The organism is Isoptericola haloaureus, from assembly GCF_036689775.1.
GTDB lineage: Bacteria > Actinomycetota > Actinomycetes > Actinomycetales > Cellulomonadaceae > Isoptericola > Isoptericola haloaureus.
The window spans coordinates 1-54,665 of sequence record NZ_JBAGLP010000099.1 but is presented as its reverse complement, the minus strand read 5'-3'; the positions used below and the strand labels follow the sequence as shown (position 1 = coordinate 54,665).

Annotated in this window: 57 protein-coding genes, 1 tRNA gene and 1 riboswitch (1 of these 59 running past the window's edge); of the genes, 36 read left to right on the top strand and 22 right to left on the bottom strand. The window is 73.1% G+C overall.

Features of this window, described 5'->3' with window-relative positions; all coding sequences use genetic code 11:
• From uvrA to V5O49_RS01295, 11 genes are all read left to right on the top strand, one after another.
• A protein-coding gene (gene uvrA / locus V5O49_RS01345) for an excinuclease ABC subunit UvrA (protein ID WP_332900654.1) crosses the window boundary here: on the top strand, positions 1-1,558 show its 3' portion. It extends 1,391 nt beyond the left edge of the window; 1,558 of the gene's 2,949 nt are visible here — the last part of the coding sequence; the start codon falls outside the window, past its left edge; its stop codon occupies positions 1,556-1,558.
• A gap of 17 nt (positions 1,559-1,575) precedes the next feature.
• Positions 1,576-2,085, top strand: coding sequence for an OsmC family protein (locus tag V5O49_RS01340; RefSeq protein ID WP_332900653.1), 510 nt, complete (start codon positions 1,576-1,578; stop codon positions 2,083-2,085).
• A 34-nt stretch (positions 2,086-2,119) separates the two neighbouring features.
• Positions 2,120-4,141 carry an excinuclease ABC subunit UvrC gene (gene uvrC / locus V5O49_RS01335; protein ID WP_332900652.1) on the top strand — a complete coding sequence of 674 codons (2,022 nt, stop codon included), beginning with the start codon at positions 2,120-2,122 and terminating at the stop codon, positions 4,139-4,141.
• A gap of 16 nt (positions 4,142-4,157) precedes the next feature.
• A complete protein-coding gene (gene rapZ / locus V5O49_RS01330; protein ID WP_332900651.1) occupies positions 4,158-5,093 on the top strand; it encodes an RNase adapter RapZ in 936 nt (311 codons plus the stop codon).
• A gap of 3 nt (positions 5,094-5,096) precedes the next feature.
• Positions 5,097-6,086: a gluconeogenesis factor YvcK family protein gene (locus V5O49_RS01325; protein WP_332900760.1), complete on the top strand. Its 990-nt coding sequence runs from the start codon at positions 5,097-5,099 to the stop codon at positions 6,084-6,086.
• Positions 6,087-6,090: 4 nt separating this feature from the next.
• The gene (gene whiA / locus V5O49_RS01320) at positions 6,091-7,071 is read left to right on the top strand and encodes a DNA-binding protein WhiA (RefSeq protein WP_332900650.1); all 981 of its coding nucleotides are present in this window, start codon (positions 6,091-6,093) and stop codon (positions 7,069-7,071) included.
• 240 nt (positions 7,072-7,311) lie between these two features.
• On the top strand, positions 7,312-8,316 hold the full coding sequence (gap, locus tag V5O49_RS01315; RefSeq protein ID WP_278237325.1) for a type I glyceraldehyde-3-phosphate dehydrogenase: 1,005 nt from the start codon (positions 7,312-7,314) through the stop codon (positions 8,314-8,316).
• Positions 8,317-8,456: 140 nt separating this feature from the next.
• Positions 8,457-9,656 (top strand): phosphoglycerate kinase, encoded by a 1,200-nt coding sequence (locus V5O49_RS01310; RefSeq protein ID WP_332900649.1) that lies wholly within the window; start codon positions 8,457-8,459, stop codon positions 9,654-9,656.
• Positions 9,657-9,712: 56 nt separating this feature from the next.
• Positions 9,713-10,480 (top strand): triose-phosphate isomerase, encoded by a 768-nt coding sequence (gene tpiA, locus V5O49_RS01305; protein WP_332900759.1) that lies wholly within the window; start codon positions 9,713-9,715, stop codon positions 10,478-10,480.
• Positions 10,481-10,645: 165 nt separating this feature from the next.
• Positions 10,646-10,891 carry a preprotein translocase subunit SecG gene (secG, locus tag V5O49_RS01300; RefSeq protein ID WP_332900648.1) on the top strand — a complete coding sequence of 82 codons (246 nt, stop codon included), beginning with the start codon at positions 10,646-10,648 and terminating at the stop codon, positions 10,889-10,891.
• Between the two features lie 110 nt (positions 10,892-11,001).
• The gene (locus V5O49_RS01295) at positions 11,002-11,370 is read left to right on the top strand and encodes an RNA polymerase-binding protein RbpA (RefSeq protein ID WP_332900647.1); all 369 of its coding nucleotides are present in this window, start codon (positions 11,002-11,004) and stop codon (positions 11,368-11,370) included.
• 76 nt (positions 11,371-11,446) lie between these two features.
• Here the strand turns inward: V5O49_RS01295 and pgl are convergent, their stop codons facing one another.
• From pgl to tkt, 5 genes are all read right to left on the bottom strand, one after another.
• On the bottom strand, positions 11,447-12,208 hold the full coding sequence (pgl, locus tag V5O49_RS01290; RefSeq protein ID WP_332900646.1) for a 6-phosphogluconolactonase: 762 nt from the start codon (positions 12,206-12,208) through the stop codon (positions 11,447-11,449).
• Positions 12,205-13,137, bottom strand: coding sequence for a glucose-6-phosphate dehydrogenase assembly protein OpcA (opcA, locus tag V5O49_RS01285; protein WP_332900645.1), 933 nt, complete (start codon positions 13,135-13,137; stop codon positions 12,205-12,207). Before opcA ends, pgl begins: the two co-directional genes overlap by 4 nt.
• A gap of 28 nt (positions 13,138-13,165) precedes the next feature.
• Positions 13,166-14,707 (bottom strand): glucose-6-phosphate dehydrogenase, encoded by a 1,542-nt coding sequence (zwf, locus tag V5O49_RS01280; RefSeq protein WP_332900644.1) that lies wholly within the window; start codon positions 14,705-14,707, stop codon positions 13,166-13,168.
• A gap of 50 nt (positions 14,708-14,757) precedes the next feature.
• Positions 14,758-15,879: a transaldolase gene (gene tal, locus V5O49_RS01275; RefSeq protein WP_332900643.1), complete on the bottom strand. Its 1,122-nt coding sequence runs from the start codon at positions 15,877-15,879 to the stop codon at positions 14,758-14,760.
• Positions 15,880-15,970: 91 nt separating this feature from the next.
• A complete protein-coding gene (gene tkt, locus V5O49_RS01270) occupies positions 15,971-18,082 on the bottom strand; it encodes a transketolase (RefSeq protein WP_332900642.1) in 2,112 nt (703 codons plus the stop codon).
• 358 nt (positions 18,083-18,440) lie between these two features.
• Between tkt and V5O49_RS01265 the strand changes: the two genes are divergently transcribed.
• Complete coding sequence (locus V5O49_RS01265; protein WP_405001124.1) at positions 18,441-19,409, top strand: heme o synthase; 969 nt, start codon at positions 18,441-18,443, stop codon at positions 19,407-19,409.
• A 12-nt stretch (positions 19,410-19,421) separates the two neighbouring features.
• Here the strand turns inward: V5O49_RS01265 and V5O49_RS01260 are convergent, their stop codons facing one another.
• A complete protein-coding gene (locus V5O49_RS01260) occupies positions 19,422-19,907 on the bottom strand; it encodes a hypothetical protein (protein WP_332900641.1) in 486 nt (161 codons plus the stop codon).
• Between the two features lie 99 nt (positions 19,908-20,006).
• On the opposite strand from V5O49_RS01260, the gene V5O49_RS01255 reads away from it, so the two are divergent.
• From V5O49_RS01255 to V5O49_RS01195, 13 genes are all read left to right on the top strand, one after another.
• Positions 20,007-20,684 (top strand): TetR/AcrR family transcriptional regulator, encoded by a 678-nt coding sequence (locus tag V5O49_RS01255; protein WP_332900640.1) that lies wholly within the window; start codon positions 20,007-20,009, stop codon positions 20,682-20,684.
• 7 nt (positions 20,685-20,691) lie between these two features.
• The gene (gene xerD, locus V5O49_RS01250; protein ID WP_332900639.1) at positions 20,692-21,648 is read left to right on the top strand and encodes a site-specific tyrosine recombinase XerD; all 957 of its coding nucleotides are present in this window, start codon (positions 20,692-20,694) and stop codon (positions 21,646-21,648) included.
• An 89-nt stretch (positions 21,649-21,737) separates the two neighbouring features.
• On the top strand, positions 21,738-22,649 hold the full coding sequence (locus tag V5O49_RS01245) for a ParA family protein (protein WP_278237335.1): 912 nt from the start codon (positions 21,738-21,740) through the stop codon (positions 22,647-22,649).
• Entirely contained in the window at positions 22,633-23,514 is an 882-nt protein-coding gene (locus V5O49_RS01240; RefSeq protein WP_332900638.1) for a segregation and condensation protein A, read from the top strand. The genes V5O49_RS01245 and V5O49_RS01240 overlap by 17 nt, the downstream gene beginning before the upstream one ends.
• A complete protein-coding gene (gene scpB, locus V5O49_RS01235; protein WP_332900637.1) occupies positions 23,511-24,167 on the top strand; it encodes an SMC-Scp complex subunit ScpB in 657 nt (218 codons plus the stop codon). The genes V5O49_RS01240 and scpB overlap by 4 nt, the downstream gene beginning before the upstream one ends.
• A gap of 38 nt (positions 24,168-24,205) precedes the next feature.
• Positions 24,206-25,015 (top strand): pseudouridine synthase, encoded by an 810-nt coding sequence (locus tag V5O49_RS01230; protein ID WP_332900636.1) that lies wholly within the window; start codon positions 24,206-24,208, stop codon positions 25,013-25,015.
• Between the two features lie 51 nt (positions 25,016-25,066).
• Positions 25,067-25,765 (top strand): (d)CMP kinase, encoded by a 699-nt coding sequence (cmk, locus tag V5O49_RS01225; protein ID WP_332900635.1) that lies wholly within the window; start codon positions 25,067-25,069, stop codon positions 25,763-25,765.
• On the top strand, positions 25,762-27,300 hold the full coding sequence (der, locus tag V5O49_RS01220) for a ribosome biogenesis GTPase Der (RefSeq protein ID WP_332900634.1): 1,539 nt from the start codon (positions 25,762-25,764) through the stop codon (positions 27,298-27,300). Before cmk ends, der begins: the two co-directional genes overlap by 4 nt.
• A gap of 112 nt (positions 27,301-27,412) precedes the next feature.
• Positions 27,413-27,543, top strand: a riboswitch (FMN riboswitch).
• A 128-nt stretch (positions 27,544-27,671) separates the two neighbouring features.
• Positions 27,672-28,784: a bifunctional diaminohydroxyphosphoribosylaminopyrimidine deaminase/5-amino-6-(5-phosphoribosylamino)uracil reductase RibD gene (ribD, locus tag V5O49_RS01215; protein WP_332900633.1), complete on the top strand. Its 1,113-nt coding sequence runs from the start codon at positions 27,672-27,674 to the stop codon at positions 28,782-28,784.
• Entirely contained in the window at positions 28,784-29,422 is a 639-nt protein-coding gene (locus V5O49_RS01210) for a riboflavin synthase (RefSeq protein ID WP_332900632.1), read from the top strand. The genes ribD and V5O49_RS01210 overlap by 1 nt, the downstream gene beginning before the upstream one ends.
• Positions 29,419-30,753 (top strand): bifunctional 3,4-dihydroxy-2-butanone-4-phosphate synthase/GTP cyclohydrolase II, encoded by a 1,335-nt coding sequence (locus V5O49_RS01205; protein ID WP_332900631.1) that lies wholly within the window; start codon positions 29,419-29,421, stop codon positions 30,751-30,753. The genes V5O49_RS01210 and V5O49_RS01205 overlap by 4 nt, the downstream gene beginning before the upstream one ends.
• Positions 30,750-31,244: a 6,7-dimethyl-8-ribityllumazine synthase gene (ribH, locus tag V5O49_RS01200; RefSeq protein WP_332900630.1), complete on the top strand. Its 495-nt coding sequence runs from the start codon at positions 30,750-30,752 to the stop codon at positions 31,242-31,244. The genes V5O49_RS01205 and ribH overlap by 4 nt, the downstream gene beginning before the upstream one ends.
• A 132-nt stretch (positions 31,245-31,376) precedes the next feature.
• A tRNA-Pro gene (locus tag V5O49_RS01195) sits at positions 31,377-31,453 on the top strand.
• 76 nt (positions 31,454-31,529) lie between these two features.
• Here the strand turns inward: V5O49_RS01195 and V5O49_RS01190 are convergent.
• The 4 genes from V5O49_RS01190 to legP all read right to left on the bottom strand — a co-directional run bounded on the left by V5O49_RS01190 (position 31,530) and on the right by legP (position 33,823).
• On the bottom strand, positions 31,530-31,997 hold the full coding sequence (locus V5O49_RS01190; RefSeq protein ID WP_332900629.1) for a hypothetical protein: 468 nt from the start codon (positions 31,995-31,997) through the stop codon (positions 31,530-31,532).
• A 229-nt stretch (positions 31,998-32,226) separates the two neighbouring features.
• The gene (locus V5O49_RS01185; RefSeq protein WP_332900628.1) at positions 32,227-32,526 is read right to left on the bottom strand and encodes a hypothetical protein; all 300 of its coding nucleotides are present in this window, start codon (positions 32,524-32,526) and stop codon (positions 32,227-32,229) included.
• Between the two features lie 13 nt (positions 32,527-32,539).
• Complete coding sequence (locus V5O49_RS01180; protein ID WP_332900627.1) at positions 32,540-32,752, bottom strand: hypothetical protein; 213 nt, start codon at positions 32,750-32,752, stop codon at positions 32,540-32,542.
• Positions 32,753-32,779: 27 nt separating this feature from the next.
• Complete coding sequence (gene legP, locus V5O49_RS01175) at positions 32,780-33,823, bottom strand: Dot/Icm T4SS effector Zinc-dependent metalloprotease LegP (protein ID WP_332900626.1); 1,044 nt, start codon at positions 33,821-33,823, stop codon at positions 32,780-32,782.
• A 113-nt stretch (positions 33,824-33,936) separates the two neighbouring features.
• Between legP and V5O49_RS01170 the strand changes: the two genes are divergently transcribed.
• The 5 genes from V5O49_RS01170 (at position 33,937) to V5O49_RS01150 (ending at position 36,992) form a co-directional block, all read left to right on the top strand.
• Positions 33,937-34,284 (top strand): hypothetical protein, encoded by a 348-nt coding sequence (locus V5O49_RS01170; protein WP_332900625.1) that lies wholly within the window; start codon positions 33,937-33,939, stop codon positions 34,282-34,284.
• A 137-nt stretch (positions 34,285-34,421) separates the two neighbouring features.
• Positions 34,422-35,135, top strand: coding sequence for an AfsR/SARP family transcriptional regulator (locus tag V5O49_RS01165; protein WP_332900624.1), 714 nt, complete (start codon positions 34,422-34,424; stop codon positions 35,133-35,135).
• Positions 35,136-35,263: 128 nt separating this feature from the next.
• On the top strand, positions 35,264-35,755 hold the full coding sequence (locus tag V5O49_RS01160) for an SRPBCC family protein (protein ID WP_332900623.1): 492 nt from the start codon (positions 35,264-35,266) through the stop codon (positions 35,753-35,755).
• A 190-nt stretch (positions 35,756-35,945) separates the two neighbouring features.
• Complete coding sequence (locus V5O49_RS01155; protein ID WP_332900622.1) at positions 35,946-36,620, top strand: SDR family NAD(P)-dependent oxidoreductase; 675 nt, start codon at positions 35,946-35,948, stop codon at positions 36,618-36,620.
• 81 nt (positions 36,621-36,701) lie between these two features.
• Positions 36,702-36,992: a DUF1905 domain-containing protein gene (locus tag V5O49_RS01150; protein ID WP_332900621.1), complete on the top strand. Its 291-nt coding sequence runs from the start codon at positions 36,702-36,704 to the stop codon at positions 36,990-36,992.
• Between the two features lie 18 nt (positions 36,993-37,010).
• Here the strand turns inward: V5O49_RS01150 and V5O49_RS01145 are convergent, their stop codons facing one another.
• Positions 37,011-38,450, bottom strand: coding sequence for an FAD-dependent oxidoreductase (locus V5O49_RS01145; RefSeq protein ID WP_332900620.1), 1,440 nt, complete (start codon positions 38,448-38,450; stop codon positions 37,011-37,013).
• 182 nt (positions 38,451-38,632) lie between these two features.
• On the opposite strand from V5O49_RS01145, the gene V5O49_RS01140 reads away from it, so the two are divergent.
• Positions 38,633-39,001, top strand: a complete 369-nt coding sequence (locus tag V5O49_RS01140) for a DUF2200 domain-containing protein (protein WP_332900619.1) — start codon at positions 38,633-38,635, stop codon at positions 38,999-39,001.
• 72 nt (positions 39,002-39,073) lie between these two features.
• Positions 39,074-40,276: an alpha/beta hydrolase gene (locus V5O49_RS01135; RefSeq protein WP_332900618.1), complete on the top strand. Its 1,203-nt coding sequence runs from the start codon at positions 39,074-39,076 to the stop codon at positions 40,274-40,276.
• Between the two features lie 11 nt (positions 40,277-40,287).
• On the opposite strand, the gene V5O49_RS01130 is transcribed toward V5O49_RS01135, so the two are convergent.
• The 6 genes from V5O49_RS01130 to V5O49_RS01105 form a co-directional block, all read right to left on the bottom strand.
• Complete coding sequence (locus V5O49_RS01130) at positions 40,288-41,439, bottom strand: hypothetical protein (protein WP_332900617.1); 1,152 nt, start codon at positions 41,437-41,439, stop codon at positions 40,288-40,290.
• A gap of 146 nt (positions 41,440-41,585) precedes the next feature.
• Positions 41,586-41,849: an SHOCT domain-containing protein gene (locus V5O49_RS01125; protein WP_332900616.1), complete on the bottom strand. Its 264-nt coding sequence runs from the start codon at positions 41,847-41,849 to the stop codon at positions 41,586-41,588.
• A gap of 22 nt (positions 41,850-41,871) precedes the next feature.
• Positions 41,872-43,332, bottom strand: a complete 1,461-nt coding sequence (locus V5O49_RS01120; protein WP_332900615.1) for a multicopper oxidase family protein — start codon at positions 43,330-43,332, stop codon at positions 41,872-41,874.
• Positions 43,332-43,550: an SHOCT domain-containing protein gene (locus V5O49_RS01115; RefSeq protein ID WP_332900614.1), complete on the bottom strand. Its 219-nt coding sequence runs from the start codon at positions 43,548-43,550 to the stop codon at positions 43,332-43,334. The genes V5O49_RS01120 and V5O49_RS01115 overlap by 1 nt, the downstream gene beginning before the upstream one ends.
• An 89-nt stretch (positions 43,551-43,639) precedes the next feature.
• Positions 43,640-44,068: a ScoMcrA-related endonuclease gene (locus tag V5O49_RS01110; RefSeq protein ID WP_332900613.1), complete on the bottom strand. Its 429-nt coding sequence runs from the start codon at positions 44,066-44,068 to the stop codon at positions 43,640-43,642.
• 97 nt (positions 44,069-44,165) lie between these two features.
• Entirely contained in the window at positions 44,166-44,465 is a 300-nt protein-coding gene (locus V5O49_RS01105) for a hypothetical protein (protein WP_332900612.1), read from the bottom strand.
• Positions 44,466-44,651: 186 nt separating this feature from the next.
• Between V5O49_RS01105 and V5O49_RS01100 the strand changes: the two genes are divergently transcribed.
• Complete coding sequence (locus tag V5O49_RS01100) at positions 44,652-45,257, top strand: DUF998 domain-containing protein (RefSeq protein WP_332900611.1); 606 nt, start codon at positions 44,652-44,654, stop codon at positions 45,255-45,257.
• A 16-nt stretch (positions 45,258-45,273) separates the two neighbouring features.
• Here V5O49_RS01100 and V5O49_RS01095 read toward each other — a convergent pair whose 3' ends face one another.
• The 4 genes from V5O49_RS01095 to V5O49_RS01080 are packed head-to-tail and all read right to left on the bottom strand — an operon-like array spanning position 45,274 to position 50,092.
• The gene (locus V5O49_RS01095) at positions 45,274-45,801 is read right to left on the bottom strand and encodes a gluconokinase (RefSeq protein ID WP_332900610.1); all 528 of its coding nucleotides are present in this window, start codon (positions 45,799-45,801) and stop codon (positions 45,274-45,276) included.
• Positions 45,802-45,805: 4 nt separating this feature from the next.
• Complete coding sequence (locus V5O49_RS01090) at positions 45,806-46,729, bottom strand: NAD(P)-dependent oxidoreductase (protein WP_332900609.1); 924 nt, start codon at positions 46,727-46,729, stop codon at positions 45,806-45,808.
• Positions 46,726-49,044 carry an alpha-xylosidase gene (gene yicI, locus V5O49_RS01085; RefSeq protein ID WP_332900608.1) on the bottom strand — a complete coding sequence of 773 codons (2,319 nt, stop codon included), beginning with the start codon at positions 49,042-49,044 and terminating at the stop codon, positions 46,726-46,728. Before yicI ends, V5O49_RS01090 begins: the two co-directional genes overlap by 4 nt.
• A 46-nt stretch (positions 49,045-49,090) precedes the next feature.
• Complete coding sequence (locus V5O49_RS01080; RefSeq protein ID WP_332900757.1) at positions 49,091-50,092, bottom strand: LacI family DNA-binding transcriptional regulator; 1,002 nt, start codon at positions 50,090-50,092, stop codon at positions 49,091-49,093.
• 178 nt (positions 50,093-50,270) lie between these two features.
• Between V5O49_RS01080 and V5O49_RS01075 the strand changes: the two genes are divergently transcribed.
• From V5O49_RS01075 to V5O49_RS01065, 3 genes are read left to right on the top strand one after another with little or no spacing between them, the layout of a single operon-like run.
• Positions 50,271-51,479 (top strand): sugar ABC transporter substrate-binding protein, encoded by a 1,209-nt coding sequence (locus V5O49_RS01075; RefSeq protein WP_332900607.1) that lies wholly within the window; start codon positions 50,271-50,273, stop codon positions 51,477-51,479.
• A 52-nt stretch (positions 51,480-51,531) separates the two neighbouring features.
• Positions 51,532-52,491 (top strand): carbohydrate ABC transporter permease, encoded by a 960-nt coding sequence (locus tag V5O49_RS01070; protein ID WP_332900606.1) that lies wholly within the window; start codon positions 51,532-51,534, stop codon positions 52,489-52,491.
• 8 nt (positions 52,492-52,499) lie between these two features.
• On the top strand, positions 52,500-53,318 hold the full coding sequence (locus V5O49_RS01065) for a carbohydrate ABC transporter permease (protein ID WP_332900605.1): 819 nt from the start codon (positions 52,500-52,502) through the stop codon (positions 53,316-53,318).
• An 18-nt stretch (positions 53,319-53,336) separates the two neighbouring features.
• Here the strand turns inward: V5O49_RS01065 and V5O49_RS01060 are convergent, their stop codons facing one another.
• Entirely contained in the window at positions 53,337-54,398 is a 1,062-nt protein-coding gene (locus V5O49_RS01060; protein ID WP_332900604.1) for an IS110 family RNA-guided transposase, read from the bottom strand.
• Between the last annotated feature and the right edge of the window lie 267 nt (positions 54,399-54,665).

The following is a 54,665-nucleotide window of genomic DNA, read 5'->3' as shown; positions in this document are numbered from 1 at the left end:
GCTCAAGGAGATCCACGCGCGGCTCGGCTTCCTGCTCGACGTCGGCCTGCACTACCTCACGCTCGAGCGCGCGGCGGGCACGCTGTCCGGCGGGGAGGCGCAGCGCATCCGCCTGGCGACCCAGATCGGGTCCGGGCTGGTCGGTGTGCTGTACGTGCTCGACGAGCCGAGCATCGGTCTGCACCAGCGGGACAACCGTCGACTCATCGACACCCTGAGCCGGCTGCGCGACCTCGGCAACACCCTCATCGTGGTCGAGCACGACGAGGACACGATCCGGTCCGCGGACTGGATCGTCGACGTCGGACCGGGTGCGGGCGAGCACGGCGGGCAGGTCGTGCACTCCGGCGACTACGCCGGGCTGCTCGAGACCGAGGCGTCGATGACGGGTGCCTACCTGTCCGGACGGCGCAGCATCGCGCTGCCGGCCACCCGGCGCGGGGTCGACCCGCAGCGGGAGCTCACCGTCGTCGGCGCCCGCGAGAACAACCTGCGCGACATCGACGTGTCGTTCCCCCTCGGCGTGCTCACCGCCATCACGGGGGTGTCGGGGTCGGGCAAGTCCACGCTGGTCAACTCGATCCTGCACACCGTGCTCGCCAACGAGCTCAACGGCGCGCGGCAGGTGGCCGGCCGGCACACGCGCGTGACCGGCACCGATCACCTCGACAAGGTCGTGCACGTCGACCAGGGACCGATCGGCCGGACCCCGCGGTCGAACCCGGCCACCTACACCGGCGTGTGGGACCGGATCCGCAAGATCTTCGCCGAGACCGAGGAGGCGAAGGTCCGCGGGTACGGACCCGGTCGGTTCTCGTTCAACGTCAAGGGCGGCCGGTGCGAGGCCTGCTCCGGAGACGGCACGCTGAAGATCGAGATGAACTTCCTGCCGGACGTCTACGTGCCCTGCGAGGTCTGCCACGGGGCGCGGTACAACCGCGAGACCCTCGAGGTGCACTTCAAGGGCCGGACGGTCGCCGACGTCCTGGACATGCCGATCGAGGAGGCCGCCGAGTTCTTCTCCGCGTTCCCGGCGATCTCGCGGCACCTGACCACGCTGGTGGAGGTCGGCCTCGGCTACGTGCGTCTGGGCCAGCCGGCCCCCACGCTGTCCGGTGGCGAGGCGCAGCGCGTCAAGCTCGCCAGCGAGCTGCAGAAGCGCTCGACGGGCCGCACCGTGTACGTGCTCGACGAACCCACCACGGGCCTGCACTTCGAGGACATCCGCCGGTTGCTGTCGGTGCTGCAGTCGCTCGTCGACAAGGGCAACACCGTGCTCGTCATCGAGCACAACCTGGACGTGGTCAAGAGCGCCGACTGGATCATCGACATGGGACCCGAGGGCGGTTCCGGCGGCGGGATCGTCGTGGCCCAGGGCACGCCGGAGCAGGTCGCGGCCGTGCCGGAGAGCCACACCGGCCGCTTCCTCGCCGAGACGCTGGCGCCGCACGCGGACGTCCCGGTCGAGCCGCAGGTCGCGGCCCCTGCAGCAGCGGCGGCGCCCGCACGGCGGCGCAAGACGGCCAAGGCGCGGGCCACCAAGCACGACGCCGCCTGAGGTCCTACGGTGTGGCCATGGGAGCCCACCACGAGTACTCCGTGACCGTCCGCTGGCCCGTCACCGGCGTCGAACCCGGCAGCGCCGCCGGGGCGACGACGTCGTACACCGCCTACACCCGCGACCACGACGTCGTCCTGCCCGGCCGTCCGGTGCTGGCCGGCACGGCCGACCCGTCGTTCCGCGGGGACCCGGAGCGCTACAGCCCCGAGGACCTCTTCGTGGCGAGCCTGTCCCAGTGCCACATGCTGTGGTTCCTGCACCTGGCCGCGGAGCGCGGCCTGGTGGTGCACTCCTACCGCGACGCCGCGACGGGCACGATGCGCGTCGAGTCGCGGGGCGAGGGGCAGTTCAGCGACGTCACGCTGCACCCGCGCCTCCTGGTCGCGCCGGGGGAGCAGGCCACCGAGGAGATCGTGGCCGAGCTGCACGAGCGGGCGCACGCCCTGTGCTTCCTCTCGCGCAGCGTGAACTTCCCCGTGCTCGTCGAGCCGGCGCCGCTGCACGTGGCCGACGAGGCGGCCTGACCGGCACGTCGGTGGCCTGACCTACCCTGGGCGCATGGCCGACCCAGCGACCTACCGCCCTCGCGCGGGCGAGATCCCGACGTCCCCGGGGGTGTACCGGTTCCGCGACCCGCACGGGCGCGTGATCTACGTCGGCAAGGCGAAGAACCTGCGCCAGCGGCTGTCGAACTACTTCCAGGACGTCGCGAACCTGCACCACCGCACCCAGCGGATGGTCACGACGGCGGCCTCGGTCGAGTGGACCGTCGTGGGCACCGAGGTCGAGGCCCTCGCGCTCGAGTACTCGTGGATCAAGGAGTACGACCCGCGGTTCAACGTCAAGTACCGCGACGACAAGTCCTACCCCTACCTCGCCGTGACCATGGGGGAGGAGATCCCCCGGGCGCAGGTGATGCGGGGGACCAAGCGTCGCGGCACGCGGTACTTCGGACCGTACGGGCACGCCTGGGCGATCCGGGAGACCCTCGACCTGCTGCTGCGCGTCTTTCCCGTGCGGACCTGCTCCGCGGGCGTGTACCGGCGGGCCCAGCAGTCCGGCCGGCCCTGCCTGCTCGGGTACATCGACAAGTGCTCGGCGCCGTGCGTGGGCCGTGTCAGCCCCGAGGAGCACCGCGACCTGGCGAGCGACCTGTGCGACTTCATGGCCGGTGACACCGGGCGGTTCGTCCGGCGGCTGGAGAAGGAGATGGCCGACGCCGCGGCCGCGATGGAGTACGAGCGCGCCGCCCAGCTGCGCGACGACCTCGCGGCGCTGCGTCGCGTGACCGAGAAGAACGCCGTCGTCCTCTCGGACGCCACCGACGCGGACGTCTTCGCGCTGGTCGGCGACGAGCTCGAGGCCGCGGTCCAGGTGTTCCACGTCCGCGGGGGCCGGATCCGCGGTCAGCGCGGCTGGGTCGTGGAGAAGGTCGAGGACGTCACCGACGCGGAGCTGGTCGAGCACCTGCTCCAGCAGGTGTACGGCGCCGTCGACGAGGTCCAGGACCCCACGCTGGCGCCCGAGCAGTCCCGGGCGGCCACCCGGGACGCCGTGCCGCGCGAGGTGCTCGTGCCCGTCCTGCCGCCGGACCTGGCGGAGGTGACGACCTGGCTGTCCGGGCTGCGGGGCGCCCGGGTGGACGTCCGCGTCCCGCAGCGCGGGGACAAGCGCGAGCTCGCCGAGACGGTCCGCACGAACGCCGAGCAGGCGCTGGCGCTGCACCGGACCCGCCGCGCCGGCGACCTGACCACCCGCAGCCAGGCGCTCGCCGAGCTCCAGGACGCCCTCGGGCTCGACGAGGCGCCGCTGCGCATCGAGTGCTACGACGTCTCGCACACCCAGGGCAGCTACCAGTCGGCCTCCATGGTCGTCTTCGAGGACGGCCTGCCCCGCAAGAGCGAGTACCGGACCTTCTCCGTCCGGGGCCCGGCCGGCGACGGCGCGGCGGACGACACCGCGGCGATGCACGAGGTCATCACCCGCCGGTTCAAGCGCTACCTCTCCGACCGGCACGCCTCGGGCGAGGTGGACGGCTCGGGGCCCGTGGGAGCCGAGGCCGAGCCGGAGGAGCGGCGGCGGTTCGCCTACCCGCCGAACCTCGTCGTGGTCGACGGCGGGCCGCCGCAGGTGGCCGCGGCGGCACGTGCGCTGGAGGAGCTGGGCGTGACCGACGTCGCCCTGTGCGGGCTGGCCAAGCGCCTGGAGGAGGTCTGGGTGCCCCACGACGACTACCCGGTCATCCTCGAGCGGGCCTCCCAGGGGCTCTACCTGCTGCAGCGTGTGCGTGACGAGGCCCACCGGTTCGCGATCGCCCAGCACCGCAAGCGGCGCAGCAAGGGCATGGTGTCCTCGGTGCTCGACGAGGTGCCGGGCCTGGGGCCGGCCCGGCAGCGTGCGCTGCTGGACGCCTTCGGCTCGGTCAAGCGCCTGCGCGCCGCCACCGTGGACGAGGTCGCCCGGGTCAAGGGCATGGGCCCGGCCACCGCGCAGGCCGTGGTCGACGCCCTGGCGGGCGCGACCGCCTCCGCCGCCACGCCGGCCGGGGCCGAGACTCCGGGCGCCGGGGCCGCGTCATGACTGGCATGCTGTGTCCATGAGCGAACCGTCGCCCATCACCGTCCCGCAGGGCATCCCCGAGATCGAGGCCGCCACCCCCGCCCCTGACCGTTCCGACCCCGAGGTGCTCATCATCACGGGCATGTCCGGAGCGGGGCGCACCCGTGCCGCCGGCGTCCTGGAGGACCTGGACTGGTTCGTGGTGGACAACCTGCCACCGATGATGATCGTGCCGCTGGTCGACCTGATGACGAAGGCCGGGTCGTCCGTGGAGCGGTTGGCGGTCGTCGTCGACGTGCGTGGCCGGGAGTACTTCGGCGAGCTGGCGCAGGCGCTGCAGCACCTCGACGACAGCGGCGTCACGCACCGCATCCTGTTCCTCGACGCCCGCGACGACGTCCTGGTCCGCCGCTACGAGAGCGTGCGGCGACCGCACCCTCTGCAGGGCGACGGGCGGATCCTGGACGGCATCGAGGCCGAGCGGCGCATGCTCGCCTCGCTGGCCGAGCGCGCCGACGTCGTGCTGGACACCTCCGAGATGTCGGTCCACGACCTCGCCAAGGAGGTCCGGGACGCGGTCGCGGCGGGCACCGCCGACTCCCTGCGCGTGAACGTCGTGGCGTTCGGCTTCAAGTACGGCCTGCCGCTGGACGCGGACCACGTCGCCGACGTGCGCTTCCTGGCGAACCCCTACTGGATCACCGAGCTGCGGCACCTGACCGGCCAGGACGAGGCCGTGCGCGAATACGTGCTGGCCCGGCCCGGGGCGAGGGAGTTCGTCGACCGCTACGTCGCGGCCCTCGAGCCGGTGCTGGCCGGCTACCTCGCGGAGGAGAAGCGCTACGTCACGATCGCCGTGGGCTGCACCGGCGGCAAGCACCGGTCCGTGGCCATCGCGGGAGAGATCGCCGACCGGCTGCGTCAGGACGGCCAGCGGGTGACGGTCACGGCACGTGACCTCGGGAAGGAGTAGACCCTGTCCGCGACGACACAGGGTCGGACGCCGTCGTCCGACCGGGACGGACCGTCCGACGTCGGCCCCGCCGTCACCGCGCTCGGCGGCGGCCACGGGCTGTCCGCGACGCTGGGAGCGCTGCGACTGCTCTCCGACCGGCTGACGGCGGTGGTCACGGTGGCCGACGACGGCGGGTCCTCGGGCCGGTTGCGCGAGGAGCTGGGCGTGGTGCCCCCGGGCGACCTGCGGATGGCGCTCGCCGCCCTGTGCGACGACTCCGACTGGGGCCGCACGTGGAGCGGGCTGCTCCAGCACCGGTTCGCCTCCGGCGGCGAGCTCGACGGGCACGCCATGGGCAACCTGCTCATCGTCTCGCTCTGGGAACGCCTGGGGGACACCGTGGCGGGGCTCGACTGGGTGGGCCGGCTGCTCGGCGCCCGCGGCCGGGTGCTGCCCATGGCGTCGGTCCCGCTCGTCGTCGAGGCCGACGTCTCCTCGCAGGGCCGGTGCTCCACGGTGGTCGGGCAGAGCAGGGTCGCCGTCACCGACGGGCTGGTCGAGCAGCTCCGGCTGGTTCCGGCGGACCCGCCGGCGTGCCCGGAGGCGGTCCGCGCGGTGCAGGAGGCCGACTGGGTCGTCATGGGCCCGGGCTCCTGGTACTCGTCGGTGCTGGTGCACCTGCTCGTGCCGGAGCTGGCGGCGGCGCTGCACTCGACGACGGCGCGGCGCTGCGTGACGCTGAACCTCAGCGCCGAGCGCGGCGAGACCCACGGGCTGTCGGCGCCGCAGCATCTCGAGGCGCTGCGCAAGCACGCCCCGGGGCTGCGGGTCGACGCCGTGCTCGCCGACCCCTCGACGGTGGACGACCGCGACGCGCTGGAACGCGCCGCCGCCGGGCTCGGTGCCCGGCTGGTGTTGCGGCAGGTCCGACGGGGTGACGGCACCCCGCGGCACGACCCGTTGCGCCTGGCGGCGGCCTATCACGATGTCTTCGAGGGCGTGGCAGGATGACGCCATGGCGCTCACGGCAGAGGTGAAGGACGAGCTGGCTCGATATCAGGTGACGCGCACGTCGTGCCGGAAGGCCGAGGTGTCGGCGATGCTGCGCTTCTCCGGAGGGCTGCACATCATCTCCGGGCGGGTGGTCATCGAGGCCGAGCTCGACGGCGACGCGGTGGCGGCGCGGCTGCGCCGCGCGATCGCCGACCTGTACGGGCACCAGAGCGAGCTGATCGTGGTCAAGGCGGGTGGCCTGCGCAAGAACGACCGGTTCGTCGTCCGCGTGGTGCGCGACGGGGAGTCGCTGGCCCGTCAGACGGGCCTGCTGGACGGTCGTGGCCGGCCGGTGCGTGGTCTGGCCCCCGAGGTCGTCTCGAGCGGCGCCGACGAGGCCGAGGCCGTCTGGCGGGGCGCCTTCCTCGCGCACGGCTCGCTGACCGAACCGGGGCGCTCGATGGCCCTGGAGATCACGTGTCCGGGCCCGGAGTCCGCGCTCGCCCTGGTGGGCGCCGCGCGGCGCCTGGGCGTCCAGGCCAAGTCGCGCGAGGTCCGCGGGATCGACCGTGTCGTCGTGCGCGACGGCGAGGCCATCGGGGAGATGCTGCGCCGCATGGGCGCCACGGCGACCCGGCAGACCTGGGAGGACCGCCGCGCCCGCCGTGAGGTCCGCGGCACGGCGAACCGGCTGGCCAACTTCGACGACGCGAACCTGCGGCGCTCGGCACGCGCGGCCGTCGCGGCCGGGGCCCGGGTGGAGCGCGCCTTCGAGATCCTCGGGGACGAGGTGCCGGACCACCTGCGCGAGGCGGGCGAGCTGCGTCTCGCGCACAAGCAGGCCTCGTTGGAGGAGCTCGGGCGCCTCGCCGAGCCGCAGCTGTCGAAGGACGCGGTCGCCGGTCGAATCCGGCGGCTGCTGTCCACGGCGGACAAGCGCGCCCTGGAGCTCGGCATCCCCGACACGGAGGCCGGGCTGAGCGCCGACCTGCTCGACCTGTGACCTCGTCGGTGGTCGGCCCACCTGTCTCACCGTGCACTGAGGTCGGCGTCGGGCAACGGATGGGTATAGGCTCGGAGCCGTCAGGTGACGACGGTGTGACCCTGGACTACGGCTCCCGGGACGGCTCGTCGCGGGACCCCCGGGGTGGCGCCGAACTCATCAGCGCGCTGTGTGCGCGCCAGTGATTGGCATCTACCGTGTGCGCCGGTCCAGATCCGGCGCGCCCTGAGGAGGGCTAACGTGACCATCCGCGTCGGTATCAACGGCTTCGGCCGCATCGGACGTAACTACTACCGGGCTCTGGTCGAGTCCGGTGCGGACATCGAGGTCGTGGGCGTCAACGACCTCACCGACAACAAGACGCTCGCCCACCTGCTCAAGTACGACACCGTGCTGGGCCGGTTCGGCAAGACCGTCGAGTTCGACGACGACAACATCATCGTCGACGGCGCCAAGATCCGCGCTCTCGCCGAGCGCGACCCGGCCAACCTCCCCTGGGGCGAGCTGGGTGCGGACATCGTGATCGAGTCCACCGGATTCTTCACCGACGCGACCAAGGCCAAGGCGCACATCGACGCCGGCGCGAAGAAGGTCATCATCTCCGCCCCGGCGAAGAACGAGGACGCGACCTTCGTCATGGGCGTCAACAGCGACCAGTACGACCCGGCCGCGCACCACGTGATCTCCAACGCCTCGTGCACCACGAACTGCCTCGCGCCGCTGGCCAAGGCCCTCAACGACGCGATCGGCATCGAGCGTGGTCTCATGACCACGATCCACGCCTACACGGGTGACCAGAACATCCAGGACGGCCCGCACAAGGACCTGCGTCGCGCCCGCGCCGCGGCCCAGAACATCGTGCCGACCACGACCGGCGCCGCCAAGGCCGTCGCCCTGGTCCTCCCGGAGCTCAAGGGCAAGCTGGACGGCTACGCGCTGCGCGTGCCGACGATCACCGGCTCGGCGACCGACCTGACCTTCGAGTCCCCCAAGGAGGTCTCGGTCGAGGAGGTCAACGCCGCGGTCAAGGCTGCCGCCGAGGGCCCGCTCAAGGGCGTGCTGTCCTACGTCGAGGACGACATCGTCTCCTCGGACATCGTGACGGACCCGCACCAGAGCATCTTCGACGCCAAGCTCACGAAGGTGATCGGCAACCAGGTCAAGGTCGTCTCCTGGTACGACAACGAGTGGGGCTACTCCAACTCGCTCGTGTCGCTGACCGAGCTCGTCGGCGAGAAGCTCTGACGAGCCCCACCGCCCCGAGGTGACCACGACGTCCGCGGGCGCGCGGCCCGCCCGTCCCGAGGACGAGCAGGTCTGCGCACCCGCGGACGTCGTCGTGTCACCACCCGTCCGACACCCAGAACTTCTCACGAGGTGAGCTCATGAAGACGATCGATTCGCTCGGCGACCTGCGCGGCCGGCGCGTCCTGGTCCGTTCCGACTTCAACGTGCCGCTCGACGGCACGACCATCACCGACGACGGCCGCATCCGTGCCGCGCTCCCGACGCTGACGCGTCTGGTCGATGCCGGCGCCCGCGTCGTGGTGATGGCACACCTGGGCCGGCCCAAGGGCACGCCGGACCCGGCGTTCTCCCTCGCCCCGGTCGCCGCCCGCCTGGGCGAGCTCCTCGGCCAGGACGTCGCGCTCGCGCAGGACCTCGTCGGAGAGTCCGCCCGCGCCACCGTCGCGGGTCTGGCCGACGGCCAGGTGGCCCTGCTGGAGAACGTCCGCTTCGACCCGCGCGAGACCTCCAAGGTCGACGCCGAGCGGGCCGAGCTCGCCGGTGAGCTGGCCGAGCTGGGCGACGCGTTCGTGTCCGACGGCTTCGGCGTCGTGCACCGCAAGCAGGCCTCCGTCTACGACGTCGCCGAGCGGCTGCCCGCCGGTGCCGGTGAGCTCGTCCTCGCCGAGGTGGAGTCCCTGTCCCGCGCCACGACCGACCCGGAGCGCCCCTACGCCGTCGTGCTCGGCGGCTCGAAGGTGTCCGACAAGCTTGGCGTCATCGCCAACCTCCTGACCAAGGCGGACCGGCTCCTCATCGGCGGCGGGATGGTGTTCACGTTCCTGGCGGCCAAGGGTCACGCGGTCGGCTCGTCGCTGCTGGAGGAGGACCAGATCGACACGGTCAAGGAGTACCTCGCGCAGGCCGAGGCCAACGGCGTCGAGATCGTGCTGCCCACCGACATCGTGGCGGCCGACTCCTTCGCGGCCGACGCCCCCCACGAGACGGTCGCCGCCGACGCGATCCCCGACGGCAAGATGGGCCTGGACATCGGCCCGGACTCCGGCGCGCTGTTCGCGGCCAAGCTCGCCGACGCACGCACGATCGCCTGGAACGGTCCCATGGGCGTCTTCGAGTTCGAGGCGTTCGCCGGCGGCACCCGTGCCGTGGCCCAGGGCATCGTCGACGCCACCGCGGCCGGCGCCTTCTCGATCGTCGGCGGCGGCGACTCGGCGGCCGCCGTGCGCAAGCTCGGCTTCGACGAGGCGGGCTTCAGCCACATCTCCACGGGCGGCGGCGCGAGCCTCGAGCTGCTCGAGGGCAAGCAGCTGCCCGGCCTGACCGTGCTGGCCGACTGACCGACCCCACCGAACGACAGAAGGACACGACTGTGGCCACGAACCGCACGCCGCTGATGGCGGGCAACTGGAAGATGAACCTGGACCACGCCGAGGCGATCGCCGCGGTCCAGAAGCTCGCCTGGACCCTCAAGGACGCCGGGCACGACTACTCCGCGGTGGAGGTGGCGGTGCTCGCGCCGTTCACGGACCTGCGCTCGGTGCAGACCCTGGTCGACGCGGACAAGCTCGACATCCGCTACGGCGCCCAGGACCTCTCCCCGCACGAGAAGGGCGCCTACACGGGCGACGTCTCGGCCTCGATGCTCGCGCGCCTCGGGTGCACGTACGTCGCCGTCGGCCACTCCGAGCGCCGCGAGCACCACGGCGAGGACGACGCGCTGATCAACGCGAAGGTCAAGGCGGCCTTCGCCCAGCAGATCACGCCGGTGCTGTGCGTCGGCGAGGGCCTCGACGTGCGCGAGGCGGGCGACCAGGTGTCGTACACCCTGGCGCAGGTCGACGCGGCGCTCGAGGGTGTCCCGGCCGAGCAGGCGAAGACCGTCGTCATCGCCTACGAGCCCGTCTGGGCGATCGGGACCGGCAAGGTCGCGACCCCGGAGGACGCCCAGGAGGTCTGCGGGGCGATCCGCGGCCGCCTCGCCGAGCTGTACGACGCCGAGCTCGCCGACGGCGTGCGCGTGCTCTACGGCGGCTCGGTGAAGTCGGGCAACGTCGCGCAGATCATGGCGCAGACGGACGTCGACGGCGCTCTCGTCGGCGGCGCGAGCCTCGACGCCGAGGAGTTCGCCAAGATCGCGCGCTACCAGTCGCACGTCTCCTGATCCGGTGCGGGGCCGACGCCCCGCGTCAGCGACGCCTCCCGTGGCGGTCGAACCCCGGTCAAGACCGGGGTTCGCCACGGGAGGCGTTCGTCACCTAGTCTTGACCGCGCCGGGCAATCCCGGCACCGACAGCCCGCCGTGAGGCGGCCGAGAGCCGAGGACACGATGTTCGCAGCGTTGACGATCTTCCTGAACGTGCTGCTGGTGCTCACCAGCGCCTTCCTGATCCTGCTCATCCTCATGCACAAGGGGAAGGGCGGGGGACTGTCCGACATGTTCGGCGGAGGGATGTCCAGCGCGGCGGGGAGCTCCGGCGTCGCGGAGCGCAACCTGAACCGCATCACCGTCGGTATCGCCGTCGTGTGGTCGGTCGTCGTGGTCCTGCTCGGGGTCGCCACGCGTGTGAGCTGACGGCACGAACCGCCGGGGGAGCGGAGCCGGGCGGTGGTACGGGGGTACCGCCGGGCACGAGGATCGTCCGCGGGGGAGACACCCCGCAGACTCGAAGGTGAGGACGACACGTGGCATCTGCCGGACACGCCATCCGCGGCTCGCGGGTCGGTGCAGGACCGATGGGAGAGCAGGAGCGCGGCGTGCCCGCGCCCCGGAACCAGGTCTCGTACTGGTGCCTCAACGGGCACGAGACACGACCGAGCTTCGCGGCGGTCGACGAGATCGAACCCCCGGAGCAGTGGGACTGCCCCCGGTGCGGCTTCCCCGCCGGGCAGGACCCGGCGAACCCGCCGGCCCCGCTGCGCAACGAGCCCTACAAGACCCACCTGGCGTACGTGAAGGAGCGTCGGTCCGACGAGGACGGCGCCGCGCTGCTCCAGGAGGCTCTGGACACCCTGCAGGCGCGCCGCCAGGGTGTCGCCCCGGCACGCGGCTGAGAACGCTCCCGCCCGCCGGCGAGGCCGGGACCGGCGACCCTCGCGGGTCGTCGGCCGGCCCCGGCCGGCGACCGGGTCAGCCGCGTGCGGAGGCCGCCGCGGCGTCCACCAGCCACAGGGTGCGGTGACGACCCACGGCACGCACGGCGGGCACCTGCGTCACGGGGCCGTCGGCCAGCGCGGCCGCGGCCTGCTCCGCCTTCTCGCTGCCGGCTGCCACGACCCAGACCTCGTCGGCCTGCCCGATCGCGGCGAACGTCAACGAGACCCGCTCCGGGGGCGGCTTGGGCGAACCGTGCACGCCCACCGTGTACCCGGGCGCCTCGAGGGCGTGGTGCTCGGGGAACAGCGAGGCCACGTGGCCGTCGGGCCCCATGCCCAGCAGCAGCACGTCGAAGTGCGGCGTCGTGCCGTCCTCGGAGTGCTCCGCGAGCTCGTCGGCATACGCGGCCGCGGCCTCCTCGGGCGTGGCCGCCTCGGACGGGGCGTCCCCGCGCGCCGGCATCCGGTGGATGTTCTCCTCGGGCAGGGCGCCGGCCGCCACGAGGTCGTCGAGGAGCGCCTCGCGCGCCTGGGTCTCGTTGCGGTCGGGGTCGCCGGCGGGAAGGAACCTCTCGTCCCCCCACCACAGGTGCACGCCGGACCAGTCGACGGCCGACCGCAGCGGGCTGGCGGCCGCTGCGGCGAGCGTCCTGATGCCGACCGTGCCGCCCGTCAGCACGACGTGGGCGGGGCTGCGCACGGACTGCACGTCGAGCAGGCGCGTGAGCAGCCGCGCCGCGGCGGCCTCGGCGAGGACGGCGGCGTCGGGGTGGACGACGACGAGACGGGTGCTCATGATGCCGACTCCACTGTCTCGACGCGCTCCAGCGCTCGCAACACCTGCCCGTAGACCTCGTCCGGGTCGAGACGCCGCAGCTCCTCGATGAGGGCCTCGGACAGCGCACGGATCGGCAGCGAGACGCGTCGCTCCGGCTTGCCCGGCTGCGTGATGGTCACGACACGCCCGTCCGGGCGGTCCAGGACGATGGGGCCGCTCCTGCGCTCCAGGACCACCCGCGTGATGGCGTCCGCGTCCTCGGTGCGGACCACGCGCGCGGGGCAGCGCAGCTTGGCACCGAGCCAGGACGCCAGCAGGTCGAGCGAGGTGTGCTGGTGCTCGCCCTCGACCCGCACGGCCGTGACCGGTTCGTAGGGGGGCTGGTCCACGGCGGCGGCGATGAGTCCGCGCCACAGGGTGACCCGGGCCCACGCCAGGTCGGTGTCGCCCTCCGTGAACGCCTCCGCCAGCCGACCGAGCATGTCGACCGGGTCGTCGGCCCGCGTGGTGTCGGTGATGCGTCGCTGGGCCATGGCGCCCAGCGGGTTCGCCGTCGGGTCCGAGGGGCCTCCGGCGGGCCACCACACGACGATCGGTGCGTCGGGGAGCAGCAGCGGCATCACGAGGGTGTCGGGGTGCTCGCGCAGCGGGTCGGAGCAGCGCAGCACGATCACCTCGGAGGCGCCGGCGTCGCCGCCGACGCGGATCTCGGCGTCGACCCGTCCGTCCGTCGCGCCGTCGGCGAGGGGCGCCATGACGACGACGCGGCACGGGTGCTCGTGGCTGGCCTCGTTGGCGGCGTCGACGGCCGCCTCGATGTCGTCCTCACCGGCCACGACGACGAGCGTCAGGACGCGTCCCAGCGCGACGGCGCCGCCCTCGTCCCGCAGGCTGTCGAGCCGCTTGCCCACCGCGTTGGTGCTGGTGTCCGGCATGTCGATGATCATCAGTTCACTCCTTGGTGCGGCCGGCGGGTCAGGGTCGACGCCAGGTGCGGCCGTCGCGGGCCATCATGGCGTCGGCCGACTGCGGTCCCCAGGAACCGGCCGGGTACGTGTCCGGCTTGCCCTTGCCGGCCCAGTGCGCGATCACCGGGTCGAGGATCTTCCAGGAGAGCTCGACCTCCTCGCGGGTGGGGAACAGCGGCGGGTCTCCCAGCAGGACGTCGAGGATGAGGCGCTCGTAGGCCTCGGGGGAGGACTCCGTGAAGGAGTGCCCGTAGCCGAAGTCCATCGTGACGTCGCGGACCTCCATCGCGGTCCCGGGCACCTTGGCGCCGAACCGGAGCGTCACGCCCTCGTCGGGCTGGACTCGGATGACCAGGGCGTTGGAGCCCAGGTCCGAGGTCAGCGAGGACTCGAACGGCAGGTGCGGCGCCTTCTTGAACACCACCGCCACCTCGGTGACGCGGCGACCGAGCCGCTTGCCGGTGCGCAGGTAGAACGGCACGCCGGCCCAGCGGCGGTTGTCGATGTCCATGCGCACGGCGGCGTAGGTCTCGGTGGTGGACTCGGGGTTGAACCCCTCCTCCTCGAGGAACCCGGGAACCTTCTCCCCGCCCTGCCAGGCCGAGGCGTACTGCCCGCGGGCCGTGTGACGCGACAGGTCGCGCGGCAGCCGGACCGAGGACAGCGCCTTGATCTTCTCGGCGCGCAGCGCGTCGGCGTCGAAGTTCACCGGCTCCTCCATCGCCACGAGGGCGAGGAGCTGCAGCAGGTGGTTCTGGATGACGTCGCGCGCCGCACCGACGCCGTCGTAGTAGCCGGCCCGGCCGCCGATGCCGATGTCCTCGGCCATGGTGATCTGCACGTGGTCGACGTAGTTGGAGTTCCACAGCGGCTCGAACAGCTGGTTGGCGAACCGCAGCGCCAGGATGTTCTGGACGGTCTCCTTGCCGAGGTAGTGGTCGATCCGGAACACGGACTCGGGGTCGAAGACCTGGGACACGACGGCGTCCAGCTCCTGGGCCGAGGTCAGGTCGTGGCCGAACGGCTTCTCGATCACCACGCGGCGCCAGGCGTCCTCGGGGGACTGCGACAGCCCCGAGCGCGAGAGCTGGTCGCAGACGAGCGGGAACGCGCTGGGGGGCACCGACAGGTAGAACGCGTGGTTGCCTCCGGTGCCGCGCTCGGCGTCGAGGGTCTCGACCGTGCGGCGCAGCTCCTCGAAGGCGTCCGGGTCGTCGAAGCTGCCCTGGACGAAGCGGATGCCCTCGGAGAGCTGCTTCCAGGTCGCCTCCCGGAACGGCGTGCGGGCGTGCTCCTTGACGGCGTCGTGCACCACCTGGGCGAAGTCCTCGTCCTCCCAGTCGCGCCGGGCGAAGCCCGTGAGCGCGAAACCGGGCGGCAGCAGGCCGCGGTTGGCCAGGTCGTACACGGCCGGCATGAGCTTCTTGCGCGACAGGTCTCCGGTGACCCCGAAGATCACCAGGCCGCACGGGCCGGCGATCCGGGGGAGTCTCAGGTCGAGCGGATCGCGCAGCGGATTCTGCTCAGCGGTGATCTTGGCGGGTCTCACGGTGTCCCGTCTCTCTCGTGGGCGGTGGTGCGGTGCGGGGGCGCGGCAGGTCAGGCGCCCGCGGCGTCGAGCCCGGTCTTGGTGGTGGTGAGCAGCTCGTCCCAGCTCTTCTCGAACTTGCTCACGCCCTCGGCCTCGAGCTGTGCGGTCACCTCGGCCATCGAGATCCCCTGGGCCTCGATGGCGGCGATCGTGGCCGCGGCGCTGTCGGCGGTGCCGGTCACGGTGTCGGCGGGGATCTCGCCGTGGTCGGCGACCGCGTCGAGCGTGGCCTGCGGCATCGTGTTCACGACCCCGGGGGCGACGAGCTCGGTGACGTAGAGCGTGTCGGGGTAGTCGGGGTTCTTCACGCCGGTCGAGGCCCACAGCGGACGCTGCGGGTGCGCCCCGGCCTCGCGCAGCGCGGCCCAGCGGCCCGTCACGTCGGCCTCGAAGACATCCTGGTAGGCGGCGTAGGCGAGGCGAGCGTTGGCGATCGCCGCCGTGCCCTGCAGCGCGGACGCCTCGTCGGTGCCGACCTCGGCCAGCGCGGGGTCGACGGCGGCGTCGACGCGCGAGACGAAGAACGACGCGACCGACCCGATCACGGACAGGTCGTGACCGTTGGCACGGGCCTGCTCGAGACCGGCGAGGAACGCCTCCATCACGGCGCGGTAGCGCTCGATGGAGAAGATGAGCGTGACGTTGACGCTGATCCCGGCGGCGAGGGTCTCGGTGATCGCCGGCAGACCCTCGACGGTGGCGGGGATCTTGATCATGACGTTGGGGCGGTCCACGGTGCTCCACAGCCGCCGGGCGGTGGCGACCGTCGCCTCGGTGTCGCGGGCCAGGCGCGGGTCGACCTCGATCGAGACCCGGCCGTCCACGGTGTCCGTGCGGTCGTAGACGCCACGCAGCACGTCGGCCGCGGCGCGCACGTCGTCGGTGGTGATGCGCTCGACGGCGGCCTCGACGTCGGTGCCGGCGAGGTCGGCCAGGGCCGCGTCGTAGGCGTCGCCGCCGGCGAGGGCGCCGGCGAAGATCGTGGGGTTGGTGGTCACGCCGACCACGTGGTGGGAGTCCACCAGGCCGGCGAGGTTGCCGGTGTCGAGCCGCTCCCGGGAGAGGTCGTCGAGCCAGATGGACACACCGGCTGCGGAGAGTCGTGCGGTGGGGCGGTCGGTCTCGGTCACGTGGGTCTCCTACCTCGTCGGTTCGCGTTCGCAGGTCTCATCGTGGACGACGGCGGGGGCCGGCGCGCGCCGACCCCCGCCGTCGTGGACGTCACTCGCCGCGGACGGTGGCGAGCGACTCGCGGGCCGCCGTGGCCACGGCGTCGGCGGTGATGCCGAACTCGCGGTACAGCGTCTTGTAGTCGGCCGACGCGCCGTAGTGCTCGAGCGAGACCGAGCGGCCGGCGTCGCCGACGACGTCGCGCCAGCTCAGCGCGATGCCGGCCTCGACCGACACGCGAGCCTTGACGGCCGCGGGCAGCACCGACTCGCGGTACTCGGCGTCCTGGCGGTCGAACCACTCGCGGCTGGGCATGGACACGACGCGGGCGGCGATGCCGTCGGCCGCGAGCTGCTCGCGCGCCTCGACGGCGAGCTGCACCTCGGACCCGGTGCCGACCAGGATGACGTCCGGCGTGCCCTCCGTGTCGAGCAGGGTGTAGGCGCCCCGCAGGGTGCCCTCGGCCGGCGCGAAGCCGTCCTCGCCGCGGGGGTAGGTGGGCACCCCCTGGCGGGTCAGCACCAGGCCGGCGGGGTTCGAGGTGTTCTCGATGATGCCGCGCCAGGCCCACGCGGTCTCGTTGGCGTCCGCCGGACGGACGACGTCGAGACCGGGGATCGCGCGCAGCGCGGCGAGGTGCTCGACCGGCTGGTGGGTCGGGCCGTCCTCGCCCAGACCGATGGAGTCGTGGGTCCACACGAAGGTGGTGGGGATCTCCATGAGCGCGGCCAGGCGCACCGAGGCACGCATGTAGTCCGAGAACTGCAGGAAGGTGCCGCCGTAGGGGCGGGTGAGGCCGTGCAGCACGATGCCGTTGAGGATCGAGCCCATCGCGTGCTCACGGATGCCGAAGTGCAGCGTGCGGCCCTGCGGGTTGCCCGGGAACTTCTTCGTGGCGTGCTCGAACGGGATGAAGGACGGCTCGCCGTCCATCGTGGTGTTGTTCGACCCGGCGAGGTCGGCCGAGCCGCCCCACAGCTCGGGCAGCACGTCGGCCAGCGCCGAGAGCACCTTGCCCGAGGCGGCCCGGGTGGCGACGCCCTTCTCGGAGGCCTCGAAGACGGGCAGCGACTCGGTCCAGCCGGCGGGCAGCTCGCGCGCGCCGAGCCGCTCGAGCAGCGCGGCGCCGTCCGGGTTGGCGGTCTTCCACGCCTCGAAGGCGGTGTCCCAGGCGTCGCGCTCGGAGCCGTGGCGCTCGGCGACCGACCGCGTGTGCTTGAGGACGTCGTCGTCGATGGTGAACGTGGCCTCGGGGTCGAGACCCAGGGTCGTCTTGAGCCCGGCGACCTCGTCGGCGCCGAGCGCCGAGCCGTGGATGCCGCCGGTGTTCTGCTTGGTCGGCGACGGCCAGCCGATGATCGTGCGCAGCGCGATGATCGACGGCTTGCCCGTCTCGTTCTTCGCGGCGTCCAGCGCGGTGGCGAGCGCGTCGGTGTCCTCGGCGTAGCCCGTGCCGCCGTTGGTCCAGTCGACCCGCTGGGTGTGCCAGCCGTAGGCCTCGTACCGGGCCAGGACGTCCTCGGTGAAGGCGATCTCGGTGTCGTCCTCGATCGAGATCTTGTTGTCGTCCCAGATCACGACGAGGTTGCCGAGCTGCTGCGTGCCGGCCAGCGACGAGGCCTCGGAGGTCACGCCCTCCTGCAGGTCGCCGTCGGAGGCGATGACGTACACGTGGTGGTCGAACGGCGAGGTGCCGGCCGCGGCGTCGGGGTCGAGCAGCGCCCGCTCGCGGCGCGAGGCGTAGGCCATGCCGACGGCGGAGGCCAGCCCCTGGCCGAGCGGGCCGGTGGTGATCTCGACACCGGGCGTGTGGCCGTACTCGGGGTGGCCCGGCGTCTGGGAGTTGAAGGTGCGCAGCGCGGCCAGGTCGTCCATCTCCATGCCGTAGCCGGCCAGGAAGAGCTGCAGGTACAGCGTCAGGGACGAGTGCCCGGCCGAGAGCACGAACCGGTCGCGACCGACCCAGGTCGGGTCGGAGGGGTCGTGCCGCATCGTCTTCTGGAAGAGCAGGTAGGCGGCCGGGGCGAGGGAGATCGCCGTGCCCGGGTGACCGCTGCCGCACTTCTCCACGGCGTCGGCGGCGAGCGCCTTGATGGACTTGACCGCCCGCTCGTCCAGGTCGTTCCACTCGAGCGGTGCCGGTGCGGGATCGAACGCGTTCACGAATGCCTCTTTCCTGCCCGAGGCGCTGCCCCGGGTTGCTCTGCTGCTGTACCGGTGCCGGGCGCGGCGGTCCCGCTCTCTCGGGGGAGGCGAGGTCCTGGCGCCGTGCGCAGCGGTCGATCCGGTGCGCACGACGGCACCGATGCCCTGCGTTGTGCCCCTCCACACTAGCGGGCGGTGCCGCAGGCCGCGCTCACCGTCTCAGAATGTCCCAGCATGTGAGCGTCACGCAGAAGCCCCACCCCACGGGCGGAGGAATCTCACAGGTGACGGCGGGCACCGCGGGCGCACCCGAGGCCCCGGTGGCGCGTAGCATGGGACCCGCCCGGACCACCTTCGCGAACGGAACCCTGCGCGCGTGAGCACCCTCAGCCGACCGACGGACTCCTCGTCGACCCCGACACGCGCTGCCGTGCACGGGTCGGCCGCGCGGCGCTCGACCGGCTGGCGCGACCGTGTGGGCGCGTACGTGGCCCTGACCAAGCCCCGCATCATCGAGCTGCTGCTCGTGACCACGGTGCCCACGATGATCCTCGCCGAGGGCGGCCTGCCCGACCTCTGGCTCGTCGTGGCCACGCTGATCGGCGGGGCGCTCGCGGCGGGCTCGGCCAACGCCTTCAACTGCTACCTCGACCGCGACATCGACGAGATGATGAACCGCACCAAGCGGCGTCCGCTCGTCACGGGGGAGATCCGGCCCCGCAACGCGCTCGTCTTCGCCACGGCGCTCGGCGTGGTGGCGCTGGTGTGGTTCGCCTGGCTGGTCAACGTCCCGGCCGCGTGGCTGACGTTCGGGGCGATCGCGATCTACGTCGTGGGCTACACGATGATCCTCAAGCGCCGGACCCCGCAGAACATCGTGTGGGGCGGCATCGCCGGCTGCATGCCGGTCTTCATCGGCTGGGCGGCCGTGACCGAGAGCCTGAGCTGGGCGGCGCTCGCCCTGTTCGGCGTCATCTTCTTCTGGACGCCCCCGCACTACTGGCCGCTGTCGGTGAAGTTCAAGAAGGACTACGCCACCGCCGGTGTGCCGATGCTGCCCGTGGTCGCCACGGACCGCCGTGTGGCCGCCGAGATGCTGGGCCACACGATCGCGATGATCGCGTGCTCCCTGGCGCTCGTCCCGCTGGCCGGGATGACCTGGGTCTACACGGCGGTGGCGGCCGGACTGGGCGGCTGGTTCCTGTGGCTGACGATCTCCATGCTGCGCAAGGCGCAGGGCCGCGCCCGCAAGGGCCCCGGCGCGATGAAGGTCTTCCACGCCTCCATCACCTACCTCACCCTGCTGTTCGTCGCCGTCGCCGTGGACGTCTTCCTGCCCTTCTGATCCGGCGTTCGCTCAGCAGCGCGCCGGACGGCGAGGGGCCGTGCCGTCCGCGGGGCACGCGGACGGCGTCCCGGACCGCACCAGCGGCACCTCGGGGGGTGCGGGCGGGGGGAGCTCGGTCTGCACGCGGAACCGGGTGCCCCCGTCGCGGAGCCTCTCCACGACCAGGTAGACCTCGTCGTCAGGAGCGAGCTCGGAGACGCTGACGGCACGGACCTCGTCCCCGCCGTCGGCGTCCGGACCGCCACCGGGCGTCGACGCCGGTGCGTCCGGCGGCACCGACATCCCCGCGACCACGGCGACGGTCACTGCGGAGCTCAGGGCCCCCAGCAGCATGCCCAGCGCAGCGGCCGGCCCCGCGCGCACCGGGACCCGCCGGCGCGGCGCGCCGACGTCGTCGGTGTCCTCGGGCTGGCCCGAGACGGGGAAGCTGACCGGTGCACGGGCCGTCGCCGTCATGGTCGGCCGGTCGGGTCCGTGGGCACGTCGTGGGGTCATGAGAGGCCTCGCCTCGATCTGCCTGCGATGCGTGGGCGCTTCGCTGGTGCTTCTCACTAGTGGACGCCACTAGTGACTATATCTAGTAGTGTCGGACGCATGGCCGAGGCTGTCAACGACAATTCCGACGGGCGCGCGCCGACCCGTCGCGAGCGCGCCGCCCGCACGCGACGGACGATCCTGCGCGCCGCCTACGCGGAGATCGCCGACCGGGGCTATCACGGGATGACGATGCAGGCCGTCGCGGACCGTGGTGGCGTCGCGGTCCAGACGGTCTACCTCGTGTTCCGCACGAAGGCGCAGCTGCTCGGCGAGCTGCTGTCCGCCGCGATCAGGGGCGACCTCGACGAGGGCAGCGTGCCGACGCGCCCGCAGGAGTCGGAGTGGTTCCGCGAGGCGATCGCCGCCGGGTCCGCCCACGAGATGCTGGAGCGCTTCGTGCGCGGGGCGGTCGACATCTGGGCGCGGGTCGCGGTCGTGCACGAGGCCGCACGCGTCGCCGCCCTGACCGACCCGGAGGTGGCCACGGTCCTGGCGCAGACCGAGGGCTGGCGCCAGGACGACTACCGCCGCGTCGTCGTGCTGCTCGACGAGCATCACGGTCTGCGCCCGGGGCTCGACGTCGACCGCGCGACCCAGGTCTTCCTGACCCTCTACGGCCCCGGTGTCTACCTGTCGATGACCCAGGAGCACGGCTGGACGCACCAGGAGTACGCCGAGTGGGTCCTCGACGCGCTGTCGCGGCTGCTGCTGGAGGACGCCCCGGCAGAGGCATGATGGCCGGATGACCGTGGCCCCCGCCGACCTGCCCGACGCGCTGGACTCGGCGCTGCGCGACTACCTCGCCCACCTCCGGGTCGAGCGGGGGCTGTCCGGCAACACCGTGCAGGCCTACCGCCGGGACCTGACCCGCTACGCCGCCTTCCTCGACGGTCTCGGCCGGTCGGGCCTGGCACAGGTCACCGAGCCCGACGTCGAGGCGTACCTGGACGCGGTGCGCGAGGGGGACGACGGCGGCCGGGCGCTCTCGCCCGCCTCGACGGCCCGTGCCCTGGCGGCCCTGCGGGGCTGGCACCGGTTCGCCCAGGCCGAGGGCCACGCCCCCGACGACCCCACGGTCGAGGTCACCGCACCCACCCAGACCCGCCGGCTGCCGCACGCCCTGAGCGTCGACGCCGTGGCCCGCCTCCTCGCCGCGGCGTCCGCCGTCGAGGGCGCGCCCGGCCTGCGCGACCGCGCTCTGCTCGAGCTGCTCTACTCCACCGGGGGCCGGATCAGCGAGGTGGTCGGGCTCGACGTCGACGACGTCGGCACCGAGGCCGTCGTGCGGTTGTTCGGCAAGGGCGGCAAGGAGCGAGTGGTCCCCGTCGGGTCCTACGCACGTGACGCGGTGGACGCCTACCTCGTCCGGGCCAGGCCGGTCCTGGCCACGGCCGGGAGCGCCCACGGGCGCAGCACCCCGGCGCTGTTCCTCAACTCCCGTGGCGACCGGCTCTCGCGCCAGAGCGCCTGGGCCGTGCTGCAGCGCGCGGCGGACCGCGCCGGGCTGGCCGAGCACGTCTCGCCGCACACGCTGCGCCACTCCTTCGCCACCCACCTGCTGGCCGGGGGAGCGGACGTGCGGGTCGTCCAGGAGCTGCTGGGCCACGCCTCGGTCACCACGACGCAGATCTACACGATGGTCACCCCGGAGGCACTGCGGGAGGTCTACGCCGCCGCGCACCCCCGGGCCCTGTCCTGACGCGACGGCGCGCCGAGGCGGCGACCGGTCGCGACGGGTGGCGCGGTGTAGCGTGACAGCGTGACCGAGGCACCCGGGGGAGTGACACGATGACGCAGCCGGCGACCGCCGAGAACACCTTGCCCGGGGTCCCGGGCGCGGAGGCGAACCAGGACGGCCCGGCCACCGACGTGGTGGGACGGCCGCTGCCCGAGTTCCCCCCGCCCGCCCCGCGCTCCTCCCACGGGCCCGCGCGCATCGTGGCGATGTGCAACCAGAAGGGCGGCGTGGGCAAGACCACCACGACCATCAACCTCGGGGCGACCCTCGCCGAGTACGGCCGCAAGGTGCTGCTGGTCGACTTCGACCCGCAGGGCGCGGCCTCCGTCGGCGTGGGCGTGAGCCCGCACGACCTGGAGCTGAGCGTCTACAACCTCGTCATGGAGCGTGACGTCACCCTCGACGACGTGGTGCGCCCCACCGCGATCGCGGGGCTCGACGTCGTCCCGGCGAACATCGACCTCTCGGCCGCCGAGGTGCAGCTCGTGGGCGAGGTCGCCCGCGAGTCCGTGCTGTCGCGCGCCCTGCGCCCGGCGCTGGACACCTACGACGTCGTGCTCATCGACTGCCAGCCGTCGCTCGGCCTGCTCACCGTCAACGCGCTGACCGCCGCGGACGGCGTCCTCATCCCGCTGGAGTGCGAGTTCTTCGCCCTGCGCGGCGTCGCCCTGCTCGTGGAGACCATCGACAAGGTGCGCGACCGGCTCAACCCCGACCTGGCCGTGGACGGCATCCTGGCGACCATGTACGACTCGCGCACCCTGCACTCGCGCGAGGTGGTCCAACGCGTCCACGAGGCCTTCGGCGACACGCTGCTGCACACCGTCATCGGCCGGACCGTCAAGTTCCCGGACGCCTCGGTCGCGGCCGAGCCGATCACCTCCCACGCCCCGTCGCACGCGGGTGCGGCGGCCTACCGGCAGCTGGCGCGTGAGCTCGTCGCCCGTGGCAGCGCCACCTGAGCAGGCCCCGGCGGAGGCTGCGGCGGGGCGGGCCCGCGCCGGGGCGTTCGAGGTCCACCTCGACAACTTCGACGGACCGTTCGACCTGCTGCTGTCGCTGATCAACGCCCGGGAGCTGGACCTGACCGAGGTGGCCCTGGCAGAGGTGACCGACGACTTCGTCGCACACCTGCGCGCCGCCGAGTCCGCCGCGCTCGAGGCCGCCGACCGCGGCGAGGAGCACCCCTCGTGGGACCTGGGCGCGGCGAGCGAGTTCCTCGTCGTGGCCGCCACGCTGCTCGACCTCAAGGCGGCGCGGCTGCTGCCCGGCACGGCCGAGGAGGACGCCGACGACCTCGAGCTCCTCGAGGCGCGCGACCTGCTGTTCGCGCGACTGCTGCAGTACCGCGCCTACAAGGAGATCTCGGCGGTGTTCGCCGACCGGCTCGCCGACGCCGGACGGCGGGTGCCGCGGTCGGTGCCGCTGGAGGAGCACCTGACCGCGATGCTCCCCGAGCTCGTGTGGACCCTGGACGGCGCTCGCCTGGCCGAGCTGGCCGCCCGCGCCCTGGAGCCGAAGCCGCCGCCCGTGGTGGGGCTGAGCCACCTGCACGGCGCCGCCGTGAGCGTGCGCGAGGAGGCGCTGATCGTGGCCGACCAGCTGCGCCGCGAGCACGCCGCGACCTTCCGCGCCCTGACCGCCGGTGCGGAGCGGCTCGTGGTCGTCGCGCGGTTCCTGGCGCTGCTGGAGCTGTTCCGCAGCGGGCAGGTCGCCTTCGACCAGGCGGCCGCCCTCGGCGAGCTGACCGTGCGCTGGACGGGCGGGACCGACGACGACGTGGGCGACGTCGAGGAGTTCGACGGCGCCCAGGAGGGAGCCGCATGACCGAGTCGACGCAGAGCGTCCCGACGCCGCAGGACGTCGCCGATCCGGCGTCGGGGGACAGCCCCGACCAGGTCGACGTCGACGACCTGCCCGGCGGCCTGCCCGCCGCGCTGGAGGCGATCCTCATGGTCGCCGAGTCCCCGGTCCCGGCCGAACGGCTCGCCGCCGCCGTGGCACGCCCCACCGCCGAGGTGCACGCGGCGCTGACCGCCCTGGCGCAGGAGTACCAGGGGGCCGACGGCGCCCGGCCGCGCGGGTTCGAGCTGCGGCGCGGCGCCGAGGGGTGGCGCTTCTACTCCCACCGCGACCTGACCGACGTGGTGGCCCGCTTCGTGCTGGAGGGCCAGTCGTCCCGCCTCAGCCAGGCCGCCCTGGAGACCCTCGCGGTCGTCGCCTACCGCCAGCCCGTCACCCGCGGGCAGGTCTCGGCCGTGCGCGGGGTCAACGTCGACGGGGTCGTGCGCACCCTGCTGGCCCGCAACCTGGTGGCCGAGGTCGGCCAGGACCCGTCCACGGGCGCGGTGCTGTTCGGCACCACCGGGGAGTTCCTGGACCGGATGGGCTGGTCGTCGCTGGACGAGCTGCCGCCGCTGGCCCCGCACCTGCCCGGCGTGGAGGCGCTCGGCGGGCTGGAGGACCTCGGCGTCGACTGAGGTCGGCGTCGCGCCGCGGTCCTGCGACAATAGGGTCCATGCCCACCTCACGCCGCGGCGGGAGCCGCCGCTCCTCGCGCCGCCAGGCCCCCGCGTCCCCGACCGTCGACGTCCACGTCCCCGACGGCGTGCGCCTGCAGAAGGTGCTCGCCCAGGCCGGGCTCGGCTCGCGGCGCGCCTGCGAGGCGCTGATCGCCGACGGCCGGGTGGAGGTCGACGGCCAGGTCGTGGTCGAGCTGGGCGTGCGGGTCGACCCGGCCACCGCCGTCGTCCACGTCGACGGGCTGCGCGTCCAGCTCGACGACTCGAAGATCACCGTCGCGGTGAACAAGCCGCTCGGGATGCTCTCGGCGATGAGCGACCCCGAGGGGCGTCCCACGGTCGCCGAGCTGGTGCAGGACCGCCCGGAGCGCCTGTTCCACGTCGGGCGCCTGGACGCCGACTCCGAGGGCCTGCTGCTGCTGACCAACGACGGCGAGCTCGGCAACCGGCTGTCGCACCCGCGCTACGAGATCCCGAAGACCTACCTGGTGACGGTCGAGGGCGGCGAGTTCTACCCGCGCCACGCCAAGGAGCTGCTGGCCGGCGTCGAGCTCGACGACGGCCCCGCCCGCATGGACAAGGTCCACGTCGTCGACGCCGTGCCCGGCCGGACGATGATCGAGGTGGTCCTGCACGAGGGCCGCAACCGCATCGTGCGGCGGATGTTCGACGCGATCGGCTTCCCGGTCACGCGTCTGGTGCGCACCCGCGTCGGGCCCGTCACCCTCGGCGACCTGAAGGTCGGCCGCACCCGCGTGCTCGGCCGCACCGAGCTCGGCACGCTGATGCGCGCCGTGGACCTCTGAGTCCGTCGCCCCCCACGTCCCCTCCCGTCCCCGACAGAGAGCGAAGAACCTGTGGTCACCATTGCCGTCGACGGCCCGTCCGGGTCCGGCAAGTCCAGCGTCTCGAAGGCCGTCGCCGGCCGTCTCGGCCTGGCCTACCTCGACACCGGTGCGATGTACCGGGCCGCCACGCTGTGGTGCGTGCGCACCGACGTCGCCCTGGACGACGCCGACGCCGTCGCGCGGGCCGTGCGCGAGATGCCCCTCGAGATGGGCGTCGACCCCGCCGCACCCGGTGTGGTGCTCGACGGTGACGACGTCGCCGCGGCGATCCGCACCACCGAGGTCTCCTCGGCGGTGTCGCAGGTGGCGACGAACCTCGAGGTCCGCGCCGAGATGAAGCGCCGCCAGCGCGCCGTCATCGACGCCGAGAACACCGACGGCTTCTCCGGCGGCCGTGGCATCGTCGCCGAGGGCCGCGACATCACCACGGTCGTCGCCCCCGACGCCGACGCCCGCGTCCTGCTGACCGCCAGCGAGGAGGCGCGGCTGCGCCGCCGGTCGCTGGAGGTGCACGGTGCGGCGGACGCCGCCGCCGTGGACGCCACCCGCGACCAGGTGCTGCGCCGGGACCGCGACGACTCGACCGTCAGCCAGTTCCTCACCGCGGCGGACGGCGTGGTGACGGTCGACTCCAGCGAGCTGGATCTGGACCAGACCGTCGCGGCGGTCCTCTCCGTCGTCGATCGCCTGGGACAATGGCAGGCATGACCACACCCGCCGACGGTCCCGAGCCCGTGCCCGCCGACCCTGTCGACACCGCCGAGGTCCCGGTCGAGGACCTCGGTCCCGTCGTCACCGACTTCGCCGACGACGAGGCCCGCGAGCGCGCACTGCGCGCCGGCCTCGAGGAGTTCGAGCTCGACGAGACCGACCGCGAGCTGCTCGACACCGGCTGGGAGGACCTCGACGCCGCTCCGGCCGAGGCCCCGCTGCCGGTGCTGGCGGTGGTCGGCCGGCCCAACGTCGGCAAGTCGACCCTCGTCAACCGCATCCTCGGGCGGCGCGAGGCCGTCGTCGAGGACACCCCCGGCGTCACCCGCGACCGGGTGACCTACGCGGCCGAGTGGTCGGGCACCGACTTCACGCTCGTCGACACCGGCGGGTGGGAGGTCGACGTCGCCGGCATGGAGTCCAAGGTCGCCGAGCAGGCCGAGGTCGCGATCGACCTCGCCGACGCCGTCGTGTTCGTCGTGGACGCCCAGGTGGGTGCCACGGCCACCGACGAACGCGTCGTCGAGCTGCTGCGCCGCTCGGGCAAGCCGGTGATCCTGTGCGCCAACAAGGTCGACGGCCCGTCCGGCGAGGCGGACGCCGCCGCGCTGTGGGCACTGGGCCTGGGCGAGCCGATGCCCGTCTCGGCGCTGCACGGGCGCGGCCTGGGCGACATGCTCGACGCCGTGCTCGAGGTGCTGCCGGACGAGTCGGCGCGCGGTGAGCTGCGGCCCGAGGGCCCGCGTCGCGTCGCGCTCGTGGGACGTCCCAACGTCGGCAAGTCCTCCCTGCTGAACAAGCTGGCGGGCGCCGAGCGCGTCGTGGTCGACTCCACGGCGGGGACGACCCGCGACCCGGTCGACGAGCTCGTGGAGATCAAGGGGATCCCGTACTGGTTCGTCGACACCGCCGGCATCCGCCGCCGGGTGCACCAGACCCGGGGCGCGGACTTCTACGCCTCGCTGCGCACGCAGGCCGCCATCGAGAAGGCCGAGATCGCCGTCGTGCTCATCGACTCCTCGACACCGCTGACCGAGCAGGACCTGCGGGTCATCTCCCAGACCGTCGACGCCGGCCGGGCCCTCGTCATCGCCTACAACAAGTGGGACCTGATGGACGACGACCGCCGGCACTTCCTCGAGCGCGAGATCGACAAGGAGCTCGTCCAGGTCACCTGGGCGCCCCGGATCAACGTCTCGGCACGCACCGGCTGGCACACCGACCGGCTGGTCCGGGCGCTGGAGACGTCGCTGGCCTCCTGGGACACGCGCATCCCCACCGGGCGCCTGAACGGGTTCCTCGGCGAGCTGGTCTCCGCCCACCCGCACCCGGTGCGCGGCGGCAAGCAGCCGCGCATCCTGTTCGCCACGCAGGCCTCGACGCGCCCGCCGCGCTTCGTCATCTTCGCCACGGGGTTCATCGAGGCCGGCTACCGCCGGTTCATCGAGCGCCGGCTGCGCGAGGAGTTCGGGTTCGAGGGCTCGCCGATCCGGATCAGCGTCCGGGTGCGCGAGAAGCGCCGCCGGCGCTGAACAGCACCGATCGGCACTGCTCGGCACTGGTCGCCCCTGGGTACCGGTGTGACCCACGCCCCACCGGCGTGCCGGTCGGGTGCGGTAGTCTCGCAGGTGAACGAGCAGCAGCTCGCGTGCTCTGGGGTCGGTGAAACTCCGAACCGGCGGTAACAGTCCGCGACCCGGTCACAGCCAGTGACCGGTTGACCAGGTGGAACTCCTGGACCGACGGTCAAAGTCCGGATGGGAAGACGCACGCGACGGCACCCGTTCGCTCGCCGAGGGCGTGGACGTCCACGCCCCGCCGGGGCGTTCCGACCCCCGTGCACCTCGGCGGGTGACGACGCCGCCGAGCCCCGGAGTCCGCGACCGGACGACAGGGGCAGGACATGACCACCGCCACGGCGGGTCCCACGGTGACACCGGCCGAGCAGGCCGCGATGGAGCGCGCGCTGACCCTCGCCGCGACACCGGGACTCGACCTCGGGCCCAACCCGCGCGTCGGGTGCGTGCTGCTCGACGCCGACGGCGCCACGCTGGCCGAGGGATTCCACCGGGGCGCCGGCACGCCGCACGCCGAGGCGGTGGCGTTGACCAACGCCCGGCACGCCCACGGCCCGGCTGCGCTGCGCGGCGCCACCGCCGTCGTCACCCTCGAACCCTGCGCGCACACCGGTCGTACCGGCCCGTGCGCCGAGGCGCTGCGCGACGCCGGCGTGTCCCGCGTCGTGTTCGCCCAGCCCGACCCCAACCCCCAGGCCGCCGGGGGAGCCGACGTCCTGCGCGCGGCCGGGGTCACCGTCGTCGGCGAGGTCCGGGCCGACGCGGCGCGGGCGCTGAACCATGCATGGTCCGCGGCGGTCACGCTCGGGCGGCCGTTCGTCACGTGGAAGGTCGCCACGACGCTCGACGGCCGCAGCGCCGCCGCCGACGGCACCTCGCGCTGGATCACGTCGGCCGCCGCCCGCCGCGACGTGCACCGCCTGCGCGCCGAGGCCGACACCGTCCTGGTGGGCACCGGCACCCTGCTGGACGACGACCCGTCGCTCACCGTCCGGGACGCCCCCGGGCCGCAGCCGCTGCGGGCGGTCATGGGCCTGCGCGAGATCCCCGCGACCGCCCGGCTGGCCGGCCCGGGCCCGGACGGTGCCGCCGCCCGCCACCTGCGCACCCGCGACCCTCGCGCGGCGCTCACCCGGCTCTGGGACCTCGACCGCCGTCACGTGCTGCTCGAGGGCGGCGCCACGCTGGCGGCGGCCTTCCTGCGCGCCGGGCTCGTCGACGAGATCGTCGCCTACGTGTCCCCGACCCTGCTCGGCGCCGGCACCGCCGCCGTCGGAGACCTCGGCATCACGACCATCACCGACGCCGCACGGTTCGACCTCGTCGACGCCACCGTCGTCGACCCGACGCCCGACGACCTCGCCACCCCCGACGGCCCCGCCTCCGGCCTGGCCGCCACGAACCTGCGGCTCACCCTGCGGCCGCGGAAGGAGTCCTGATGTTCACCGGCATCGTGTCCGAGCTCGGCACCGTGGTGGCCCTGACCAGGACCGCGGACGCCGCACGCCTCACCGTGCGCTCGCCGGGCGTGCTCGACGGCGTCCGCACCGGCGACTCGATCGCGGTCGACGGGTGCTGCCTGACGGTCTCCGACCACGACGACAGCACCTGGACGGCCGACCTCATGGCCGAGACCCTCGAGATGACCACGCTCGGGCACCGGCGTGCCGGCGACCGGGTCGACGTGGAGCCGGCGCTCGCGGTCGGCGACCGGCTCGGCGGGCACATCGTGCAGGGCCATGTCGACGGCGTCGGCACCGTCCTGGCGCGCACGCCCGGCGAGCGGTGGGAGGTCGTGGAGATCTCCCTGCCGGCCGACCTGGCGCGGTACGTCGTGGCCAAGGGGTCGATCGCGGTCGACGGCGTGTCCCTGACCGTCGTGGAGGCCGGTGCGGACCGGTTCACGGTCAGCCTGATCCCCGAGACGCTCGCGCGCACCACCCTGGGATCTCGTGCCGTGGGCGCGCAGGTCAACCTCGAGACGGACGTGCTCGCCCGGCACGTCGAGCGGCTGCTGGACGGGCGTCTGGCCGGGCCGGCCGTGCCGCCGGCCGAGATCGCGGAGGTGCTCCGATGAGCGTCGTCGACCCGGACGTGCGCCAGCGCGTCGAGCGCGCCGTGGCAGCGGTAGGTGCCGGACAGGCCGCCGTCGTCGTCGACGACGAGAGCCGGGAGAACGAGGGCGACCTGATCTTCGCCGCCGATGCCGCCACGCCGGAGCTCATGGGCTTCACGGTGCGGCACACCAGCGGGCTGGTCTGCGTCGCCGCCGACGGCGCGACCCTGGACCGGCTGCGCCTGCCGCTGATGGTCACCGAGAACCGGGACGCCTTCCGGACCGCGTACACGATCACGGTGGACGCCGCACAGGGCGTCACGACCGGGATCTCCGGCGCGGACCGGGCGCGCACCGCCCGGGTCCTGGCCGACCCGGGGGCGACGCCCGCCGACCTGACCCGGCCCGGGCACGTGCTGCCGCTGCGGGCCCGCGACGGGGGCGTTCTGGAACGCACGGGGCACACCGAGGCCGCCGTCGACCTCGCCCGGCTGGCCGGGCGCGGCAGCGCGGGCGTGCTGGCCGAGGTCACCCACGACGACGGCACCATGATGCGCCGCCCGGCCCTGCGGGAGTTCGCCGCCGAGCACGGACTGGCGCTGGTCAGCGTCGCCGACCTCGTCGCGTACCGCCGCGCCACGGAGTCGACCGTGGACCGCCTCGCCGTGACCCGGCTGCCCACCCGGCACGGGGAGTTCACGGCGGTGGGCTACCGCGACCGCGTCACGGGCGACGAGCACGTGGCACTGGTGGCCGGCGCGCTCGCCGACCTCGACGGGGCCGGACCGGTGCTGACCCGCGTGCACTCGGAGTGCCTGACCGGGGACGCCTTCGGCTCCCTGCGCTGCGACTGCGGCCCGCAGCTGGACTCCGCGCTGCGTGCGGTGCAGGAGGCCGGCCGGGGCGTCGTCGTCTACCTGCGCGGCCACGAGGGCCGGGGCATCGGGCTGGTGGCGAAGCTGACGGCGTACAGCCTGCAGGACGGCGGCCAGGACACGATCGACGCGAACCTGGCCCAGGGGCTGCCCGTGGACTCGCGGGAGTACACGGCGGCCGCGCACGTGCTGCGCGACCTGGACGTCGAGTCCGTGCGGCTGCTGACGAACAACCCGGCCAAGGTCGACGGACTGCGGGCCGGGGGAGTCGCGGTGGCCGAGCGGGTGCCGCTGGCCATCCACCCGGCCCCCGACAACGTGGCCTACCTGCGCACCAAGCGTGACCGGATGGGACACGACCTGCCGAACCTTGAACCCGAGGTCGAACCTCGACCCGGGATCGACCCTCACCCTCGACTCGAACCTCAAGGAGAACCGATGACCGGCACGACGACGGCGCACGAGGTCCTGCGATGAGCGGGGCGGGGGCGCCCGCCACGCACGCCGTGGACAGCTCGGACCTGCGGGTGGCCGTGATCGCCGCCTCCTGGCACGACACCGTCATGGACGGCCTGCTCGACGGTGCCCGCCGCGCGTGCGCCGACCACGCGGTCGCGCCGGACGTGCTGCGGGTGCCCGGGTCCTTCGAGCTGCCGGTGGCGGCCCAGGCCTGCGCCGCGGCGGGCTACGACGCCGTCGTGGCGCTCGGTGTCGTCATCCGGGGCGGCACCCCGCACTTCGACTACGTGTGCGCTGCGGCCACGGACGGCCTCAACCGGGTCGCGCTGGACCACACGGTGCCGGTCGGGTTCGGTCTGCTCACGTGCGACGACGAGGCGCAGGCCCTCGACCGTGCCGGGCTCGAGGGCTCGCACGAGGACAAGGGCTACGAGGCCGCGGCGGCAGCGCTCGCGACGGCGCACGTGGTGCGCGGCGTGCGGAAGGCCGCGTCGGCGCCCGTCGGCTGACCCTCTCGGTGACCCCGGACACACCGGCTCTGCCGAGTGGACGAGCGGTGCCCGGTCTGGGGTAGTATTTCGGTCGGCCCTGCGGGGCCGCACCGGCCGGTTCCTCGTACCTGCGTACGGGCACGGGCCGGACGGGCTGTGGCGCAGCTTGGTAGCGCACTTGACTGGGGGTCAAGGGGTCGCAGGTTCAAATCCTGTCAGCCCGACCAAGAGAGGCCGCCCGCCGGACGATGATCCGGTGGGCGGCCTCTTTGTCGCTCGTCGAGCTTGCCGTCGGCGGCCGGCTCAGACCGTGTTGCCGGTCCCGGACATGGTGCTGACGACGATGTCCCAGCTGCCCCAGATGGGGTGCTCGCCGGTGTAGCGCGGGTCCTCGGAGCTGACGTAGGTGCTGTTGTACGTCGTGCCGTCGTCGCAGCGGATGTTGTTCTTGATCCATCCGTCGTCGAGGCTGGGGTCGTCGCCGAAGTCGCCGCGGTAGATCACCTGGTAGTCGCAGGTGACCACGGTGTCCGGGTCGAGCTCGTCGACGCCGTCGACGGTGCCCTGGACGCGCCCGTCACCGAGGTCCCAGTACCAGTCGCCTGCGTCGTCGGAGGCGTACAGCGAGGTGTAGTGGCCGACGACGGTGCCGTCACGTCCCTGCTGGCCGGGAACGGTGGTGCTGTCGTCGGCGGCGTGGGCGGTACCCGCGACGCCCAGCGTCGCGAGGGCGGCGACGGCGGCGCCCGCGAGTGTGCGCTGGATCTTCATACAGAGTCCTTCTTTCACTACGATCCGTTGACCTTGTCGAGAACTTCTCGAGATCGCGACGTGGCGATCCGCCGCCATTGTGTCCACGCGCCGTCACAGAACGCATCAGCGCACCGGGTGAAAAGGTGTGCCCGAGGGCACGTTCACCCGGTGCGCCTCCGGACCGCACGCCGGGGGCGGCCCCCCGGGACGCGGGGGGACCGCCCCCGGTGCGGGACGGGGCCGGCACCTACGACGGGCTGCCGACGTCCTCGGGCGGCGCGTCGTCGTCCGCCACGATGGCGGCGTCGGATCCGGCGGGCCCGAGATCCTCGGGAGGCGCGTCGTCGTCCGAGCTCGCCTGCGCGTCGTCGGGAACGCCGACGTCCTCCGGCGGGGCGTCGTCCTGCGCGTCGGAGGTCTCGTCGTCGGCCAGGACCAGCTCCTCGGGCGGCGCCGCCTCGTCCGCGTCCTGGGTCGAGACCGTCGTCGAGCCGCCGGAGGCGCCGGACCGGCCGACCGTGATGGTGATGGTGATGTCGTCGTTCACCGCACTCGACTCCTCAGAAGTAGGCCTTGGTGATCTTGTCCCCGTCCTGGACGACGTGGGCCTGCTTGCCGCTGGCCTTCGCCGCCACCAGCATCAGGAACACGTTCGTCACGCCGTCGGACGAGCTGGGCTTGATCCTGCGCCACCCGGTGTCGTTCTTCTTGAGGTGGGCCCACGCGTTCTTGCTGCCGCTGGTGGCGTAGGTCTGGTTGATCACGGTCCACATCGTTCTTCTCCTTGTCGCTAGAGGTCGCTAGAGCATGTAGGCGCGGTAGATGTGCCGGCCGTCGGCGTAGACGGTGAGCTTGCGCCCCTCGGCGCGCGCCCAGACCGCCTGGGCGAACACGTCCGTCACGCCGTCGGACGCGTTCGGGTCGATGCGTCGCCAGCCCATGCCGACGAGGTTGACCCAGGCGTTCTTGCTGCCGCTGGTGGCGTAGGTCTGCGCCACGGTCATGTGGGTGTGCCACAGGCGGTACATGTGGTGCACGGTCGCGATGTCCCCGGCCGAGAGCCCGGAGCGCTGCCCGATGGTGACGCCCGACTGCTTGGGCGTGATCGTCGGCTGGCCGTTCTTGGAGAACGCGAACCGGCCGTAGTGCATGATCGAGCCGTAGTCGTACGCCCCGACGTCGTTGCCGTCGGAGATGTGCTGGTTGAAGTTGTGCTCCTTGCCCGAGGTGATGTTCGCCCAGCGGATCGTGACGAACCCGTCGCGGTCCTCCCGCGACTGCTCGTGCCAGATGCCCCAGGCGTGGCCGAACTCGTGCACCGCCGCCCCGAAGCCGCAGCCGTCGGCCAGGCTGAGCTCCTGCTTCCCGCCGCGCATGCCGACCTTGGACCAGCACCCGTCCCCCCGGATCACGCGCACGTAGTTCGGATACTGCGAGGCGTTGGCCGACGTGCGGCGCACGAACCGCATGTGGGTGTTCTGCTCCCAGTGCTGGATCGCGGCCGCGACCCGTGCCTCGCCGTTGGTCACCGCCGGGTCGATCTCGTAGGGCATCAGGGCGTTCGGCCAGCGTCGGCTCTGGCTGGGGTGCACCACGCCGTGGGCGACGTCGTCGCCGGCCTGCGCGCGCCCGGACAGCTGCGCCGTGGCGCTCTCCATCTCGTCGACGGTGCCGAGGACGATGTCGCCCTCGAACACGGCCAGGCCGTCCACCGCCGCGTACTGCACGGCCCGGGTCTCGCCGCTGGACAGCACCACCAGGCCGGTGCGGACGTCGTCCCCGCCGAGGAGTCCGACGTTGTCCTCCTCCATCTGCTGCGCGCTCCCCGCGCTGTCGTCGGTCACGGTCCGTCTCCCTTCGTGCTCGTCGGCTGTGACGTGTGCCACTGGCTCGTACGCTAGGAACGCGGCGTCACCGCGGCGTCACGCCGTCGTCACCACCGGAGCGGAGGCAGCCGATGAGGGTCCACGCCAGGGTGTTCGCCGCCGACGGTGCTGTGCCGACCCCGGGTGCATCGGTCACGGTGCGGGTCCTCGACGTGAGCCGGGCCGACGCGTCCTCGGTCCGCCTCGCCGAGATCTCCCGGGACGTGGACGCCGTGGACGGGCCCGACGGCGGCGTCGTCGTCGACCTGGACCTGACCGCGCCCGCCCCTCGCGCGGACTGCGCCGTGGCCGCGCACGTCGACGTCGACGGCTCCGGTGACGTCACGCCCGGTGACCTGGTGACGGTCCAGCACGTGGGCCTCGACCTCGGCGCCGACGAGCAGACCCTGGACGTCCCGGTGCGGCGGGTCGCCGGCTGACCCGCGTCCACCCGGTGCTGGGGACACGACGCGCCGCGTCCTGCTGCCGTATCAGCCGCGCGACGGCGGGCCTCTCTTCTGACAGGGCACCGAGCCGTCGGCTCCGGAGCCGGTCCGTCCCGGGGTGGTGAGAGGCGATGCAGACGACGTCGCGTCCGGCAGGGTCCCGCTCGCGCGAGGTCAGTGTGCAGCTGCTCGGCGGGTTCGCGGTGTCGTGCGCCGACGGACCCGTCGACCTGCCCGTGCAGGCGCAGCGACTGGTCGCGGTGCTGGCGCTGCAGGGCAGGACCGGTCGCCGCCGGCTGGCCGACCGGCTCTGGTGCGACGTCGCCGAGGACCGCGCGCTGGCCAGCCTGCGCACCTGCCTGTGGCGGACCAACAAGGCCCTGCCGGGACTGGTCGAGACCACCGGGTGCTCGGTGGGCCTCGGGCTGGACCCGGAGATCGACGTCCACCGGCTGACCGACGCCGCGCACTCGGTCCACGACCCCGCGCGGGCTGCCGCGGCGACCGAGGTCGCGCTCGCGGCAGGGGAGCTGCTGCCCGACTGGGAGGATCGCTGGCTCGACGAGGAGCGTGAACGACTGCGGCAGGTGCGGCTGCACCTGCTGGAGAACGGCGCCGCGCTCCTCGCCGGGCACGGACGGTTCGGTCTGGCGATCGAGGCGGCGCTCGCGGCGCTGGTCGTCGACGACCTGCGCGAGAGCGCGCACCGGACCGTCATCGCGATCCACCTCGCCGAGGGCAACGTGGCCGAGGCGCGGCGCGCCTACACGGCGTGCCGCCGCACGCTGCAGCGCGCCCTCGGCGTCGATCCGACACCGCAGACCGCGACGCTCCTCGCCGTCTGAGGAGAGAGGGCCTGGGCGCGCGTCGGAGGCGACCCGGGCGCCCGGCGCCGACTGCGAGCGGCCGTGCCCGGACCTAGCCTGAAAGTGTCTGGACCCACCTCGCGAGACGCGAGAGGGGGGTGAGAGGAATGACGGACATCAGGACGAGGGTCGAGCAGTCGATCCACATCGACGCCTCGCCCGGGCAGGTCTACCGGTACTGCCTGGACCCGGAGCAGCTCTTCGCGGGCGACCCCAAGCACGTCGTGGAGTCCCGCACGACGCCGGAGGGCGTCGGGACGACGGCGCGACTGTCCATGCGGAGCGGCCCGATGGAGGAGGACGACCGGCTCGAGTACGTCGAGGTCGTCCCCGACGAGCGCATCGACATCGCGATGCAGCCCACGATGTCGTTGATCGGGCTGGAGCATCCGCGCCACGACACCGCGCTGTACACGCTGTCCCACCTGTTCGCACCGGACGGCGAGGGGACGACGATGACGCTGACGGTCACGGTCCACGACCCGCCGCTGTACGAGCGCATGATCGACCGGCTCGAGGGCAAGGGGCCGGACCGGCTCGTGCACCACCGCCTGCAGCGCATCAAGGAGGCGGTCGAGACCGCCGGTGCGGAGACGTAGGACTCCGTCGGTTCGGGGGACGGGCGTTCCGGCGGGGTGATCCCGCAGGAACGCCTCTCTCGTGCGCGGAGCCGATGCGCGGCGTCCTCGGGCCGGACGGCCGGGAGCCGCGCGGGGTCGTTGGTCGTGCCCCGCCTCGCCGGCGGCAGTAGGGTCCCGGAGGAACACCCCGACACTGAAGGAGGTCGCGATGCCGACGATGGCCATCATCGGAGCAGGTCCGAACCTGGGAGCCGCCGTGGCGCGGCGCTTCGGCCGGGAGGGGTTCTCCGTGGCCCTGGTCTCGCGCGACCAGCAGAAGCTCGACGCGCTCGCGGCCGAGCTCGGCGCCGACGGCGTGACGGCGCGGGGCTACGCGGCCGACGTCCGCGACGGTGCCTCGCTCGAGGCGGCGCTCGGGCGCGCGGCCGAGGACCTCGGCGAGATCACCGCCCTGCAGTACAGCCCGCTGCCGGCGCGCGAGTACCTGAAGCCGGTCCTGGACCTCACCCCGGAGCTGGCGCTCGACGCGCTCAGCTTCTCGGCCCTCGGCCTCATCAGCGCGGTCCGCGCCGTCCTGCCCGGCATGCGCCGGGCGGGGGAGGGCAGCATCGTGCTGATCAACGGCGGCACGTCGGTCAAGGCCCGTGCGGGGTTCGCCGGGACCTCCGTGGCCTTCCCCGCCGAGAGCGCGTACGGCGAGATGCTGCACGACGCGCTCGCCGACGAGGGCATCCGCGTCGCCCAGCTGGTCATCCCGGGGGCGATCCCGAAGCTGCAGCTCGAGAACGGCATCGACGACGTGGCCGAGCGCGTCTGGGAGCTGGCCAGCACGCCGGGGGAGTTCCGCACGATGCTGATCCCGCTCGAGGAGGGACGGGAGTAGCCACGCCGTCCGTGGGACCGATGAGTTCTCCCGGGCGGAGCCGTCACCACGACGACGACGACCCGATGCACCGGAGGAATCATGACGACAGCGCCCACGGCCCTCGACCACACCGTCACCGCGCCGATCGGGGTGGACGTCCGCGGCGACGTCTGGCCCTGCGTCGAGCTGGCGGGTGCGGCCGAGCTCCTGGGGACGGGACGGTCGGTCCGGGTCGACGCCACGGTCGACGACGTGGAGCTGGAGAACATCGGTCTCATGCCGACGGGTCGCGGCGAGCTGATGCTGTCCCTGAACGCGCGGCTGCGCCGGCGGCTCGGCAAGGACGTCGGTGACACCGTCACGGTGCGCCTGACGCGGCGGCGCGGCTGACCTCGCGCCGCCTGACGGTCAGCGCAGGACCATCCGACGGTGCAGCTCGGCGGCATGGCGGTCGACCGACTGCGGCGGTGCGACCGACGGTTCGCGCGGCGGTACGCCGACGGCGCTGCGTCGCTCGGCGGCCCCTCCCCGTCGGTCCGCCAGCAGGATCCGCAGCAGCCGGTCCGGGCGCAGCAGCGAGCTCGGCGGGTCGAGCAGGTTCTGCACCCGCTGGGTCTGCCGGGCCACCGCCGGCGACGAGTGGCAGGCGCGGAAGACACGCTCGAGGAAGCGGTTCGTCAGGTCCGTGCCGGTCGACTTGGCCCCGGTGGTGCGCGGGTCGGCGAAGTCGCCGCCCGCCGCGATGCGCCACGGCACGTCGACGACCCGGGCGGCCCGGCGGTAGAACGTCGCGGGCAGCCGGTCCGAGGCCGGGCCGAACCGGCCCACACACTCGCCGAGCGCCAGGGCCTGGAGTGCCGCCGAGGTCATGCCCTGGCCGTAGACCGGGTTGAAGCTGCACACGGCGTCGCCGAGCACGACGAAGCCGGGCGCGACACGACCGGCCCGCTCGACGTGCCGCCGTCGGCTGGTGGGCATGCGGTAGCGCTGCACGGTGCCTTGCGCGTCGCCGGAGGCGAGCACCGCGGCGAGCTCCGGGGCGGGCAGCGCGCGGGCGGCGTCCTCGAAGGACGCCGGGTCCGTCGGGGCGGGGTCGCCGTGGAAGGACCCGAGGGTGACGATCCACCGGTCGTGCTCGACGGGCAGGGCCACGCCCATCCGGTGCCCCTGCCGGGGGTCGTCGATCGCGACCGCGACGCTGCCGTCGATCGTGCCGTCGTGCCGTTCGACCACCCGGGTGCGGTAGGCCATGTCGATCCGGATCGCCGAGACGTCGGGCTCCGGGAAACCCTCCCGGGCGAGCGCCGAGAGCATCTGGGTGCTGCGGCCCGAGCAGTCGACCACCAGGTCGGCCCGCATCTCCTGGAAGCCGATCGCGACGCCGACCACCCGGCCGTCCTCCACGACCGGGCCGTCGACCGGGGTGCGGTCGACGACCGTGACGCCGGCACACTGCCGGAGCAGGCGCTGCCGCACCGTCGTCTCGAGCAGGGGGCGCGTCATCGCCAGCGTGGGGCGACCGAGGTCGCAGCGAGCACGGTAGCCGCCGCCCTGGTGCCAGACGAGGTCCCTGGTGTCGACGGCGATCGCGCCCCGGTCCACGAGGTCGCCGGTGAGCCCGGGGAACCACCGCTCGAGCACCTGCTGCCCGGCGGCGAGCAGCACGTGCGCGTGGCGGCCCTGCGGGACCCCGCGCCGCGCTCGCGGCGTCGGGGACAGGGCGTCCCGCTCCAGCACGACGACGGAGTCGACGTGCTCGCTCAGCGCCCGCGCGGCCAGCAGTCCGGCCATGCCGGCGCCGACGACGATCGCGGTGCATCCGGGTGCTTCGTGGGTGGTGCGTGCCATGGAGGTGTCCCGTTCCGCGGCGGATGGCCGCTGGTGTCCGCGTCCGGAGCGGTTCCCTCCGGACGTCACCAGCCTCGACACCTGGTCTGAGGAACGCTCCGGGGGCGTCTGAGGACCGTGTGGCGGAGCGGGTGAACCGTGGCGACCCCGGCCGCACGGGGTCGTCGGGCATCATGGTCCCCATGACCGGCCACCGGATCTTCACCATGAGCTTCGCGAGCATCTATCCCCACTACGTGGCGAAGGTCGAGCGCAAGGGGCACACCGTCGTCGAGCTGCACCAGGTCATCACCTGGCTGACGGGCTACGACGACGCCGGCCTGCAGCGGGTGCTCGACGACGAGACCGACATGGCCACGTTCTTCGAGCGCGCGCCGCGGATGAACCCGCACGCCACGCTCATCACGGGCGTGATCTGCGGGCACCGGGTCGAGGACATCGACGACCCGTTGATGCAGAAGATCCGCTACCTGGACAAGCTCGTCGACGAGGTGGCACGCGGCAAGAAGATGTCGTCGATCCTGCGCGAACCGGCTCGCAGCACCGGGTGAAACCCGCGGCGACGCGCCGTCGGCCGGGCCGCAGGTCCGGCACGGCTCCGCTCGCGCGGCTAGCATCACGCCGTGCCCGCCGAGACCTACCGCTTCGAGGAGTTCGAGCTCGACGCCGCCCGCTACGAGCTGCGCCGCGACGGCGCGCCGGTCCGCGTCGAGCCCCGGGTCTTCGACGTGCTGCTGTACCTCGTCGCACGTCGTGACCGGGTGGTTTCCAAGCACGAGCTGCTCGACTCGGTGTGGGGCAGCCGCTTCGTCAGCGAGGCGGCTCTGACCACCGCGCTGCGGGCCGCGCGTGCCGCCGTCGGAGACAGCGGCGGCGAGCAGCGGTTGATCCGCACGGCCCACGGCCGCGGCTACCAGTTCGTCGGCGGCGTCCGGGTGCCGGACGGCAGGGCGGAGCCGGCCACGCCGGCGGCATCCGTCGGAGCCGAGCACCAGTCGATCCGGTTCTGCCGTGCCGGCGACGGCACCCGGATCGCCTACGCCTCGGTCGGCGAGGGTGCGCCGTTGGTCAAGGCGGCGAACTGGATGAGCCACCTCGATCTCGAGTGGTCCACGCCCGTGTGGTCGCACTGGATCAAGGGCCTGGCCCGCAACCGCACCCTGATCCGCTACGACGAGCGGGGGTGCGGACTCTCGGACTGGGAGGTCCCCGACTTCAGCCTCGAGGCGTGGGTCCGGGACCTCGAGACGGTGGTCGACGCCTGCGGCCTCGAGCGCTTCCCCCTGCTCGGCGTGTCCCAGGGCGGAGCCGTGGCCATCGCCTACGCCGCGCGGCACCCCGAGCGGGTCAGCCGGCTCGTGCTGGCCGGCGCCTACGCGCGCGGCCGCGGCGTGCGGGCGGCCGACGACGTCGAACGCGCCGAGGCCGCCCTCGACCTGGACCTGGCCCGTGTGGGGTGGACCCGTCAGGACCCGAGCTTCCTGCGGGTCTTCGCCTCGCAGTTCCTGCCCGACGGTACGCCGGAGGAGTGGGCCGAGTTCACCGAGTTCCAGCGCCAGACCACCTCACCGGCCAACGCGGTGCGGTTCCTCGAGGAGTTCGGGAGCCTCGACGTCTCCGCCAGCGCGCCTCAGGTCCGGTGCCCGACCCTGATCCTGCACTCCCGCGGGGACGTGCGGGTGCCCGCCTCGCAGGCGAGCGAGCTGGCCGCCCTCGTCCCGGACAGCCGGCTCGCCCTCCTGGACAGCGCGAGCCACCTGATCGGTGCCGCGGAGCCGGCGTGGCCGGACTTCCTGGCCCGGATCGACGCGTTCCTGGCGGAGTAAGCCGCGCGGACTCAGACGTCGATCGTGGCGACCGCGTACACCCCGTCGTCGGGCAGGTACAGCGTGATCTGGTCGTCGTGGACCCCGGCGCGACGGATGACGTCCAGCAGCTCGTCGAGGCTGCGGGGGCGGATGTACGGCCACTGCACGAGACGCGTCACGAAGTCGAGCTGGGGACGGCTGCTGAGCATGTTGCCGAGCACGAGGGTGCCTCCGGGCTTGGCGAGGGACAGCGCGGCGGACAGGAAGTCGCCGGCGGTCGGCACGCGCAGGCCCGGGACGAGGTCGGTGGGCAGGTACTCGAAGAAGCCGAGGACGTCGACCATGTCGTAACGGGGCCCGACGTCGGCCAGGGCCGCCAGGTCGTACAGGTTGGCGCCCCGCACCGCGAAGTGGCCCAGCAGCTCGTGCTTCTCCGCCAGCGTCTCGGCCAGCATCATCGCCTCCGGGTCGGAGTCCCAGAGCTCGACGTCCACGTCGACGCCCGCGACGCTCAACGCCACGGCCGAGGACATCACCGGCAGCAGGGCGCCGCCGGCCAGCGAGACCCACGAGGCCCAGTCGTGCCCCACGAACCGCGTCCTGAGCAGCGCCGCCATGACCGCGGCACGCGAACGGATCCCGACGGCGTCCGACACGTGCGACCAGACGGTCCAGTCGTCGTCGCTGGGCAGAGCGCCGTGGTCGAAGGGCAGCCGAGGAGCGTCCGGGTTCTGCAGCGGCCACAGGGCCCGTGCCGACGGGACGTGCTCGCGCCAGCGGGGCATGTAGCAGAAGTCGGCGCCGTCGCGCCCCGGCTCGGCGGCGTCGCCCCACCACCGGTCCAGCACCGGGTGCTGGGCCGCGAGCGCGGCGCGGCCCCGGGGCCCGGACAGCGGTACGGTCCGCTCGACGCCGGCCTCGACGAGCCGGCGCACGTCGTCCTCCACCCTCTGGTTGACCCACCAGTAGCCGGCGGGGTCGCGCTCGGCCACCAGGTTGCGGGTGGCGACGACGTACGCCTCGACCCCGACGGCGAGATGGTCGCCCTGGGCGAGGTCGGACAGCGGGTGGCAGCCCAGGATCTCGACGTGCTCGTCGGCGTACTGCAGATCCATGACGGGCCGTGAGTCCCGCGGCACCGCGAACAGATGGCGGTCGACGCGTGCGCTGGGCTCGGCCATGGTGCTCCCTCGGGTCAGGTTCGGTCGGACGGCGACCAGAACCTGTGGGGCGGGTCGCCGGTCCACGAGTCTGGAGTGCCGTGGGGCCCGTTCCTTGGTGACCGGGTGGGGGAGCGCTGAGGGGGTCCTGAGGGGTGCGGCGCCGGCTAGCGACCGCCGTCGTCGCTCAACCGCCGTCGGCGTTCCTCGTACTCCTCGTCCGAGAGCTCGCCCCGGGCGTACCGCTCGTCGAGGATCTCGCGCGCCCGGTTCGGCGGACGCCCGGAGGTCGGGGGAGGGGCCTGGCCCTGGCCTCCGCCGGAGCTGCTGCCGAGTCCGCGCACCAGCAGCACGACCAGCAGCACGACGCCGACGGTCACCAGCGGCCAGACGAGCCACATCCATCCCATGCCCCATCCGTCGAACATCATGGCGCTCTCCTTTCCGGGGCCCTCACCGGGCGGTGACGGTCCCCATCATCCCGAGGTCCTCGTGGTCGAGGACGTGGCAGTGGTACACGGTGCGGCCGCCGAAGTCCTCGAACGGGACGCGCACGGTGACCGCCCCGCCGGCGGGGACGTTCACGACGTCGAGCCAGAGCGGCTCCGACACCGGGCTCCCGCCGACCGCGAGCACCTGCATCGGCCAGACATGGAGGTGGAAGGGGTGGTCCATCGGGCTGTCGTTGCGGATCGTCCACTCCTCGACCGTGCCGAGCCGCACCTGCTGGTCGACACGGTCCGGGTCGAAGGTCCGTCCGTCGATGGTGAAGCCCCCGCCGCCGGCCATCATGCCGCCCATCCCCATCCGGAACGTGAGCGTGCGGCGCCCGGATACCTCGGTGTCGCGCAGGTCCCGTGGCGCCGGAGCTGCGGGGACGGGCGCGAGGTCCGCCGTCGGACCCGGGCCGACGACGAGGTCGGCGATCGCCACGGGACCGCCGTCGCCCGGGAGCAGGTCGGACCCCATCATGTGGCCCATGGGACCACCCCGGTCGACGGGGTGGGCGGTCAGCTCGCTCCGTCCCTCGGTGGGCTCGACTACCAGGTCGGCCCGGTTGCCGGGTGTCAGCACGATGCCGTCCAGGCCCGAGTCCCTGCCGAGGCGGGCACCGTCGCGGCCGACCACGCGGACGTCCTGCCCGGCCAGGCTCAGGTCGAGGAACCGTGAGGCGCAGGCGTTGACGACGCGCCAGAGCTCCCGTTCCCCGGAGGTCGCGTCCAGGCGGGGGCGGAGCTGGCCGTTGACCAGGACGAGGTCGCCCTCGCGGCCCATCATGCGTTCGGGCGCGGAGGCGGCCACGACGTGGCCGGATCCGTCCAGGGTGAGGTCGGAGACGACCAGGGTGCGCTCGCGGGTGACGGGGAGGTCCTGCGTCGGGTCGTCGACGACGATGGCCCCGTAGAGGCCGCCGAAGAGCTGGTCGGCCACGGTGCCGTGCAGGTGCGGGTGGTACCAGAAGGTGCCGGCCGGGTGGTCTGCCGGCAGGACGTACTCGTACTGCTGGGAAGTGCCCGGCCCGACGGAGAGGAACACGTTGTCGGCTGTGCCCTCCGGCGAGACGTGCAGTCCGTGGACGTGGAGGTTGGTCGCCTCCTGGAGCCGGTTGACGAGCTCGATCCGGAGCGTGTCCCCGGCGCGGACCCGCAGGGTGGGCCCGGGGACCCCTCCGTTGTAGCCGAGGGTGGTCGCCTGCCGTCCGGCGACGTCGTGCAGTCCCCGGGACACCTCGAGCCGGACGTCGAGCACGCCGTCGGCGCTGCGCAGCTCCTCCGGCGCGCGGAACGTCCCTCCGGCGGTTCCCGCCGGACCGGTCGCAGCGAGCTCGCGCCACAGGCCGACGCCGCCGACCGTCGCGCTGACCAGGCCGATCCCGCCGAGCGCCAGGGCCGTACGTCGGCTGATCGGTTCCATCAGCCCTCCAGCGCCCGGCGGCGATGCTCGTACTCGGCGGTGTCCAGCTCGCCGGCCGCGTAGCGCTCGTCGAGGATCCGGCGCGCAGAACCGTGCGCGGCACGGTCGGGGGGCCGGTGGGACCGGGCCCGGGCGACGCCGCCGACGAGGACGCGGACGGCGACGGTCGTCAGGAGGGCGACGCCGAGCAGCAGGAGCGTGGCGTAGAACCAGGCCATGAGTGCTGCTCCTCGGTGCGGGGCGACGTCAGATACCCCCCACCGTAACAATCGGGGCACGGTGGCGGCGAACGCCCCGTGCGGGGTGCTCAGCCGCAGCTGTCGCAGACTCCGGTGGCCGGCAGCGCCATGAAGCACGACGGGCACACGGGCGTCGGCTTCTCCGGCTCGGGCGCCTTGCGGGGCGTGGTGGAGCGCGGGGCCTTCGCGGTGCTGCGGCGCGCCGACGTCGCGGCGGGCCGACCGCCGGTCACGTCGAAACCGCGCTTGCCCAGCAGCGTGCCGACCGCGACCTTGCCGCCGGTCATCTCCTCGGGCAGGGCCGCGCGCCCGGTGGCGTAGCGGTGTGCGACGGCGAGGATCGCGGTCGCGTCGTAGGCCTCGCCGTCGTGCGTCAAGGTGACGCCGGGCGTCGGGGAGAACCCGTAGACGGACAGGAACGCGGAGGCGCCCCGGTCGTCGTGCTCGGCGATCGCCGAGAGCACGTGCGTGCGCGTGACGGAGGAGAAGGTGGCCATGGTCCCGAGCGTAGGTCACCCGCACGCCCCGCCGGTCGTGCCTGGACCGCGGCGACGCCCGGTCTCCGGTCGGATCCCGGGCGTCGCCGCAGGTCAGTTACACGCAGGCGTCGATCTCGAGGCCGAGCTCCGTGGCGACGAACACACCGAGGTCGGCCATGCTGTCGTCCTCGATGGCACCGACCTCGGCGAGGTCGCGGGCCAGGTTGCGCAGCCCGACCCTCGGGGTCGGGAAGCTCGACGAGTGCTCGCCCATCATCTGCATCTGGGCGAACACGGCCGAGGCCTGGCCCCAGCACGACGGGTGGGGCCCGTGCCCGGCGGCAGCGGCCGGGGCGGCGGCCAGCGGGGCGGCGAGGAGGGCGAGCGTGGCGGCACCGACAGCGATCTTCTTCATCGGAGGACTCCCGGAGGGTCGTGGCGACCGGGCGGGCTCGCCGTCGAGCCCGCTCCTGCGCCGCCACGTCGACGGTAGGCACGTCCGCCGCCGCACGCCCGTCGACGGGCTGCGCCCCCCCCGGGGCTTCACCCCGCTGGGGTGCGACGACGCGCCCGACGGGGCGGACGATGAGATCGTGTCGGCGTGAGCCGACCCACCGCTGCCGTCGTGCTGGCGCTCCTCGCCATGGCCGCCGCGTGCCTGGCACTGGCGCCGCTCGTGCTGCCCGACTCCTACGAGGTGCTGCGTCAGCCCGTGACCCGTGCCGGCGCCCAGGGCGTGCCCGGGGCGTGGCTCGCCCGCACCGGGTACGTGCTGCTCGGTCTCGCGGTGCTCGTGGAGGCCGCACGGGCGGGAGAGGCGTGGGGGCCCGTGGGACGCGCCGCCCACGCCGTCTACGCCACGGCCATGGTCTGCCTCGCCGTGTTCTCGGCCAGCCCCTGGTACGGCGGGCCGGGGGACACCGTCGAGGCCTCCCTGCACACCTGGGCCGCGACCGTCGCGGTGGGGGCGTTCTTCGTGGGCGTGCTCGGGGTGCGCATCCAGCGAGGTCGCCGCCCCGGACGGATCGCGGTGCTGGACGTCGTCGCGCTCGCCGGCGCGCCCGTGCTCGCCCTGGCCGCGGAGACGATGCCCGGGGGTGCCGGGGTCACCGAGCGACTGATCTTCGTCATCGGCTTCACGTGGTACGGCGTCGAAGCGGTGCGGCTCTCGCACCCGGACGCCCCGGGGCGCGTCCGCGAGATCTGACCGGTCGCCGCGACCCTCAGCGGACCCCGGGCACTCGTGCCGACCATGCCGCGACCCGGTCGACCACGGTCTCCGGCGCGGTCGTGACGTCCACGGTCGTGCCGGTCTCGTCGGACGCGAGCGGCTCCAGGGTGGCGAGCTGGGAGTCGAGCAGCGCGGGGGGCATGAAGTGGTCGGTCCGGCAGGTCGTCCGCTCCACGAGCAGGTCACGGTCGGCCGTCAGGTGGACGAACGCGACGTCGCCGCCCGCGCCGTCGCGCAGCATGTCGCGGTACGTGCGGCGCAGCGCCGAGCAGGCCACGACGACCGCCCGGCCGGCGTCGGCCGTCTCGGCGATCACCTCGCCGGTCCGCCGGAGCCACGGAGCGCGGTCGGCGTCGGTCAGCGGCTCGCCGGCGCTCATCTTCGCGACGTTCGACGCCGGGTGGAGGTCGTCGGCGTCCACGAACCGTGCGTGCCAGCGGGCCGCGAGCAGGGCGCCGACGGTCGACTTGCCGCAGCCGGACACCCCCATGACGACGACCCCGCGCACGGTGCCGAGCACAATCTCAGTACCCCGTCGTCGGGTCGACGACGCCCTCGAGGGTGTCCCCGGCGACGAACCGCCGCAGGTTCTCCTCGACACGTCGGCGCAGCAGTGGCTCGACCATCTCCGGCGTGTCGGCCGTGTGCGGGGTCACCAGAGCGGTCGGCAGCTCCCACAGGGGGTGTCCGTCCGGCAGCGGCTCGGGATCGGTCACGTCGAGCGCGGCCGCCCCGACCTGGCCGGAGCGCAGGGCCGCGACGAGGGCGTCGGTGTCGACCAGCTCGCCGCGGGCGATGTTGACGAGCGTCGCGCCGGGGCGCATCGCCGCCAACTCGTCCGCGCCGAGCAGCGCGCGGGTCCGGTCGGTCAGCGCGGCGGCCAGCACGACGACGTCCGCCCGTCCGAGCTCGTCGATCAGGCTCTCGCCGGTCACGACCCGGTCGGCGCCCGGGACCGGGTCGGGTCGCCGGCGGACCACGACGTTGCGGGTCCGGAACGGGGCCAGCAGCTCCAGGTACGTCCGGGCGATGCCGCCGGCGCCGAGGACGAGCACGCGCGCGTCGAACAGCGACAGCCCGGCCTCGACGCCCCAGGTCCGGGCCCGCGCGCGTTCGGGCAGCCGCCGCAGCGCGGCCAGGGTCAGGGCCAGGGCGTGCTCGGCCACGGGCTCGGCGAACGATCCCTTGGCCGAGGTCCAGGTGCGGTCGGCGTCGATCAGCCCGGCGTCGAGCGCGGCGTCGACGCCGGCGGAGGGGAGCTGCACCCAGCGTGCCCGGGGCGCGGACCGCAACGCCGGCCCCAACCCGTCGACGCCGAGCGGTCCGAACCAGAGCAGGCCCTCGGTCTCGGTGCCGAGCGGGACGAGGCGGGCGCCCGCGGCCGCGACGGCATCGGGAACCCACGCGGGCGTCTCCGGGCCGGCGCTGATCGCCGGGCGGGCGCTCATGCGGACACCTCCGCCCGCCCGCCGGTGGCCGCGACGGTCTCGCCGCCGACGACCTGCACCGACCAGGAGGAGTCCTGCGTCGACCGGGCGACCAGGACGCCGTCCTCGCGGGCCACGGTGAAGGGCACGGCCGTGCCGTCCGGGCCGGCGACCTCGACGGTGCGTGACCAGTCGGGCTCGGGGCCGGCGTGGACGAGCAGCGTCAGCCCGTCGAGGTGGTCGGCGTCGGGGCGGTCCTCGTGCCGGCTGAGCGGGACGACGGCGCCGGGGCGCAGGTAGACCGGCAGGGAGTCGAAGTCGTGCTGCTCGCGGACCCAGCCGCCGCCGTGGACGCGCTCGCCCGTCAGGAGGCCGGCCCACTCGCCGGCGGGCAGGTAGACGTCCACGTGGCCCTCGGCGCTGAAGACCGGGGCGACGAGGAGGTCGGCGCCGAGCATGTACTGCCGGTCCAGGTGCGCCACCGTGAGATCGTCGGGGAACTCCAGCAGCATCGGTCGCATCATGGGCGTCCCGCGCCGGTGCGCCTCCTCGCCCGTGGCGACCAGGTAGGGCGCCAGGCGGTTCTTGAGCCGTGCGAACTTCCGGGTCACGGCGACGGCGCCGGTCGGGTCGGACTCGTCCTCGCCGAACATCCACGGGACCCGGTAGGACCCGCTGCCGTGCAGGCGCGAGTGGCTGGAGAACAGTCCGAAGGCCACCCAGCGCTTGAACACGCCGGCGTCCGGGGTCATCTCGAAGCCGCCGATGTCGTGGCTCCAGTAGCCGAACCCGCTGCAGGCCAGGGAGAGCCCGCCGCGCAGGGACTCGGCCATCGACACGTACGAGGCGGTGTTGTCGCCGCCCCAGTGCACCGGGAACTGCTGCCCGCCGGCGGTGGCCGAGCGGGCGAACAGCACGGCGTCGTCGGCCCCGCGCTCGGAGGCGAGGACCTCGTGGACCGCCTGGTTGTACAGATGCGTGTAGTAGTTGTGCATGCGCTCCGGGTCGGAGCCGTCGAAGTACTGCACGTCGGTCGGGATGCGCTCGCCGAAGTCGGTCTTGAAGGCGTCGACGCCCTGCCGCACGAGCCGGCGCAGCTTGTCCTGGTACCAGGCCGTGGCATCGGGGTTGGTGAAGTCCACCAGCGCCATGCCGGCCTGCCAGCGGTCCCACTGCCAGACGCTGCCGTCGCGGTTCCGCACCAGGTAGCCGGCGGCCATGCCCTCGTCGAACAGCGGCGACTGCTGGGCGATGTACGGGTTGATCCACACGCACACCCGCAGCCCGCGGTCGTGCAGCCGCGCCAGCATGCCGTCGGGGTCGGGGAAGACCCGCTCGTCCCACTCGAAGTCGCACCAGGTGAACTCGCGCATCCAGAAGCAGTCGAAGTGGAACAGGCTCAACGGGATGTCGCGCTCTGCCATGCCGTCGACGAACGAGGCGACGGTCTCCTCGTCGTAGTCGGTGGTGAACGACGTCGACAGCCACAGGCCGTACGACCACGCCGGGACGCGGGCGGGGCGCCCGGTGAGCGCCGTGTACCGCTCGAGGATCGTCTTCGGGTCCGGGCCGTAGATGACGAAGTACTCCAGCGTCTCGCCGGGCACGGAGAACTGCACCCGCTCGACGGCCTCGGAGCCCACCTCGTAGGAGACGTGCCCGGAGTCGTTGACGAAGACGCCGTAGCCGGCGTTGGTGAGGTAGAACGGGACGTTCTTGTAGGCCTGCTCGCTGGACGTCCCGCCGTCCTCGTTCCAGATGTCGACGGTCTGGCCGTTCTTGACGACCGGGCCGAACCGTTCGCCCAGGCCGTAGACGAGCTCGCCGACGCCGAGGTCGAGCTGGTCGAAGACGTAGCTGGTCCGGCCCTCGCGCTCGAGCTGCGTGGCGCCGTGGTCCACCGCGGCGTCGGGGGAGACGTCGACCCAGGCGGCGGACTTCCCGCCGGAGCGGGTCAGCGTGCGCCCCGCCGCACGGAAATCGAGCTCCCACGACTTCCCGACCGCGAGCCGGGCGCTGAGCTTGCCCGAGGTGAGCGTGCCCGCGCCGTCGACGACGGTGGCCCGTCCTGCCCCCTCGACCTCGTCGACCTCGAAGCGGAACGGCTCGCCGGCACCTCGGTGGTGGGTGTGGCGCACCCGGATCACGTTCTCCATCGGGGCGGACACCGACGTCGTGAGCACCGGGGTGTTGAGGGTGTCGCCGCGGTCCCGGACGACGCGCGTCGGCGCGATGGCGTGCAGCTCGCCCTCGGCGGCCGTGATCCGGTCGACCTCGCGGGCGTAGTGGATGGCGACCCCTCGGCGGGCGTGCCAGAAACCGTCGGTGAACTTCATCGGGAACCTTCCCAGTGGTGGTGCGGGAGCGTGGGGGAGGCGCGCCTCAGCGCGGCGGTGCGGTGGATCCGGCCGGCTGGAGCTCGCCGTCGAGCAGGAGCCGCAGCGGGGGCGCCGTCGGCTCGGCGAGGCGGTCGATCAGGGCGTCGACGCTGCGGCTGCCGAGGTCGTGCCCGGGGGCGACGACGGCCGAGACCGGCGGGTCGGCGGTGGAGACGGCCTCGGCGGAGGTGGCGACGCCGAGCACGGAGACGTCGTCGGGGACCGAGCGTCCCCCGGCCACGAGCCCGTTGACGAAGCCTGACAGCGCGGCCTCGTTGAGGGCCAGCACGGCAGTGACCTCGGGGTGACGGGCGAGCAGCTCGTCGGCGGTGCGGTGCCCGGAGCGGGGGTCCTGGGCACCGCGGACCACGACGGGCTCGAGCCCGCGCGCGGCGGTCTCGTGCAGGTAGGCGGCCTCCGTGCGTGCGACCGGGCCGTAGCCCGCCGGAGCCGTGGTGCCGAGGTCCCCGACGAAGAGCGCGACGCGCTCGTGGCCGAGTCCGACGAGGTGGTCGAGGCCGGTGGCGAGCATGGCGTCGAAGTCCATGTCGACGTACGACAGACCCTCGACGTCCTCGGTGCGACCGATGAGCCCGAACGGGACGGCGCGGCGCTGCAGCACCTCCACGCGCGGGTCCTGCGCGGTGACCTCCATGAGCAGCACGCCGTCGGCGAGGCCCCCGGAGACGTAGTCCTCGAGCTGGTCGGCACCCGTGACGGGCCACAGCACGACGTTGAAGCCCCGCCGGGTGGCGGCGGAGGCCGCCGCGGTGACGATGCTCAGGGCCGCGCCGCCGAGGCCGTGCTCGAGCGCCGGGAACACCAGCGCCACGATCCGGGTCCGTTGACTCGCCAGCGCACGGGCCACGACGTTGCGACGGTAGCCGAGGTCGGCCATGGCCGCCTGCACCCGCGCCCGCGTCCGCTCGGCGACCGGCTTGGTGCCGTTGACGACGAACGAGACCGTCGTCAGGGAGACGCCGGCCCGGTCGGCCACGTCCTGCATGGTCACCACGTGGGCTTCCTCCGGAGGTCGTCGGTGCGGTGTGCGATCCGATGATCACACACCGACCGGGGGTTGGTAAAGCGCTTTGACGCCGTGTACGGTGTCGGCGGTAAAGCGCTTTGATGCGACGCGGGTCATGGCCCGCCCCAGCACCACACCGAGCGAAGGAGCTTCGACCGTGCGACGAACCCACACCGCCGTCGGTGCGGCGTCGGCCGCCGCCGTCGTCCTGAGCCTGTCGGCCTGTGCCGACCAGGGCCGGGCCGACGCCGACACGCTGGTCGTGACCGACACCATGTCGGCGACCAGCGCGCCCATCTACGAGGAGATCTACGACGCCTGCGCCGCCGAGGTGGGCATGCAGGTCCGGGCCAACCACGTGGCCGGCTCCGGGCTCATCGCCACCGTGCTCCAGCAGGCGTCCTCACGCACGCTGCCCGACGTGCTCATGCTCGACAACCCGGACGTGCAGCAGATCGCCTCGTCGGGCGCGCTGAGCCCGCTGGGCGACTACGGCATCACCGGCGACGGGTTCCCGCAGGGCGTGATCGACGCCGGGACCTACGACGGTGCGCTGTACGGCATCGCCCCGGTGGTCAACAGCATCGGGCTGTTCTACGACGCCGAGGCCCTGGCCGAGGCCGGCCTCGAGCCCCCGCGGACGTGGGATCAGCTGCGTGCGGCCGCCGCCGAGCTGACCACCGAGGACCGGTACGGCATCGCGTTCAGCGCGACCAACTCGTTCGAGGGCACCTGGCAGCTCCTGCCGTTCCTGTGGAGCAACGGCGCCACCGAGGACGACCTGGACTCGCCCGAGGCGGTGCGGGCGCTCGAGCTCGTCGACGCGCTGGTCGCCGACGGCTCGGCGTCCGCCAGCGTCGTCAACTGGTCGCAGAACGACGTCAACGACCAGTTCCTCGCCGGCAACGCCGCGATGATGGTCAACGGACCGTGGAACATGCCCAGCCTCGAGGCCGCCGAGGGTCTCGAGTACGACTCGGTCCCGCTGCCGGTCCCCGCGCCCGGCGACACGCTCGTGGCGCCCCTCGGCGGCGAGGCCTTCACCGTCCCCGACACCGGCGACCCGGACAAGATGGCCCGGGCCGGTGAGTTCGTCGACTGCGTCGTCGGCGGGGAGAACCAGCTGACGATGGCCACCGGCCGCGGGGCCGTGCCGGCCGACAGCGCGGTCGCGGCGGAGGCCGCACGGACGAACCCGACCGTGGCCACGTTCGTCGACACCGTGCAGACCGCCCGCGCCCGCACCGCGCTGCTGGGCCCCGACTGGCCGCGCGCCGCCACCCAGATCTACACCGCCGAACAGCTCGCCCTGACCGACACCGAGTCCCCGGCGGAAGCGCTCGAGCGCGTGGCGGGACAGGACTGATGCGCCCCGCACGCCCCGGGTCGACCCCGACCGATCGAGAGGACGGACGACGATGACCACGACCCTCGCCGCCGGACCGACGGGCGCCAGCGCGCCGCCGCGGTCCGCCCCACCGGCACGCCGGCGCGCCCGACGGCGCGAGCTCACCGCCCAGTGGCTCTTCCTCGTGCCCGCGATCGCCTACGTGCTGGTCTTCTTCGGCTACCCGATCGTCAAGAACCTCGTCATGGGGTTCCAGGACTACTCGGTGCGCACCTTCGTCACCGGCGAGGCGCCCTGGGTCGGCCTGGCGAACTACGCCGAGGTCGTCTCGAGCGGGATCTTCCAGACCACCGTGGTCAACACGGTGCTGTTCACCCTGGGGTCCATCGCCGGGCAGTTCGTCATCGGGCTGCTGTTCGCGCTGTTCTTCAAGCGCCGGTTCCCGCTGAGCAACGTGCTGCGGTCGCTGCTGCTCCTGCCGTGGCTGCTGCCGATGATCGCCGGCAGCGCCGTGTGGCGCTGGATCCTCGACCAGGACGGCGGCATCCTCAACCAGACCCTGCAGGGCGTCGGGATCATCGACGACCCCGTGCGCTGGCTGACCAGCCCGGACGTCGCGCTGGTCGCGGTGATCCTCGTGAACGTCTGGGTCGGCATCCCGTTCAACATGACGCTGCTGTACAGCGGGCTGCAGAACATCCCCGACGAGCTCTACGAAGCCGGTGCCCTCGACGGCGCCACGGGCTGGAAGGCCTTCCGGCACATCACGTGGCCGAGCCTGCGTCCCGTCGTCAACGTCGTGCTCGTGCTGGGCGTGATCTACACGCTCAAGGTGCTCGACATCATCCTGGGACTCACGGGCGGGGGACCGGCGAACGCCACGCAGACGCTCGCCACCGACTCCTACCGGCGTTCGTTCCAGGAGTTCTCCTTCGGCACCGGGGCCGCGGTGAGCAACGTCCTCATCGTCGTCTCCCTGGTGTTCGCCGTCGTCTACCTGCGCGCCAACCGCCGCGCCGAGGATGAGTGAGGTTCGAGATGTCGCCGACGACCACCTCCCGCACGCTGCCGCACACGATCCTGGGGATCGTGCTCCTGGCCTTCATGCTGTTCCCGGTCTACTGGATGGTGAACGTCTCGCTGCAGGGCGGCAGCACCGCGGCCAGCAGCACGTTCCTGCCCACCGACGTCACGTTCGACGGCTACCGCACCGCCATCGAGGACCAGACCGGCAACCTGCTCACCAGCATCGTCGTGGCGCTCGGGGCCGTGGCGGTCTCCCTGGCGATCGCCACGCCGGCCGCCTACGCGGTGTCCCGGTTCCGGCTGCGCGGCCTGGGGGTCTTCCTGTTCGCCCTGCTGCTGGCCCAGATGATCCCCGGCATCGTCATCGCGAACTCGCTGTACACGCTGTTCAACGACCTCGGTCTGCTGAACTCCTACGCGGGGCTCGTCCTGGCCAACGCCACCCACGGCATCCCGTTCGCGATCCTCATCATGAGCGCCTTCATGCGGTCGATCCCGCCGGCGCTGACCGAGGCGGCCCGGGTCGACGGTGCGAGCCACTTCCGGGCCTTCTGGTCGATCATCGTGCCGGTGAGCAAGAACTCCCTCATCACCGCCGGGCTGTTCTGCTTCCTGTTCGCCTGGAGCGACTTCATGTTCGGCCTGACGCTGACCACGGGCGCGGACATCAAGCCGGTCACCCTCGGCATCTACGACTACCTGCAGGGCAACGTGCAGAGCTGGGGACCCGTCATGGCGACCGCCGTGCTGTCGTCGATCCCGGCGATCGTGCTGCTCGTGCTGGCCCAGCGGTACATCGCCGCCGGGGCGATGGGCGGGGCCGTCAAGTAGTCGACGCTCCTATGGTTGTCAAGGGGTGGTGGGTCCGGCTTCGAGTAGTCGGTAGAGGTCGCGGGCGATGTAGCGCTTGAGGCAGCGTCGGATCTCCCGGGGGGTCTTGCCTTCGGAGGTCCGGCGCTGGGCGTACTGGCGGCTGCGGTCGTCGTAGCGCAGCCGCGAGAGTGCGATGGTGTGCAACGCGCGGTTGAGCTGTCGGTCGCCGTAGCGGTTGAGTCGGTGTCGGTTGGTGACTCGTCCGCTGGTGGCGGGGATCGGGGCGACGCCGGCGAGCATCGCGAACGCGGCTTCGGAGTGGATGCGTCCTGGGTGGGACCAGGCACACAGCACGGTCGCTGCCACGATCGGGCCGATGCCGGGCTGGTCCAGGAGGTCGGGGCGCCAGGACCGGACGATCGCCAGGATCGCTTTCTCGTGGATGGCGGCCTCGTCGGCCAGTGCACGGGCTCGGCGGGCCAGGGATCGCAGCACGGTCACCGTCGCGATGGTCTCCCGGTCCCAGGACGCGTGAACCCGTAGCGCGGCCGCGGTGGTGAGCATCTGAGGCGGCTTCTGGCCGCGCAGCCGGGCGCGCAGTGGTTCGGGCGCGGCGATGACCAGGCTGAACACCTGCCGTTGCGCGTCGGTGCCGGCCGCGACCGCGGAACGGCGGGCGGCCATCAGTACCGACAGTGCCTGGCGGTCCCCGGCGGCTCGTGGCGTGCCCAGGCGGGTGCGTGCCAGTGCCTCGCGGGCCGCGCGGATCGCGTCCAGGGGGTCGGACTTGGCACCGTTGCGGCGTCGTGCCCGTTCGGGACGGTCGAGCTCGACGACGACCTCTTGGCGCCGTTCCAGGTAGCGGGTCAGGCCGGCGCCGTGGCCGCCGGTGCCCTCGATGGCCCACACGCGCAGCATGCCGGCCGAGTCGGCGAGCTCGATGAGTCGGGCGTATCCCTCGGCGGTGGCCTCGACCGTCACCTCGCCCAGGACGCCACCGGTGCGGGCGTCGATGGCGGCAGCACTGTGGGTCAGGACGTGGGTGTCGACGCCGATGACGACATCGACCACCTCGCGTAGATCGGTCAGACTGGTCATGCGTTCTCTCCTTAGCCGGGACGGGACGTGGGTCCGGTCCGGGACGGAGAATCGGCAGGACTGTGACGGGACACGTCGGGCGCCGCGAACGCCCGACGGTCAAGCTCCTGATCAGGCCAGTCACTCCGACCGGGCCGGGGCCGGCAGCCTCGAGCGGACAAGTCGTGTGAAAGGCACGAGACCAGTCAGTCGAAGGGTCACGCTCAAGACCACCGATCCACAGCCCAGCACCATCAGGCTGCGAACGCGATCCTCACAGTCAGTCGA

What these genes read in the sequence shown, in the direction of transcription:
- V5O49_RS01340 (WP_332900653.1), top strand. Translation starts at nt 1,576, where the DNA reads ATGGGAGCCCACCACGAGTACTCCGTGACCGTCCGCTGGCCCGTCACC.
- uvrC (WP_332900652.1), top strand. Translation starts at nt 2,120, where the DNA reads ATGGCCGACCCAGCGACCTACCGCCCTCGCGCGGGCGAGATCCCGACG.
- rapZ (WP_332900651.1), top strand. Translation starts at nt 4,158, where the DNA reads ATGAGCGAACCGTCGCCCATCACCGTCCCGCAGGGCATCCCCGAGATC.
- whiA (WP_332900650.1), top strand. Translation starts at nt 6,091, where the DNA reads ATGGCGCTCACGGCAGAGGTGAAGGACGAGCTGGCTCGATATCAGGTG.
- V5O49_RS01310 (WP_332900649.1), top strand. Translation starts at nt 8,457, where the DNA reads ATGAAGACGATCGATTCGCTCGGCGACCTGCGCGGCCGGCGCGTCCTG.
- tpiA (WP_332900759.1), top strand. Translation starts at nt 9,713, where the DNA reads ATGGCGGGCAACTGGAAGATGAACCTGGACCACGCCGAGGCGATCGCC.
- secG (WP_332900648.1), top strand. Translation starts at nt 10,646, where the DNA reads ATGTTCGCAGCGTTGACGATCTTCCTGAACGTGCTGCTGGTGCTCACC.
- pgl (WP_332900646.1), bottom strand. Translation starts at nt 12,208, where the DNA reads ATGAGCACCCGTCTCGTCGTCGTCCACCCCGACGCCGCCGTCCTCGCC.
- opcA (WP_332900645.1), bottom strand. Translation starts at nt 13,137, where the DNA reads ATGATCATCGACATGCCGGACACCAGCACCAACGCGGTGGGCAAGCGG.
- V5O49_RS01260 (WP_332900641.1), bottom strand. Translation starts at nt 19,907, where the DNA reads ATGACCCCACGACGTGCCCACGGACCCGACCGGCCGACCATGACGGCG.
- V5O49_RS01255 (WP_332900640.1), top strand. Translation starts at nt 20,007, where the DNA reads ATGGCCGAGGCTGTCAACGACAATTCCGACGGGCGCGCGCCGACCCGT.
- xerD (WP_332900639.1), top strand. Translation starts at nt 20,692, where the DNA reads ATGACCGTGGCCCCCGCCGACCTGCCCGACGCGCTGGACTCGGCGCTG.
- V5O49_RS01245 (WP_278237335.1), top strand. Translation starts at nt 21,738, where the DNA reads ATGACGCAGCCGGCGACCGCCGAGAACACCTTGCCCGGGGTCCCGGGC.
- scpB (WP_332900637.1), top strand. Translation starts at nt 23,511, where the DNA reads ATGACCGAGTCGACGCAGAGCGTCCCGACGCCGCAGGACGTCGCCGAT.
- V5O49_RS01230 (WP_332900636.1), top strand. Translation starts at nt 24,206, where the DNA reads ATGCCCACCTCACGCCGCGGCGGGAGCCGCCGCTCCTCGCGCCGCCAG.
- der (WP_332900634.1), top strand. Translation starts at nt 25,762, where the DNA reads ATGACCACACCCGCCGACGGTCCCGAGCCCGTGCCCGCCGACCCTGTC.
- ribD (WP_332900633.1), top strand. Translation starts at nt 27,672, where the DNA reads ATGACCACCGCCACGGCGGGTCCCACGGTGACACCGGCCGAGCAGGCC.
- V5O49_RS01210 (WP_332900632.1), top strand. Translation starts at nt 28,784, where the DNA reads ATGTTCACCGGCATCGTGTCCGAGCTCGGCACCGTGGTGGCCCTGACC.
- V5O49_RS01205 (WP_332900631.1), top strand. Translation starts at nt 29,419, where the DNA reads ATGAGCGTCGTCGACCCGGACGTGCGCCAGCGCGTCGAGCGCGCCGTG.
- ribH (WP_332900630.1), top strand. Translation starts at nt 30,750, where the DNA reads ATGAGCGGGGCGGGGGCGCCCGCCACGCACGCCGTGGACAGCTCGGAC.
- V5O49_RS01190 (WP_332900629.1), bottom strand. Translation starts at nt 31,997, where the DNA reads ATGAAGATCCAGCGCACACTCGCGGGCGCCGCCGTCGCCGCCCTCGCG.
- V5O49_RS01180 (WP_332900627.1), bottom strand. Translation starts at nt 32,752, where the DNA reads ATGTGGACCGTGATCAACCAGACCTACGCCACCAGCGGCAGCAAGAAC.
- V5O49_RS01170 (WP_332900625.1), top strand. Translation starts at nt 33,937, where the DNA reads ATGAGGGTCCACGCCAGGGTGTTCGCCGCCGACGGTGCTGTGCCGACC.
- V5O49_RS01165 (WP_332900624.1), top strand. Translation starts at nt 34,422, where the DNA reads ATGCAGACGACGTCGCGTCCGGCAGGGTCCCGCTCGCGCGAGGTCAGT.
- V5O49_RS01160 (WP_332900623.1), top strand. Translation starts at nt 35,264, where the DNA reads ATGACGGACATCAGGACGAGGGTCGAGCAGTCGATCCACATCGACGCC.
- V5O49_RS01155 (WP_332900622.1), top strand. Translation starts at nt 35,946, where the DNA reads ATGCCGACGATGGCCATCATCGGAGCAGGTCCGAACCTGGGAGCCGCC.
- V5O49_RS01150 (WP_332900621.1), top strand. Translation starts at nt 36,702, where the DNA reads ATGACGACAGCGCCCACGGCCCTCGACCACACCGTCACCGCGCCGATC.
- V5O49_RS01145 (WP_332900620.1), bottom strand. Translation starts at nt 38,450, where the DNA reads ATGGCACGCACCACCCACGAAGCACCCGGATGCACCGCGATCGTCGTC.
- V5O49_RS01140 (WP_332900619.1), top strand. Translation starts at nt 38,633, where the DNA reads ATGACCGGCCACCGGATCTTCACCATGAGCTTCGCGAGCATCTATCCC.
- V5O49_RS01130 (WP_332900617.1), bottom strand. Translation starts at nt 41,439, where the DNA reads ATGGCCGAGCCCAGCGCACGCGTCGACCGCCATCTGTTCGCGGTGCCG.
- V5O49_RS01125 (WP_332900616.1), bottom strand. Translation starts at nt 41,849, where the DNA reads ATGATGTTCGACGGATGGGGCATGGGATGGATGTGGCTCGTCTGGCCG.
- V5O49_RS01120 (WP_332900615.1), bottom strand. Translation starts at nt 43,332, where the DNA reads ATGGAACCGATCAGCCGACGTACGGCCCTGGCGCTCGGCGGGATCGGC.
- V5O49_RS01115 (WP_332900614.1), bottom strand. Translation starts at nt 43,550, where the DNA reads ATGGCCTGGTTCTACGCCACGCTCCTGCTGCTCGGCGTCGCCCTCCTG.
- V5O49_RS01110 (WP_332900613.1), bottom strand. Translation starts at nt 44,068, where the DNA reads ATGGCCACCTTCTCCTCCGTCACGCGCACGCACGTGCTCTCGGCGATC.
- V5O49_RS01105 (WP_332900612.1), bottom strand. Translation starts at nt 44,465, where the DNA reads ATGAAGAAGATCGCTGTCGGTGCCGCCACGCTCGCCCTCCTCGCCGCC.
- V5O49_RS01090 (WP_332900609.1), bottom strand. Translation starts at nt 46,729, where the DNA reads ATGAGCGCCCGCCCGGCGATCAGCGCCGGCCCGGAGACGCCCGCGTGG.
- yicI (WP_332900608.1), bottom strand. Translation starts at nt 49,044, where the DNA reads ATGAAGTTCACCGACGGTTTCTGGCACGCCCGCCGAGGGGTCGCCATC.
- V5O49_RS01080 (WP_332900757.1), bottom strand. Translation starts at nt 50,092, where the DNA reads ATGCAGGACGTGGCCGACCGGGCCGGCGTCTCCCTGACGACGGTCTCG.
- V5O49_RS01070 (WP_332900606.1), top strand. Translation starts at nt 51,532, where the DNA reads ATGACCACGACCCTCGCCGCCGGACCGACGGGCGCCAGCGCGCCGCCG.
- V5O49_RS01065 (WP_332900605.1), top strand. Translation starts at nt 52,500, where the DNA reads ATGTCGCCGACGACCACCTCCCGCACGCTGCCGCACACGATCCTGGGG.
- V5O49_RS01060 (WP_332900604.1), bottom strand. Translation starts at nt 54,398, where the DNA reads ATGACCAGTCTGACCGATCTACGCGAGGTGGTCGATGTCGTCATCGGC.